Source organism: Pseudomonas sp. XS1P51, assembly GCF_054897845.1.
The window spans coordinates 337,926-393,603 of the sequence record NZ_CM142707.1; the positions used below are offsets into that span (position 1 = coordinate 337,926).

Below are 55,678 nucleotides of genomic sequence, written 5' to 3' on the forward strand. Positions count from 1 at the left end.
TCATCCAGCAGGCGTGCTTCGCGATAGAGAAACTGCTCGATCTCACGCAAGGTTTCGCTGGATACCTGGGCCGGAATCAGGGCGTGAGTCGAGACGTCAAAGGTGCGATCAAGCAGCATGGGTGCTCTCCTTGGCGATCAGGGTGGCGGTCATGTAGTGCTTCCAGGCGGCGAACTGGTTGCGCATCGGCAGCTCGCTGGTGCCATTGGTCGAGACCGCGCCATCGGGCAGCAGCCGGTCGGTGCCGACATAACGATGCATGCTGATCCATTCACCACCGCGGGTCATGTTGCCCTCCTGGCAGCGGGCATAGACTTCGACGTCGTCGGGCATGACGTTGGAGGAGGGCGAGTTGATGACGTTGGCGTACGTCAGCGCCCGATCAAATACGGCATCCGGAGCGCCTTTGCAGCGGAACGTCTGGATTTCCACCAGGGTGCGGTCGACGGCCATCGGCCGGATCACCCGGAACTGCATGAACACGGTGTGGGGCGAGCCGCTGCCGTAGATCACGGTGTTGTGGCGATTCATCCCCATGATGTCTCGGGCGCGTTCTTCGCCATAGGCATCGCTCAGGCATTCGAAGTGGGCCTTGGACACATCGTCGCGCTCGGCGGCTGCCGGGTCGAAGATCGCTTCCATGTAGCCATGTCCATTGTTGTAGGCACGCAGTTCGAGCTTCTCCCAGAAATCATAGGGTTCGCCGTTGCCGTCCATGATCAGCAGTTCGAAAGGCATTTCTCCCAAGGATTCGGCTTCGCTGCGGGCCGCGTCCACCGAGGATTCATGCGTGACGCGAGCGTGCATGGTGTCGTGGAGATTTTCGTAGAAGACTTTCCAGTTGGAGCGCTGCATGACTCGAAAAATACCGCCGGCCACTTCGACTTCACCCACCGGCGAGCGATCGCAGAGATTGTCGATGGAGGTGATCACGCCGCCGAGAAAGCTTTTCAGGTCTGGACCATGATCGATCTGGCTGGCGAACACGAAGCCTCGATAGCTGTCGACTCGCGCCAGGCTCACCATTGAAAAGTCCGGGTGCCGGGGGTTGAAACAGGTGCCTTCGAAGCCGTTCTTCAACGGTGCCGAAAGGTGCTGGCCGTCAAGTTTGAAGGTCCAGGCGTGGTAAGGGCAGCGGAAAAACTTGCCGACATTGCCGTCGCCTTCGGCCACCAGCTTGGCGCCTTTGTGCGGGCAACGGTTGTAGAGCACGTTGACGTTTTTGTCGGCACCGCGAACCAGAATCACGTCCTGATCGCCAATGCGCGTGGTGTGGTAGTCACCGACGTTTTTGACCTGGCTTTCATGGCCGACGTAAATCCATGCCTGACCATAGATTCGCTGCATTTCCAGATCAAACAGTTGAGGGTCGGTGTAGACGCTTTTGTGCACGCTGTCGTCGCGGATCAGTGCCGCGATCTGTTCGTTCGAGGGAATCATGATGTCTCCTTTTAACCAGCCATAAAGAGGTGCGTGGTACAACAACGCACTTACAAATCGAGCACCAGGCGAGCGCTGGAGGCGCGGGATACACAGGTGCAGAAGCTGCCGTCAGCCCGTTCGCGCTCCGACAGACAAATATCGCGGTGGTCAGCGGCGCCTTCGAGCACTTGGGCCACGCACACCCCACAGTCACCCCGACGGCAATCGAACATCGGGTCCAGATCGGCTTCTATCATTGCGTCCAGCACGCTTTTGCCCGCGGCCACCTGAAGCGTTATTCCACTGCTGCGTAGCTCCACTTCAAAACCGGCTTCGGTCTCGGTGCCGAGGCTGCCGATGAACAATTCGCTGTGCAGTTGGCTGTCGTCCCAGCCCAGTGCGCGAGCCGTTTGCAGCACGTTGCTGATCAATGACTTGGGGCCGCACACATAAAGCTGACGTCCGCTGATGGGCGAGTCCAGCAGGCTGTTCAGGGGCAGGCGCCGCGCCGGGTCGCCGCCGCTGATCCAGCATCGGGCGGTGCCGAGCGCCTGGACCTCTTCCAGATACGCCATGCGGTCTGCGTCGCGACCGGCATAGTGCAAAGTGAACGGCTGCTGACTGGCCGCGAGCGAGCGGGCCATGCCAAGCATTGGGGTGATGCCTATTCCTCCCGCGATCAGCAGGTAGTCACAGGCATTTGCCACCAATGGAAAATGGTTGTTGGGCGCGCGTACCATCAGTTGCTGACCGACTTGCACCTCGTGCATCCAACGCGAACCACCGCTGCTCTGGTCTTCCAGCTGCACCGCGATCTCGTAGTGAGGGTGTTCAGGCAGGCTGACCAGCGAGTAAGCACGCCACATGGGTTTGCTGCCTGGTATCTGCACTTCGATATGAGCACCCGGGATGAAACCGGGCAGGGTGTGGCCGGCGTCAGCGACCAGGATCAGGCGACGAATGTGAGGCGTGAGCAGGTCGATCCTTTCGATACGCAAAGACAGGCTGGGCATGCACGGTTCCTGAACGGGGCGAGCGCTGCTCGCCGTTGAAGTCGTACATACTGTAGGGAGGGGGGCTGGGGTGAAAAAGCCGATATCGGCAAGTCGATAGCCGCATTTTGCGTAAATACGCGGGACTGGGCGTCAGGCAGTGAGCCAATCGTACGTGGGTGTCATTGGCGGTGATGGGGCAATTCATGAGTGCAGCGGCGTTCACCGGGAGTGGATACTGCACGGAGCAATCCGCGGCACTGTGCAAGGCAGTGCGGGACGGGGTTTTATTACATGTCGAACGCCATGGGGCGGTTGATTGGCACGGTGCTTTCCGGCTGGATTTATCAGGTGTATGGGCTGGGGGCGTGCTTGCGGATATCGAGCGCGTTCGTACTGCTCGCAGCCTTAATCTCCATAGGCCTGCCCAGGCATTTTGCGTCGCTACTTAACGACGTCGGGAAGAATGACCCGTACGCATGAGCAATGACCGCCGATGACCATCGCCGTTTCCGTGACAGAAGATCGGCTGACAGGGCTGACGGCTGGAGACCGAGTGTCGTTTTCATTTCGGGTAGAGGGTGGCAGAGGGACGATTGTTTCCATTAAAAAAATTAAAATAGCGATGGTGAAATTAGCCGGCACGCAATGCAGCGCCGGCTACCCCCCGCTTTTTACGAAAACCATAATTCAGTTACGCAGCGTGAATGGCCGCTATTGGCTGTGGATTCGACCGATCAATGCTATGACTGAAGCTGCGATAGTGTTTAGTAGAAAGACAGAGCATGGAGAAGGCATATGCAAGACAGCGGATGGAAGGCGCGCTTAGATATTCTGCGGGGCGCAGTGAAAAGAAATATGCTTGATAAGCTAGTCGGACATGGCTGGGACGCGTCCATAGTCCGTGAGGTTGCCGCAGGAGAGTATGTGGTCGTAATGGCGTCTAGAGGTGGGGCGGAGCGTTCGGCCGCAGTGCTTTACTCGTCAGCGACGAGCAACAATGTATACAAACAGCTGGCTGGAGAGGTGTCCGTAATCTTTTTTAACGGACAGCCGTACATGGTTGAGTCATTCGCTATGGGGGTATCTATTCCCGTGAAGCCGATTGACGATTTTCAATCCCTTCTCATCGAATGGAACCGTGAAAGCAGCACGGGAAAGTTCGCTCCTACGACAACGCAAGCCGAAGAGGCGACCTTTGAAGAGTTGCAAGCACCGCGGCGAGTGTTGCTTTCAGAAACTCCGATAGAAGCCGTCTGGGCGCGCCTTGCTCAGTTGAAAAGTGCGACTCTTGCTCGAAAGATGGTCGACCGTCGCGCTCAACTTGAAAGCCTAAGTCTTGATATCTCGACCATCGTGTCAAAGAGAGAGGGCGTCGCCTTCGCGCTCCGCAATGCCACCGATTATTTCAGTGCCATTGATCGAAGAAATGTCAGTCAACGTGTACTCAATCTGTATTACGGCACAATGTCGTTCGCATTTGCCGAGATGCTCGCTTCGCCAGGTGGTCCTCAGACCCTTGCAGAGTTGGAGGCAACAACCAAAAAAGGACATGGCCTTTATACCCATGATGGTTTAGATGACCGATTTGAGAGTTTGGCCATTGGTGCGCTCGTTTCGGGTTTTTTCCCAAGTTGGGTTAAATCGATGTCTGCAAACTCACTTGTCGCTGCCAAGCGGAAACCAGACGGTCTGGATGCGCTGAAAGCACTGCCCGTTGAAAGCTGGGTTACGATGGAGCAGCTGTTTTCTCGGATACCTGAGGTTGCGGATCTTTTTGAAGACATATTTGAGGGCAAACCGTCTTGGGTTATTCCTGCTTACGATCAAAAAAGTAACGGTCTGCACCACCGTGCAACGACGACCTACGCCCTTTTGATAGATGAGTCTGGGCGAATGACTGCGGATGATATCGCCGCTTTTCCTGGGCCAATACGCGAAATTGTCCAGGTATCGTCTAGGTCATCAGCGAACCATTTCCGTGTGGCAATTGATCATCCGGAATCGAGTATTTGGTGGGATGCACTTCAGTTGCATCACAGTCCATTTAAAAGACATGCGCTCATGTTGCCGCTGTTTGGAGCGATAAATGAGTATCGAGCGACATCTTTGGTGTTGCTCTATGCGTTATCCATTCTGGTTCGGTATCGTCCAAGCCTATGGCGGCAGATACAGGAAGGGGAACTTGATCATTTCAGGTCACTGATCGAGACGTTCCTTTCAGCAGTTGAACGCATTCTTCCAGAGCAGTTTCTGGAGAAAATTACGGGTCAGTCAATCTCTGTACATCAACCTGGCTCATTTTTTTCCTAGGGGTGTCTGACGGTCTTGAGCATTCCTCTATCCGCTTTCAGTTGGGAGCTTCGGGAAACTTACCTATTCGATTGAAGGCAGCAGGGATCCAGTGGTGGCGTACGCTGGAAAAGACATCATCGACTCGGCCGGTGTGTGCTCATAGGTTGAGGACAGCACGGCACTGAGCCGATCGCCCAGCAGATTCCAGGCGCGCTTCTTCTCTTCGGCATAATCGTGATGCAGGTAGTGGCGTCTCACCCGCGAGCCGGCCAGCACATGGTTTTGACAGCGATCGATGACGTCCAGGCTGACCCCCAAGGCCTGCATCATGGTCGCGCCGGTGCGGCGTAGGTCATGCGGTGTCCAGTCACCGTTCTGGCCGTCGGCAAGGACCAGCGTGTCGTCGTGACACCGTCGTGAGAGGGCCTTACGGTTTTTGAACCGGGCCTGGCGATCGCCCACCTGCTTGCTCACCACTTTCACGTCCATATGCCCATCATCCTGCTTGTTCGGAAAGCACCACTGGGAATCTCCCGTCAGGGTCTTGAGTTCCTGAAAGAAATGCAGGGAAAAGGGGGAGAGGAAGATATGGTGGTCCTGTTTCTTGCCCCGGGTGCCTTTGACGTTTTCACTGGGGAGGAACCACGTTTGCTTGTCCAGATCGACATTTTTCCATTCAGCCTGCAGCAACTCGCCTATCCGGCATAGCGTGCAAAGGCTGCATCGTTGGTGGTCAGCGACTCGAGTTCTTTGATGGTGATTTTGGTCATAAAATGGACTACCCCTACTTTTCCCCCCCCACAAAAACTTCGGCTCTTGATGGACGTTCCTGGACTCTCGTAGAGCAGAACACCGCTGGAGCTCAAGTAAATACTAGCTTGGAAAAATCCAGAGTAAAATTTTGGGATCTTTCAAGAACTATGAAAAAGAAGTTGAGGTGCTAGGGGGCGAGTGTTCGAATCACTCCGCCCCGACGATATAATTCAAGGGGTTGCGAGATTTTATTTCGCGACCCCTTTTTATTTTCTGGCGTTTTTATCCCCACAAAACGACTGGCTCTGGGTGGAATTCTCAGTTGATACCAAGGTCAGTGTTTTTCCTCAGCAGGGCTTTGGCCCTAGCTTGATAGTCGAGTTGAGCCGATAACATCGACCACGCTGACACGGCACGATCCATCGGTAACAGCGCCCTCAGAAGCGTTGTATCAATCTTTTCTCGGTCATCTACAACGGTGTGACCTGTATCACCAGAGCTCACTGGGTGACGATGCGCATCACCCAGTGTCGCGACTTTTACAGAATGTTCATCGGATAGCTGATGATCACCCGATGCTCGTCGCTGTCTCGCTGTGTGGACACTTCAGTGCGCAGCGAGGCGTGGCGCAGGGCAATACTCAAATCCTTGAGCGGACCTTGCTGAATGACATAGCTGACCGTCAGGTTGCGTTCCCACTCGCTTTTATCGCCTGTGGGGGTTCGGATGTTCGAGCCGCTTTCGTACATGCCCAGGAAGCTCAGACCCGGAATCCCGACCCGCGCAAAGTCATAGCCGTAGCGAACCTGCCAGGTGGTTTCCCCGGCGCGCTGGAACTTGCCAATCATCGACTCTGTCATGAAGTAGGCGGTGGAGCCGTCGCCCTGGTTCAACCAGACTGCATCGCTGTCACCACTGACTTGTTGCAGGCCGGCGGCGAACGTGTGACCGTTGACCAAGTACGTGAATTGCGCGCTGTCCAGGCGACTGTCGACCTTGCCTTTGGTGACGCCGTTGCCGTAGTAACCGAAGGTATAGAACGCCGGGTCATGGCTGTTGGCGCCATCGGAGCGGTTGTCGAAGTGACGCAAATCAGTACGCAGGGTGCCAGGGCCGACTTGCATATCGTATTTGAGCCCGAGGAAGTTCTGTTTGTAAAAGTCCTGCAGGTTGCCATAGTAGTACTGCAACGTCAGGTCTTTGGTCGCTTTGTAATCCACACCACCGTAGTAGAACTTGTTGACGAACTCGCCAGTCTGCGCGTTGTTTGCGCCGGGGATAGACATGCCCATCTGGTTGCTCGAACCGCGACCTTTGACATGCTCCAGCTGACCCAGGGTGAAGGTGAAATTCTCCAGGTCCCTGGACTGGATCTGCCCGCCATTGAAGGTTTGTTGCAGCATGCGGTCGGTGGACATCACCACCGGCAACATCGGGACCAAGGTGCCGTATTTCAGTTCGGTGTTGGCGAACTTCGCCTTGGCGGTCAGGCCCAGGCTGCCGAACTCATCGACCGCGCGGCCGTCGCTGTCAGTTGGGAAGACATTGCCGTTGAAAGCCGTGCTTTGCGGGTTGTAGTGCCGGCCTTTGCCGGAGTCCAGGCGGACGCCGAACATGCCGATGGCGTCCACGCCGAACCCGACCGCTCCTTGGGTGTAGCCGGACTGAAAATTGGCGATAAAGCCCTGGCCCCATTCCTGAGTGTAATTGGGGTCGGCGGCGCCGCTGCGGTTGTCGGCATTGCTGAAAAAGTTACGGGCCAGCACGCTCAGCTTGCTGTCTTCCACCAGGCCGGCGGCGTAACCCTGTTGAGCGATGATCAGGCCGCAAATGCCGGCCACTACTTTAGGTGCGCGATTGAAAAGCTCCATCGGAGTCATCCCCATGAGTTGTCGAATGTTGTGAGAGGCAGTCAAAAGCGGCAGTCAAGTTTTTATTGTTTTTCAGGAGCAACGGTGGCCGGCAAGGCGTTCAGCCTCACGGGCGGCAGGCGGTACAGGATGAACAGTGCGAGCACGCCAAGGCCGGCGCACAGCAGCAGGCCGACGCCCACTGACTGGGCCAGTGCATCGCGGGCCAGGTTCAGCCATTGCGGGTGTTCGAGCAGGGCCGCATCGGGGCGCAACAGGACCTGCGGATCGGCGTACAAGCCCAGTCCATCAGCATGCCCGTGGGCGATAAAAAGACGTTGCAGGTTGGCGCTGTAAAGCAGGTTGACCAGCACGCCCATCGACGCAGTTCCGAGCAATCCGCCGACCAGGCGCAACGACTGGGTCAGCGCGGTGGCGATGCCCAAGAACTGGCGCTCGGCAAGGGTCTGGGTGAAGACTGTCAGGTTCAGCAGGATGAAGCCCAGGCCAAGGCCTGCCAGCAGGATTAAGCCGAGTAACCCATTGAACGAAGCACTGCGCCCGGCAATCGCCAAGCCGAGGCACGCCAGCAGCAGCGCCACAAAACCACACAGCGGCAACAGGTTTGGATTACGCAAACGGGTGACGATGCGACTGTTGACGATAGCGCCCAGGGTGATGCTCAGCGCCAGCGGCGTGATCAACAGGCCGGCATCCTGCGGCGAGTAGCCATAGCTGCCTTGCAGCAATAACGGTAGATAGAACAACAACGAGAACATGATTGCCCCGGCTGCCATCGACAGCAGAAACAGCAGGCGCATGCTGGGTAATCCGAGCAATGCTGCGGGCAGCAGCGCGTGCTGGCAACGCCGCTCCCAAAACCACAGTGCAATGGACGCCGCCACGCAGCTCAGACCCAGCGTCGCACTCAACATCAAGCTGGAATGCCCTAGCCATTCGACAAACAATTGCAGGCTGCCCAACGCGAGGGCGATCAGCAGCGCACCCGGCCAATCCAGGCTTATTTTTGTCAGTTGTTGTGGGCGGTAGTAAGGCAGGTAGCGCCAGGCAAAAAACAGCGCCAGGCAACCCAATGGGAGATTGATGTAGAACACCGAGCGCCAGCCGTAGGCCCCGGTCAGATAACCGCCCAACCCGGGTCCGATGGCATTGACCACGCTAAACAGGGCACTGAGCAGCATCTGCCAGCGCAGGCGTTGGCGGGTGTCGGGAAACAGTTCCGGGATGCAGGCGAATGCCGTGCCGATCAACATGCCGCCGCCGACACCTTGCAAGGCGCGGCCGATCACCAGCCACAGCATGTCACTGGCCATGGCGCAGACCAGCGATGCCAAGGTGAAGATCACGGTGGCGGCGATGACGAAGGGTTTGCGCCCGTAGTAATCACCCAGTCGGCCGAGGATCGGGATGGTGACAATCGACGCCAGCATGTACCCCGTGGCAACCCAGGCGTAAAGCTCAAACCCCTTGAGTTCGGCGACGATGCTCGGCAAGGCGTTGCCGATTACCGTCTGATCGAGCGCCGAAAGCATCAGCACCAACGAGATGCCTAGCATCGCCAGCAACGCTTGCTTAAAGCTCAGGGGAGGGTGAGTCGCCACGGTCATGGTCGGTCCTCAGCTCAGCGCCACAACGGCAGCGGCGATCCGCGAGCAACCTTCGTAGAGGGTCTTGATGTCAGTGGCAATCGACATCCGGAAGAACGGCGCCAGCCCGTATGCAGTACCGGCCACCACCGCCACACCCTGGCTTTCCAACAGGTACATGACCACGTCGTAATCGGTGTCCAGGCGCTTGCCTTGAGTCGTTGATTTACCCAGCAAACCCGAGCAATTCACATAGAGATAGAACGCCCCATCGGGTTTTCGGCAACTGAGGCCGTCGATGGCGTTGAGCAGGTCAAGGCAACGATCACGGCGTTGTTGATAGACCGTCACGCTTTCCTTGACGAAGGTCTGGTCGCCGTTGAGCGCTTCTACCGCTGCGGCCTGGCTGACCGAGCAAGCATTGCTGGTGGATTGCGATTGCAGGGTCGCCATCGCGCCAATCAAATCAGCCGGGCCGGCGGCATAACCGATTCGCCAACCGGTCATGGCATAGGTCTTGGACACGCCATTGACCACCACCGTGCGTTCGGTCAACGCCGGTTCGATGGCGAGGATGTGCGGGTTGTCCAGGCCTTCGTAGCGGATGTGTTCGTAGATGTCGTCGGTCATCAGCAATACGTGCGGATGATCGAGCAGCACGTCGGCCAGGGCCCGCAGTTCGGCAGCACTGTAGCTGGCGCCGGTTGGGTTGCTGGGCGAGTTGAGCAACAACCAGCGAGTGCGTTCGGTGATCGCGCCGCGCAGTTGTTCCGGGGTCAGCTTGAAGGCGTGTTCTTCCGGGCAGGCGAGGGTGACCGGTTCGCCTTCGCAGGCCAGCACCATGTCAGGGTACGACACCCAGTACGGCGCTGGAATCAGCACCTCATCGCCCGCGCCGAGGGTGGCTGCGAAGGCATTGAAAATCGCACTCTTCGCGCCGCTGGTGACCAGGATCTGATTCGCCGCGTAAGTCAGACCGTTTTCCCGGGCAAGTTTGTCGACGATTGCCTGACGCAGTTCGGGAGTGCCGGCATTTTGCGTGTAACGGGTTTCGCCACGTTCGATGGCGGCGCTGGCCGATTGCCGAATGTGCACCGGGGTATCGAAGTCCGGTTCGCCGACCACCAGATTGATGATGGATTTACCCTGCCGGCGAAGTTCGTTCGCACGGTCGGAAGCGGCGCTGCTGGGGGACGGCTTTATGCGTTGCACACGGGCGGCGATGCGGGAGGCGGTCACGTGTCGTTCCTCGTTGATGGCGTTGACGAGGTCCTACAGTACGAGCCGCTCGCCGGGCAGCCATAAGATGAGATCGTTCTGGTCGGATAGGAATCGCTTATGGCTGGAACTGAACAGTGCTTGCACCAGGTTGGTGCGATCAAGCCAGTATGACCGTGACGGGGGTTGATCGAGGTCGCCACGATCCAGCCATAGCAAAGGCTTATGGTTGAGACGCAAAACCTGTGAGAGCGAGGCTCTGGGACTTACCCGCATCAGGGCTGGCCTGGCTCTTGCTAAAGCCTGTGGGTTGTCTCCCTTTTTCGAGCAAGAGCACCACCACCGTGAACCTGCGCCGTTTGAAGTATTTCGTGAAACTCGTCGATATCGGCAGCATGACCCAGGCCGCCGATGTACTGCATGTCGCGCAACCGGCACTCAGTCAGCAACTGGCCACCCTGGAGGCGGAGTTGCAGCAGCAGTTGCTGATTCGGACCAAGCGCGGCGTCACCCCGACTGAAGCCGGGAAGGTGCTCTACGGCCATGCGCAAATCATTTTGCGTCAGTGTGAGCAGGCCCAGAGTGACATCAATGCCACGGGGCATGCCTTGTCCGGGCAGGTGTCGGTCGGCCTGGCGCCGGGCACCGCCGCATCGACACTTTCCTTGCCGCTGTTGCGCCGGGTGCGTGAGCGTCATCCGGGCATTTTGCTGTACCTCAATGAAAACTTCGGCACCACTTTGAGCGAATTGATCATGAACGGCCGGATGGACATGGCCGTGCTCTATGGCGGGCGCGAAGTGCATGGCTTGAGCTTCGTGTCGCTGCTGCGCGAGCACCTTTACCTGGTGAGCGCCGATCCGGCGGTCAGCGCGCTCGATGAGATTCCCCTGGCCGAACTCGCCGACATGGACATGCTGCTGCCGCGTCCCTACAACGTCATGCGGCGACTGGCGGATGAAGCCTTCCAGCGCATTGGCATGAGTGCGCGGGTGGTGGCGGAAATTGAATCATCGATCACGTTGACCGCCGCCGTCGCCGAGCACTTTGGCTCGACGATCCTGCCCGAATCCTCGGCGCGGGTGATGGTTGCCGCCACGTCCGTACACATGTGCCGAATTGTCGAACCTGAAATCGAGGCGCCCCTGGCCCTGTGCCTGTCCGGTCACTTGCCGTTGTCGGTACCCGCCCAAGCAGTCAAGGCGATCCTGCTGGAACTGGTCGCGGAGATGCGCGGCAGCTTGATCTGAACGGTCATAAGGACGGCTTATCACCCCAAAGCCAAAGCGTCTTGGTCGCCGTTGGACGGGCTCGCTACATTGACCTCATCCACTTAAGACAGCTCGACAGGCAGGGGCCCACGCATGGATTCAGAACGCATCAAGGGGTTGATCGATTTGCTCGCCGAATCCGATCTGCTCGAACTGAGTCTGACCGAAGGCGACAGTACGATTCGTCTTTTCAAGCAGGCAGGAAAGGTCGTGACAACCGAGTCGATGGCTGAGCCTTCGCCGACACCGACCGCGGATTTGCCCACGTCAGACACCCCGGCGATGGCCGCTACCGAGATCAAGGCCAGCCTGTATGGCGTCCTGCATCTGACGCCCGCCGCAGGGGAAGCCCCTTTTGTCTCGGTCGGTGATCAGGTCGAAGCCGGGCAAACCCTGGCGGTTCTCGAAGCGATGAAAATGTTCCACCCGGTCAAGGCCAAAGTCGCCGGTCAGGTCACAGCGATCCTTGCCCAAAGTGGCGCCGAAGTCGAAGCCGGACAGTCGCTGTTCCGCCTCGGCTGATCCAAAGCCCATCCTCTTTCAGGTGAATTCAATGTTCGACAAAGTGCTGATCGCCAACCGTGGCGAAATCGCCCTGCGCATTCAGCGTGCCTGCCGCGGCCTGGGGATACAAACAGTGGTCGTGCACTCCGAGGCCGATCGCCACGCACAGTATGTGCAAAACGCCGATCAGGCCTTGTGCATCGGGCCGGCGTCACCCAGCCAGAGTTACTTGAACCAGGCGGCGCTGCTGTTCGCGGCCAAGGTCAGCGGCGCGCAGGCGATCCATCCGGGTTATGGTTTTCTATCGGAGAACGCCGGGTTCGCCGAGCGCATCGAAGCCGCCGGCCTGACCTTTATCGGGCCGAGCGCCGCGTGCATTCGTACCATGGGCGACAAGGTCGCGGCCAAACGAGCGATGCGTGAAGCCGGCGTGCCCTGCGTGCCGGGGCCGGATTCGGTGATGCCCACCGACAATGCGAGCATCCAGGCGATTGCCCGTGAAATCGGTTACCCGGTGATCGTCAAAGCCGCCGGCGGCGGTGGTGGTCGTGGCATGCGCGTGGTGAAAGAAGAGGGCGAATTGCTCGACGCCATTGCGCTAACCCGTGAAGAAGCGCGGCTGGCCTTCGGCAATCCAGAACTCTACATCGAGAAGTTTCTCGGCCATCCACGGCATGTCGAAATTCAGGTGTTGTGCGATGCCCATGGCCACGCGATCTGGCTCGGCTGCCGCGATTGCTCGTTGCAGCGTCGGCACCAGAAAGTCCTGGAGGAAGCGCCGGCGCCGGGCATTGATCCGGAACTGATCGCCAAGGTCGGTGAACGCTGTGCCGCCGCTTGCCGGCAGATCGGCTATCGCGGCGTCGGCACCTTCGAATTTCTGTACGAGGACGGAGAGTTCTTCTTCATCGAGATGAACACCCGGCTACAAGTCGAACACCCGGTGACGGAGATGACCACCGGCATCGATATCGTCCAGCAGCAATTGCGCATGGCCCGTGGCGAAGTGCTGGAGTTGCGCCAGCAAGACGTGCAGCTCAATGGCCACTCGCTGGAATGCCGGATCAACGCCGAAGACCCGATCACTTTTATGCCGACGCCGGGGTTGATCCAGCGCTGGGAAGCCCCCGGCGGCTTTGGTGTGCGGGTCGATTCCCACGTCACCACCGGGTATCGGGTGCCGCCGTATTACGACTCGATGGTGGCCAAGGTCATCACCCACGGCGCCACGCGCGATGAGGCGATGGCACGGATGCGCCTGGCCCTGAGTGAGCTGGTCGTGGAAGGCATCTCGACCAATATTCCCTTGCACTGCGACATTCTCGAAGACCCGGCGTTCTGTGCTGGCGGCGTAGACATTCATCACCTGGAGCGCTGGTTGCAACAACGGAGTCCGACATGAACACAGCATCTGTTTCGCCGCGTCCACACATAAGCCTGCTGGGGTCCACGGCGTTGTTATTCGAAGCACCGGGCGAGCTCGATCTGGCGCCGCAACAACGTATTTGGAGCCTGGCGTTACAGGCCGGGGAATGGGCCGAGATTCACGAAGCGGTCCCGGGCATGAACAACCTGATGCTGACGTTCGTCAAGCCGCCACGTAACCTCAATGGGCTGTGCGAGCGCTTGCTTGAGGCGTGGGAAGCCAGTCAGCCATTGCCACTTAAAGGTCGGATTGTTGAATTGCCGGTGGTCTACGGCGGTGAGTTCGGTCCGCATATGAACGACGTGGTCGCGCATACCGGGCTCGACATCGAAACCATCGCCAATCTGCATTGCGAGCCGTTGTACCCGGTGTATGCCTTGGGCAGCCATCCCGGTTATTGCTACCTCGGCGGCATGGATTCGCGCCTGGCCACGCCACGGCGCCAAGTGCCGGTGATCAGCATTGCCGCCGGCTCTGTGTCGATTGGCGGGGTGCAGACCGGTGTCTCCGCCTCTGCCGGCCCCAGCGGCTGGAACACTATTGGCCGCACTGAAATGTCGTTTTTTGACCCGACCCAGAACCCTCCGGCCATGCTGCGGCCGGGCGACATGTTGCGTTTGCGCATCGAGAGGATCATTCGATGATCGAGATTTTATCGGCTACCGCTTTGGCCACGGTGCAGGACTTCGGCCGCTTCGGCAGCCTCGGTTACGGCGTCGGGACTTCCGGCGCGATGGACCATTTGGCGCTGGCGTTGGGTAATCTGTTGCTGGGTAATCCCGAAGACGCGGCGGCCATCGAAATCCCGCTGTTCCCGTTCGACGTACGGTTTACGCAGGACTGCGCCTTCGCGTTCACCGGTGCGGCTTGCGAAGCGACCCTGGACGGGCAGCCCTTGTTGCCGTTCTGGGTGGCGCAGGCTCGGGAAGGCCAGGTACTGAGCCTCGGCTATCCAGCCTCCGGCAGTCGCGCTTATCTGTGTCTGGCCGGCGGTGTCGACGTTCCGTCTGTGCTCGGCTCGCGCAGCACGCAATTACGCGGTGAGTTCGGTGGTTTGCAGGGGCGGGCATTGCAGCAAGGCGACCGCATCTGCGTGTTGCGTCCAGGCATGAATGCGCTACCAACGGATTTTGGCGTCGTGTCACCGAGTCAGGCCTTGCCATTGCAACGCGATGGACTGCCGGCGATGCGCGTACTGCCTGCGGCCGAATACGAGTGTTTTCTGGACGAGTCCCGTGCGGCGTTCTGGGCTGGCGAGTGGAAGGTCACGACCCAGAGCAATCGCTACGGCTACCGGCTCGAAGGCACGCCGATCTTGCCCAAGGCGCCGATGGAAGTCCGTTCCCACGGCATCGTCCCCGGCGTGATTCAGGTGCCCCACGGTGGCCAGCCGATTATCCAGATGCGCGATGCGCAACCGAGTGGCGGTTATCCGAAATTCGGCACGGTGATCGAGGCCGACCTCTGGCGTCTGGGCCAGGCTCCGATTGGCAGCAAAGTGCGCTTTATCGAGTGCAGTTACGCCGAAGCTGTCGCAGCCCTGGAAGACAATTCGCGCTATCTCGCGGAGGTCAGCCGCTTGGTTGATCTTCACGGGCTGGCCTCGCGCTAAGGACATTCAAACATGACAAATCAGGAAATCCGCCAGTTGGCGGTGTGGCTCAAGGAGACTCACCTGGCTGGCGCGGAAATCCGCCGTCCGGGGCTGCATCTGGTGCTCAAGCGCTGTGTCGACGAGGTCGCGGCACCGGTTCAGATCACGGCGCCAGTAGCGTTGAAGGCGCCCGATGAACAGCTGTTGAAGACACCAGGCCTGGGCCGATTGCTGATGACGCACCCGCAACAGAGTGAGGTGCTGGTATCGGTCGGCAGTCGAGTGGCGCAAGGGCAACTGGTCGCGTTGTTACAGGTCGGCGATTTGCTGTTGCCGGTCCGCAGCCAAAAGGCCGGACGGCTGGCGGCGGTGTTGACGGCGTGTGGCTCGACGGTGGGTTTTGGCGAGGCGTTCATGCGCCTGGATGCGGCATGACGAGTGAGGGCAAGTGATGAAGATTGATTTGAACGCTGATCTGGGCGAGGGCTTCGGGCCCTGGCGCATGGGGGAAGATGAAGCGTTGATGAGCCTGATCTCATCGGCCAATGTGGCGTGCGGTTTCCATGCCGGTGACCCGCTGATCATGGACAACACCGTGCGTCTGGCGAAGGCCGGGGGCATTGATCTGGGAGGCCATGTCGGCTTCCCCGATTTGATGGGTTTTGGCCGGCGGCAGATGAACATCGACATCAAGGAGCTGGCGACCTACGTGATTTATCAGCTCGGCGCGCTGGCCGGGATGGCGGCGGTCAATGGCCATCGCATGACCCACATGAGCTTTCACGGCGCGTTGGGCAACATGGTCGCAGCCGACGCGGCGCTGGCCGAACCGCTGGTGTGCGCGGTGGCGGCGTTCGATCCGACACTGATTATCAGTTCATCGAGCAGTCGGGCCATCGAAAACGCCGCTGACAAATGCGGGTTGCGGGTTGCCACCACGTTTCTGGCCGACCGCGCCTACGACGATGACTGCCTGCTGGTGCCACGCAAGGTGCCGGGCTCGGTGATCAAGGAACCGGCGGCCGTATTGCAACGGGTTCGGCAGTTGCTGGAGGAGGGCTCCGTGACCACGCTCAACGGCAAGCACATCGCGGTGCCGGCGCATTCGATCCTGTTGCACGGCGACACCCCTGGCGCGGTTGAATTGGCCCGCACCATCCGTCGAGAAATCGAGTTGGCGGGCGGTTCTATCACACCGATTTCGCAGCTCTTGGCGTAACGGTTGCACGGTCATAAGCAGGGCTTATTGCCACACAGTCATTCCGTCTTGGTCCACGGCTTCAGGGCTGGATAGAGTCGAAGTCATCGCGATCACCGAGTGATCCGAACACGTAATACGAGGACAATTTCATGCCATTTTCAGATTACAAAACCGCGTTGGTGACCGGCGCTTCTTCCGGGATTGGCGCCGCTGTCGTCGAACGCCTGTGTCAGGAAGGCGTGCAGGTGCATGCCTTGGCTCGCAGCGCTGACAAGCTCGAAGAACTGGCGGCGAAAACCGGTTGCATCGCACACGCCATCGACGTCACCGATCTGGCCGGGTTGACCCGCCTGTTTGCAGCCCAGCAGTTCGACATTCTGGTAAACAACGCCGGGGTCGATAAACCCGGTTCGATTCTCAAAGCGGACGCCGAAGGCATCGACTTGCTGATCGACGTCAACCTGCGGGCGGTCCTGCACCTGGCGCGCCTGGCGCTGCCGGGGATGGTCGAGCGGGATTGCGGCCATATCATCAACATCAGTTCGATTGCTGCGGCCTACAACTTCGGCGGCAACTCCACGTACCACGCGACGAAAGCCGCTGTGAGCATGTTGTCGCGGCAGTTGCGCATCGATGCTTTCGGCAAACGTGTGCGGGTTACCGAGATCTGTCCGGGCCGGGTGGCCACCGACATATTTGCCCACGTTCACGGCGACTCCGAAGAGACCTACAAGCGCTTCGTCGAAGGTTTTGAGTTGCCCCAGGCCAAGGACATCGCCGACGCCATCGCGTTTGCCATCGCCGCGCCGATTGCAGTCAACGTCGGGCACATGGAAATCACCCCGACCCTGCAAGTGCCCGGCGGTCTGTCCACGGCTCGCCCGCAGGACTACCAAGGCTGAGATTTTCCAAGCAACGGACGCACCCCAGAAGAACGGATCAATCCGTCATGCGCTACCCACGTCATGGCTCGCCAGACGCTTTTTATTTCTGCCCTAGCCCAATGCCCGTAGGGATTGACCATGAAGCATGACTTCGATTTGGCCGCGGTTCTGCAAGGCGAATATGCCGAGCTGATCGTCAAGGGCATCGAAACGACTCTACAGCTGGCGCTGTTCGCCTGGCTGCTGGCAATGGCCCTGGCGCTGTTGTTGGTGACCGTGCGCCTGACCGGCAACAAGCTCGCGGATCGTCTGGTGGCCGGTTACGTGTCTTACCACCGCAACGTGCCGACGCTGGTGCAGCTGATGCTCTGGTACTTCGGCGTGCCGACCTTGTTGAGCGAATCCACACAGCTGTGGCTGGCCAACTACAGCACCGAATACCTGTTCTCGGTAATTGCCTTGGGCTTGTGTCAGGCGGCGTATTTCTGTGAAGACATCCGAAGCGGCTTGCGCGCCATTCCGGCCGGGCAGACCGAAGCGTCCCGGGCGCTCGGCCTCGGGTATGTGCGCTCGATGCGCTACGTGATCCTGCCCCAAGGCGTGCGCAACTGCCTGCCCTCGCTGATCAACCACACCGTGCTTTTGTTCAAGAACACCAGCCTGGCCATGGCCATCGGCGTGGTCGAACTGACCTACGCCACTCGCGAAGTCGAGAACTACACCTTCCGCACGTTCGAGTCGTACCTGGTCGCCACGGTGTTCTACCTGGTCTTTTCACTGCTGTTGATGGGGCTCGGCGCATTGTTGGCGCGGCGCTTCAACAAAGCGCTGGCGAGGTAGACGAGCATGTTCGATCTCTTCTCGATTGTGCAAACCAACTGGACCCTGTTTCTGATCGGCCAGTATCCCCACGGTCCCTTGGGCGGTTTGGCCAGCACTTTGATTCTGGCGGCGCTGGCGTTGTTGCTGGCATTCCCTTTCGGCTTGCTGCTGGCGCTGGCACGGGTTTCGCCGTGGAAAGGCCTACGTTGGGCGGCGACGGTCTGGGTCTATGTGCTGCGCGGTATTCCGTTGCTGATGGTGATTTTCTGGACCTACTTCCTGGTGCCCTTGCTGATCGGCCACAACATCACCGGGTTTGTCACGATGCTCTGCACCCTGGTGATCTACCAGAGCGCCTACCTGTGCGAAATCATTCGCGGCGGTATCCAGGCGTTACCGCCGGGCCAGTACGAAGCGTCCCGGGCACTGGGCCTCGGTTACCTGCGCACGACGATCTGGGTGATCCTGCCGCAAGCGCTCTACAACGCGCTGCCGAGCCTGATCAGCCAGTTCATCTCGATCATCAAGGAAACCTCGCTGGGCTATGTGATCAACGTCCAGGAAGTGACCTTCGCTGCCAACCAGGTCAATAACCAGTTACTGACCAAGCCGTTCCAGGTGTTTTTTATCCTGGCGATCATCTACTACCTGCTCTGTTTTGGCCTGACCCACCTGGCCGGCTGGGTGGAGCGCCGTATCGCTCGCAAGCGTCTGGGCAACGGCGGTCCGGCCGCGGCTGCCGACCCGTTGCTGGCCATCAATAATTGAAGAGGGTTGCGCCCATGCATCCAATGATCATGTTCTCGAACATCAACAAATGGTACGGCGAGTACCACGCACTGACCGACATCACCGCCGAGGTGAAGCCCGGTGAAGTGGTGGTGTTGTGCGGCCCGTCCGGCTCCGGCAAATCGACCTTGATCCGCACGGTCAATCGCCTGGAAGACATCCAGAAAGGTCAGATCCTGTTCGACGGCCAGGACGTGCACGGCACCGATGCGCACATCAATCGGCTGCGCAGCCGCGTCGGTTTTGTGTTCCAGAGCTTCAACCTGTTTCCTCACCTCTCGGTACTGGAAAACATCACCCTGGCGCCCAGCAAAATCCGCAACCTGAAAGGCTCCGCCGCCAAGCAGCAAGCCATGCAATTGCTTGATCGGGTTGGCCTGGCGCACAAGGCCGGCGCTTACCCGGCGCAGTTGTCCGGCGGCCAGCAGCAGCGCGTGGCGATTGCCCGGGCGCTGGCGATGGAACCGCCAGTGATGCTGTTCGATGAACCCACCAGTGCCCTCGATCCGGAAATGGTCGGTGAGGTGCTGAGTGTGATGAAAGGCTTGGCCAAGGAGGGGATGACCATGATGTGCGTGACCCACGAGATGAACTTTGCTCGTGAAGTCGCCGACACCATCTGGTTTATGGACGCGGGTCAGATTCTGGAAAAGAGCACGCCCGAAAGCTTTTTCAATCAGCCCGCGCACCCGCGAGCGCAACGTTTTATTGCCGATCTGCGGGCTCATTGAGTCGCAACGGTTTTGCTTGCTCTGCCATTCGACTTTCTCATCCCCGGAGTTTTTCCATGCGTATGAAGCATCTGTTAGTCACGCTGGCGTTAGGTCCTTTGGCTGTTGCGGTCGTCCAGGCCGATCAATTGAGCGACATCATGGCCAAGAGATCATTGAGCTGCGGTGTGTACGCCGACGTGCCGCCGTTCTCGGCACCGGATCCGAAAACCCGCGAACTGGTGGGCATGGACGTCGATTTGTGCAAGGCCCTGGCCAAGACCATGGGCGTTGAACTGGAGCTCAAGCCGCTGTCGGTGGAGGCTCGGATTCCTGAGGTGAAAATGGGTCGCGTCGATGTGATCTTCGCCAACCTGGCCTACACCAAAACCCGTGCCGAACAGATCCAGTTCAGCGATCCGTATTACATCGCCAAGGAAACCCTGGTGGTGCGCGCAGCCAACGCAGATCAGCCGAAAAGCTTCTTTAAGGACAAGCGCATCAGCTCCACCAAAGGCTCGACCTCCGAGCAGTCGATCCGAATTGCCGGGGCAACTCCGGTGACGTTCCAGGACACCGGTTCGGCCTATATGGCCTTGCAACAAAACAAGGTCGTGGGCCTGGTAACCAACACCATGACTGCTTTGAAGCTGGTCAATCAAGCCAAGGCCAGTGGTATCGAATTGGCGCTTGCAAAGGAGCCGATGGCGCTCGAGCCGATTGGCGCGGGCATGCGCAGGGATGAGCCGGCGTTCCTCGCCAAGGTCAACGAGTCATTGGCGACCATGGAAAAAGCTGGGGAGATCGATGCAATATGGGATCGCTGGATCGGCCCAAACACCGAGTACAAAATGGTTCGCGAGGATAAAGTGCAGAGCCTCAGTAGCTTGAAGTTCGATCCTTTGCCTTAAAACCGATACACCGTCATTGCCGAGCAATGATGGAAAAAGCCCGGCGAGAGTTCCAGCGTCGGGCTTTTTCACGTGTGTCGGTTGTTGGCTTGCTATAAGGCGGCGTCTGTATTTCAGCTCAAGCGTTGATAGGCCAGCAAGCGGTGCTCAGTCAGTCTGAATGTCCGAAGGAGTACTCCTTATTTTGGTCGCCCTCCCGATAACGATAGAAAAAGCAATGGAGCCCAGCCCGAAATACACCATGTAAATCTGATCGGAAGAATTCGACCTGCCGCCCTCCCACGAATGCGCAGGGTCGTCCGACTCAGCGGTTCTTCAGCATCCTGCTAGGCCAAAGCGTCGCGCTTGGCGAAGATGCTTGCCATTTGCGCCGCGTTCTCGGTTCCCCAGGTGCACAGCGGGACGATCGCGTCAGCCAGGCTGCGACCGAGCGGGGTCAGTGTGTAGTCCACGCGCGGGGGCACTTCCTTGTAGTCGGTCCGCGCCAGCACGTGATCGGCCTCCAGATCCTTCAATTGCTGGATCAGCACCTTGTCACTGACACCCGGGATCAAACGCTTGAGCTCGCCGTAACGCTTCGGGCCGTCGCGCAGGAAAAACAAGACCAGCGGTTTCCACTTGCCCGAGATGATGCGCAGCGTGGCGTTGAGCCCGCAGCCGGTGTCGCAGATTTCAGATGTTGTCGTCATTTTTTGATACTTACCAAAAGGTGCATACTTGTCCTTAGGTTATCAGCGCTGCATCCTCGTCTCAAGCAAGCAATTTCCTGCTTGGGTACAACTCCAACGAAGGATGCACGTCATGACCAGACTGAATGGAAAGACCGCCGTGATCACCGGCGGCGCTACCGGCATCGGCCTCGCCGCAGCAAAGCGCTTCATCGAGGAGGGTGCCTTTGTCTTCATCTTCGGCCGTCGCCAGGAAGCGCTCGACGCCGCGATGGCCGACCTCGGGCCCAATGCCCGCGCGGTGAAGGGCTCGGTCTCCGATCTGGCTGACCTCGACCGACTCTACGCGGCGGTGAAGGCCGAGCGCGGAACCCTCGACATCGTCTTCGCCAATGCCGGGGCAGGAAGCCAGCTCGCGCTCGGCAAGATCACCGCCGAGCACATTGACGAAACCTTCGACACCAACGTGAAAGGTACGATCTTCACAGTCCAGAAGGCGCTGCCGCTGATGGGCGAGGGCGGTTCGATCATCCTGACCGGGTCGAGCGCCGGCACCACCGGCGCCCCGGGAATGAGCGCCTACAGCGCGAGCAAGGCGGCAGTGCGCAACCTCGCACGGACCTGGGCCGAAGACCTGAAGGGCACCGGTATTCGGGTAAACGTGCTGTCGCCCGGGGCGACGGCGACCGAACTCGCGAAGGAAGCGCTGGGCGAGGAGGGCCAGAAAGCCTACGCCGCGATGACTCCGCTTCAGCGCATGGCCGATCCGGCGGAAATCGGGGCCGTGGCCGCCTTTCTCGCGTCGCCGGACAGCAGCTTCATGACCGCCAGCGAAGTCGCCGTTGACGGCGGTCTTGCGCAACTCTGACGCCCTACGCTCAGGCGCTCCATTCGATTATTCGGAGCGTCGTAGAACTCGGTAAACCTCAGGAGAATATATGAGCTACGCAATTATCGGCTTCGGCAATATCGGCCAGGCCCTGGCCAAGGCGTTTGCCCGCAATGGCATCGAAGTATCCGTTGCAACCACGCGTGAACCGGAAAGCTTTGCAGCTGCCGTGGCCGCGATCGGACCCCAAATCATTCCCAAAACACTGGCGGACGCGGTCAAGGCGGACATCGTTTTTCTGGCTGTTCGTTTCGAGTCGCACCCGGACGTCGCGAAGGCGTTGCCGACCTGGAAGGGGAAGACCATCATCGATGTGACCAATGCCTACGGCGTGTCCCCTGAGGAACTGGGAGGAAAGCCTTCTTCCAGGGTCGTCGCGCAGGCCTTCACGGGAGGACGACTGGTCAAGGGCTTCAACCATTTGGGCGCCGCCGTCCTTGGCCAGGATCCGGCCGTACAGGGTGGCAAGAGAGTCGTGTTCCTGGCGAGCGACGATGACGGCGCCGCAGCGCAAGTGGGTGCGCTTGCAGAAAGTCTCGGTTTCTCGCCGATCAAGCTGGGCGGGCTTTCAGAAGGTGGACTGATGGTGCAGGCGCGCGGAAATACCTGGGGCCAACTGATCTTCAAGGACTTGATCAAGTTCGACTGATAAATCTCGATCGCAAACTTTGAGGGCGGTCCTGGCTACAACGTATGTGACCAGGTCAGTGCTCAATAATGAAGGAGAGGAATGATGATGCTTGATAATGAAAAAATAGTCAGAGAGCTCTGTGCCGCCGCGGAGGGGCAAGGAACGGATGTCGAGAAGTTTGTCTCCATGTTCTCTGAGGAAGGGTACATGTGGGATATGGCATCCGGCATGAAGTTTCGCGGGAATGCCATTGGTGAGTCTATCGCGGGTATGGTCACTGCGTTCCCCGATGTCCACCGAGAGATTTTTAACATCCATGTCGCGGGAGACGTCGTCGTTGTCGAGCTCGCGATTCGCGGCACGCACAAAGGTGATCTGCCTCTTCCTTCAGGGACGCTGGCTCCCACGGGCAAGAAGATAGACGTTCCGTCATGCGATGTTTTCCACCTCGAAGGCGGGAAGGTCATCTCTTTCCATTGCTACAACGAGGCTTCCGCGATGCAGCAACAACTTGGCCTCGTCCCCGGCTGAATGGCCGACACCACGCGATCCGATGCAGGCGCAATGGAGACGTCTTTATGAGCATTCAAGAGAATATCCAGGTTGTGAAGGACTTTTTTGCAGCAATGGGCGGCGGCGATAGGCAAGGTCTGCTGGCGTTGTGTGCCGAAGATTTCGAGTGGATCATTCCGGGGGAGGATTGGCCGCTGGCTGGCACGCACCGCGGGCACGCGGGATTGGCGGACGTGCTTCAGAAGGCTTCCGCAGAACTGGAAACATCCATGGAGCCCCCCGAGTTCGTAGCGCAGGGCGACCGGGTTATGGTCGTTGGCTTTGCGACGGGGAAAGTAAAAGCCACGAACCGGACGTTCGAGGACTATTTTGTCTTCGCCATCACTGTTCGCAATGGCAAGCTGACGAACATCCGCGAGTATGTCGACACCCAAGCATTGGCGCGGGCCTCAGAAAGGGGCGCGAGCCCAAGGCCCTGAGTCATCAGGACCGATATCCCCTCATTTGCGCGCCGTGAAAAGGCGCGTTCGCCGCCTTGTTCATCTCCCACTCTCAGGAAAGAGGCACCCGCCATTGCGGACCAGCGCCTTCACTTCCTCGCTCGCCTGCAGGGGGTTTTGACTGAGTCGAGCAACCAAATCCTCGTGGCGCCGCACGTACGACTCCGAATCATGCTTCGCGCTCCAGAGCACAATGTTGATCACAATAGGAATGAGGTCCAGACCCTTCTCGGTCAATGTGTAGAAGTCCTTGCGCCTGTCGTCGGGGCTGGGCGCCTTCGAGAGAACGCCTTGCTTCTCAAGAAAGGTCAGTCGGGAAGCAAGGACATTGGTCGCGATTCCCTCTTCCGATTTCAGGAAATCGCCGTACGTCTTCTTTCCAACAAAAACGATGTCGCGAATGATCAAGAGCGACCACCGGTCGCCGAAAATCTCCACGCCGTAGTTCACCGCGCAATGGGATCGAAAGTCTTCTTTAAGAGTTGTCTTCATGGCTGGATCTTAGCATCGCTTGCATGTCGCAAGTAAAACCCTGTAGATCACTTGCATTTTGCAAGTAAAATGACCAGCATGGATCGTACGTTGAAGGAGTTCACCGGATCGCACCAGCAGCCTTGGAATGATCAACCCCATACCTGCGAGGACATTGCGCATGAGCACTATCAGCATTATCGGCTCAGGTGACATGGCCGCCGCGATCGGCGGCCTTGCCGCCAAAGCCGGATACACCGTCGAGGTGATGAGTCGCAACGCCGCCAAGGCGCGGGTGCTGGCCGAGCAGCTTGGAGCCGGCGCCACGACAGGAACGTTCGGCACCGCCCCGGCTGGGGATATTGTCATCCTGGCGGTTCCCTATTCCGCCGTTCTCGACGTGATGAAGCAATACGGCGAAGCACTGGCCGGCAAGCTTCTTGTCGACATCACCAACCCTGTCGCCCCCGACTTCACAAGCTTTGTGACCCCTGAGGACAGTTTCGGCGCACAGGAGATCGCCAAAGCAGCCCCTGCCGACGCCGAAGTCGTCAAGGCGTTCAACACCCACTTCTCCCACGTCCTGGCTGCCGGTTCTGTCGAGGGTCACCCGCTGGACGTGTTCATCGCCGGGGACGGCGCGCAGGCGAAGGTACGCGTCTCGGCGTTCATCAAAAGCCTCGGACTGCGCCCGATGGACACCGGGCCGTTGCTCATGGCGCGAACGCTGGAGCATGCCTGCCTGCTTTCGCTGGGCCTCAACGCCCACTCCGTCAAGCACACCAACTTCTCAATCGGCGTCAGCCTTCTCGGCTGAGTGCACCCCGTAGCACCACTTCTCGCATCACATCACTCCCAAGGAGCATTAACATGCACGTTTTCGTCACTGGAGGGACCGGCCATTCCGGTCCGTATATCATTTCCGACCTCATTGCAGCCGGTCACGAGGTCACTGCGCTTGCCCGGTCGGACAAGTCCGCAGAGGCGGTGTCTGCGCTTGGCGCCAAGGTGCGTCGCGGCGACCTCGATGATCTCGACGGGCTAAAAGCGGCGGCAGCGGATTCCGACGGTGTCATTCACGTCGCGCACAGGCAAGACCTGCTTCCCACCGGAGGCCTCGACGCGGTGGCTGCCGCGGAGCAGGCGATCATGCTCGCATACGGCGAGGCACTGAAGGGGACCGGAAAGCCGCTGGTCACGTCTGGGAGCATCGGCTCGCCGGGTTGGGAACATCTCGGCCGTCCAGCAACCGAGGAGGATCCCACCCTCTCTGGCGGCGAGAAGTTCAAGGGCACCTTACGGGTTCGTAACATCGTGGAAACGACCGTACTCGGTCTCGCCAAGCAAGGCGTGCGGTCCTCGGTCGTGCGGATTCCTACCATCATGCACAGCACGACCGACAACGCCGGCTTCCTCCCGATACTGATCGGACTTGCGAAGGAGAAGGGCGTCATCGGCTATCCCGGTGACGGCAAGAACAACTGGTCGGCCGTGCACGCCCGCGACCTCGCCGTCGTGTTCCGTCTGGCACTGGAGAAGGGCCCTGCCGGCAAAAATTGGCACGCGGTTGCCGACGAGGCTATTTCGTTCCGCGAGATCGCCGAGGCCATTGGCCGCCGTCTGGGCGTGCCGGCCGTGAGCATTCCCGCGGACGTACTAATGCTGCCGGGATACTTTGGGTTCCTCGCGAATCTGGTCACGCTGGACCTCCCGGCATCCAACCTAATCACCCGCCAGACCCTCGGCTGGGAGCCTGCTCAGCCCGGCCTGCTCGACGACCTGGACAACGGCCATTACTTCCCTGCCGGCTGAGTTGAGTTGAGGAGGGCGCCGTGGCGCAACGGGCTCGGCGGACAGCCATGTCGCGATGCGTGATCCGTCCGGGTAACGATTCTGTCGACCCGGGGATGGCATGAGGAATGACGCACGCAGCTCGGCACACCCGGGATATCAATCGTGGGATGCCCTTGAGACAACGAGCAATACTCTAATTCACGAGGAGACTGCACATGAGCACTATCAGCATCATCGGTTCAGGAGGCATGGCCGCGGCGATCGCCGGTCGTACCGCCAAAGCTGGATACACCGTTGAGGTGGTCAGCCGCGATCCCGCCAAGGCGCAGGCGCTGGCCGACAAGCTCGCAGCCGGAGCGACCACAGGGGCGTACGGGGCCACTCCGGCCGGCGACATCGTCATCCTCGCCGTGCCGTACACCGGTGCGGCGTCGGTGGTGGCCGATTACGGGGACGCGCTCGACGGCAAGGTGATCATCGACATCACCAACACGGCCTCTCCGGACCTCACGGGCCTCGTCTCTCCCGCCGGAAGTTCTGGTGCGCAGGAGATCGCCAAGATCGCCCCCGCCAGCGCGCATGTCGTGAAGGCATTCAACACCCTTTTCGGCCACGTCCTTGCTAAGGGTGGACGCCTCGACGCGTTCATCGCCGCCGACGATCCTGAGGCCAAGGCGCGCGTCTCGACGTTCATCGAGAGTCTCGGGCTGCGCCCGTTGGATGTCGGCGGCCTGCACATGGCCCAGACGCTCGAGGCCCTCGGCCTGATGATGATCGGCCTGGCGAAAAACGGCGCCGGCACTTGGGACATCGCCTTGAACGTCGATATCGGCTGAATCGCCGACACCCGTCAGGTCCATTGCGTTGCGATCTGAAGTGAGAGGAACGGTGAGATTTCTATGAACGTGCAAGAGAATGTCCAGATTGTGAAGGATGCGTTTGCGGCAGTCGGCCGCGGCGATATGCAGGGTTTGCTGGCGTTGTCTGCCGCAGATATCGAGTGGATCATTCCGGGATACGCAAGCACTGGCACGGGCCTCCGAGATGGACGCGGGCTCCAGGCGCTGACCCATCGAGCCCACCCGAAACAATTCTCAAAGTCAGCGAATACGTTTGAACAGCGACAAAGCCTTGCCGATGCGCCAAATAGTCGGTAACCAACTACGCGGAGGTTGATGATGCTTAACAATAAAGAAATCGTCAGAGAGCTGTACGCCGCCGGGGAGGGAAGCGGGAAAGACATCGCGAAGTTTGTCTCCTTCTTCTCGGAAGAAGGATATATGTGTGACATTCCTACCGGATTGAAATTGCATGGACAGGCTATTAGCGACGCTATCGACGCATTCGCAAATGCATTTCCTGATGTTCACCGCGAGCTATTGAACATTGATGTCGCGGAGAATGTCGTAGTCGTCGAGCTCGCCATTCGGGGGACGCATAAAGGTGAGCTGACACTTGCCTCAGAAGCTGTCGCTCCAACGGGCAAGGCAATGGTGGGGGATGGCAATCGGCGGCTTCATATATCGGCGGCACGTTCGTCGGAACCATCATGACGCTGGTATTCCTGCCAGCGATGTATTCCATCTGGTTCAAGATCCGTCCTGACAATAAGGGTCAGACTGAAACAGTAAAACTGGCGTAGGTACGAAAGCTTGAAAGAGAGGCCCGCCCTTGGCTGGTCTCTTTTCCTTCCACGCGAACAGCCCACCCCCGTTGCCTTGGCATCACCAGGTAAATCACATCCTGAAAGCCTGGCGATGGTTTGGACTGGCATTCTTGTCGTCGTTTCGCCAAGTGCGAATCCTTTCTCTCTTGAAGTCTCTGACTCGTCTAGACGAGGCGCTGCAAAGCAGAGATGTACTTTTTTGCGCCACATAATCTGTTGCTGCAGCGATCCAACGCTGCTTGTATTCTTGTCCAGGACAAGGACAAACGGCTGCAGCTATTGAGTCGGTCCATTAGTCGCTGGAGCGGAAAACCGGACTTTCCATAAAGTAGTAAAGTGAAGCGTGATACCCACTTGGTTGTGCTTTTGTTGTTGGTTATCGGTTGTTCCCTGGCGTCACTGACGGCCTGGAAAGTGTTGGCTTCTCGAGAGCGAGCACTGGAGGACGTGGATGTCCATGGCTTGAACCTTACCCAGGCACTTGCGACTTACTCCGAAGGCATTGTCCGCCAAAGCTCGCTGCTGTTGCTCGGACTCGTCGAACGCCTGGAAACCGAAGGTAGCGGCCCTGCGCAGATTGAGCGGCTGAGTGCATTGGTCAACCGCCAGGAACCGTTGATGCCACAGCTCAGTGGCATCACGATCTACGATAATCAGGGACGCTGGTTGATGTCCTCCAATCGGCCGATTCCTGCCGGGGCGAACAGCAGTGATCGTGTCTACTTCATTCATCATCGCGACGATCCATCCCGTGAGACCTTTATCGGTCCGCCCATTCAGAGCCGCTCCAATCAGGAATGGGTGATTACCGTCAGCCGCCGCTTCAACGATGCTCGCGGCGAGTTTGCCGGCGTGGTGGCGGTTACCTTGGGGATCGAAAACTTCCTGCGCCTGTTTGGCAAGATCGACGTAGGGCAGGAGGGCGCCATCGGGTTGTCCTATACCGACGGTACGTTGCTGGTTCGCTATCCCTTTCGCGAGCAGGACATGGGGCGCAATTTTTCCAAGTCGCCCATCTATGCAAAGTATCTCGTCGATCGTTCAGTCGGTACCGCGTCGTTTACTTCCAGCCTGGACGGCGTGGAGCGGCTCTACGCCTTCCGCAAGAGTGACCGGGTGCCACTGATAACCACCGTCGCACTCGGCAAGCGTGAAGCCCTCGCTGCGTGGCGAATGGAGGCATTGCTGTCGGCAGTGGTGGTGATGGGGTTGCTGGGGCTCACCGGGCTCATCGGTTGGTTCCTGATTCTGGATATCCGTCGGCGCACCAAGGCCGAAGATCAGTTGCGGGGGACTCAGCAGCAGTTGCTCTCATCCAATCGACAGCTTGAGTTGCTGGCGATGAAGGACGCCCTGACCGGTCTGGCTAATCGACGCTGCTTTGATGAGAGCCTCACGATGGAAGCACGGCGCGCACAACGTGACGGCACGACGTTGGCATTGCTGATGATTGATATCGACTACTTCAAACTGTTCAACGACTCATTCGGGCATGTAGCCGGAGATGCATGCCTGCAGACCGTTGGCAGAATTTTCGAGGAGTGTGTAAGGCGACCGTCAGATCTGGTGGCACGTTATGGTGGAGAAGAGATGGGTGTAATCATGCCTGACACCGACAGTGAGGGTGCAACGGTAGTGGCGCAACTTATCCTTGATCGCCTGGCGCAAGAGAACATTGCACACAAATCCAGCCCGTTCGGCCGGGTCAGTGTAAGCATCGGGATTGCTGCCGCCACGGGGTCGGAACTGGATCATTTGCAAGGATTGATCGAGGTAGCAGATCAGGCGCTGTATAACGCCAAGGCGTTGGGACGTAATCAGTTTGTGAGTGGCGGACCGTGATAGGCGTTCATAACTGGCGTCCTGTCAAATTGGAACTGCACCAATGTTCCTCCATATCTTAATGATTCTGCTATCTGCGATGTTCATCGTTTGTTTGGCCACATCTGCAAGAATCAATGGTGGTTTAGTGGGGGCCTTGAATGCCAGCTTCTGGCCGATTCTGTTGAAAAAGTAGCTCCTCTGGCTGACCTCCGGCAAAATCTCTGCATTGGTCGGAGGGGGATCACGCAGCATGATGGGACAGTTATCGAGTGGGCAGGAGCGACTGTTTTACTCGTTCAACCTTGAAGATCACATCCCTGCCAATCACCTTCTGCGCAGCATTGATCGGTGTCTCGATCTGAGCGACCTGCGCCATTACCTCGCCGATTTCTATAGCCCGATTGGGCGTCCGTCGATTGATCCCGAACTAATGATTCGCATGCTGATCGTGGGCTATTGCTACGGCATTCGCTCAGAGCGGCGGTTGTGCGAAGAGGCCCATCTGAACCTAGCGTATCGCTGGTTCTGCCGGTTGAGCCTTGAAGATGAAGTCCCCAACCACTCGACCTTTTCCAAGAATCGACACGGCCGTTTTCGGGACAGCGATTTGTTTCGCTGGTTGTTCAATGAGGTGCTGCGTCGCTGCATGGACGCAGGTTTGGTCAAGGGCGAAGGGTTTGCCGTGGACGCTAGCATCATCAAGGCGGATGCGAGTCGGCAGCGCGGCGTACCGGGTGACGAACCGGTTAACTGGAGCGATCCGGTCCTGAGCACTCGCGCCGTGCGTGAGTACCTTGAAGCCCTCGATGAAGAGGCTTTGGCCGAAACGCTACCGAAGCGCCTGTCGCTGACGGATCCTCAGGCTCGCTGGACCGCTGCTCCAGGCGGCCCGGCGTTCTACGCTTATTCCACGAATTATCTGATCGATACCGAGCACGGCGTCATTGTGGATGTGGAACCCACACCAGCTCATCGCACAGCGGAGGTCGAGAGCACCAAGACCATGATCGATCGCGTTGAAGCGCAATTCGACATCAAGCCGGAACGCCTCATCGGTGATACCGCTTACGGGACCGCGCCGATGTTGGCCTGGATGGTGGAGGAAAAAGACATCGAACCGCACGTGCCGGTGTGGGACAAAACGGAGCGCAAGAACGACAGTTTTTCGAGCACCGATGTCCACTGGAATGAAGAGACTGAGGAATACCGCTGCCCGGCCGGCAACGCATTGCGCAGCGAATGGCGAGCCTTCAAGAACGAGCGTTCGCACGTCACAAAAGCCAACACCATCATCTTCCGATCCAGGCAGAGCGAATGCGTAGCGTGTCCGATGAAAGCCAAGTGCTGCCCGAACACTGCGTTCCGCAAAATCGCTCGCAGCGTCCATGAAGCCGCTCGTGATGTGGCTCGGCGCATTGCAGCAACGCCGGCGTATCAGCGCTCTCGCCACGAACGTAAAAAGGTCGAAATGTTGTTCGCCCACCTCAAGCGCATCCTGAAACTGGATCGCTTGCGACTACGTGGCATGAGTGGCGCGACCGATGAGTTCACGCTGGCGGCTGCGGTACAGAACCTGCGTCGACTGGCCAAACTTACATCTCAAGGGCCACCTGCCACGGGATAGGTGCGTCTGCACGAAGCAAAAAACCTCAAAATAACCCAATAACCGAGCAGCAAAGGTCAACGAAGGGCCGAAAAACCACTCAACGTGGTGAGTAGGTTCTCCAGTGGTTGGCGTGCCTGAGTTCAAGCGAGCTGAAAATCTGACTTTTTCAACAGAATCGGCCGTTCTCTGCCAGTCGCGAGAGGCAGAAAGCGACCGATTCTGTTGAAAAAGTCGGTCTGCCAAAACTGCCTGTTCATTGACTAGTGAAAACGCCTTTTTTGCACGCTGCTATGTGAAATCCGAGTCCGGAAGCCTCTGCCAAAAGTAAAGATTTCAATCTCAGACGCGTACTTTTCTGCTGAGGAAACCATGACCGACTTTTTCAACACAATCGGCCGATAGCAGTCTGTCGACAACGGCAGCTATTGTAGTGGTCTAATGAAACCGGACACCCATTTAGGCGAGAATGCTCGCCAGATCGAGGTGTCAGATGACCAAACAACGCCGTTCCTTTTCTGCTGAATTCAAACGCGAGGCTGCCGACCTCGTGCTCAAGCAAAACTACAGTTTCATCGAAGCCAGTCGTTCACTCTGCGTCGGCGAATCGGCCTTGCGACGTTGGGTCGATCAAGTCCAGAAGGAACGCCAAGGTGTTACCCCGCAGAGCAAAGCGCTGACCCCAGAACAACAGAAAATCCAGGAACTGGAAGCTCGTATCGCTCGACTTGAGCGAGAGAAATCCATCCTAAAAAAGGCTACCGCGCTCTTGATGTCGGAAGATCACGAGCGTACGCGCTGATCAATCAGCTGAGCGTCCATGAGCCGGTTGATTGGCTATGCAACGTATTTGAAATCAACCGCTCAAGTTACTACGCCCACCGCCTAAAGCGCCGAACGCCGGATGTCGAACGACTTCGGTTGCGCAGCCGGGTGAGCGAGTTGTTTTCACAAAGTCGCAGTGCTGCCGGCAGCCGTAGCATCCTCTCGTTGATGCGTGACGATGGTGAGCAACTCGGTCGGTTCAAAGTGCGCAGCTTGATGCGTGAGCTTGACCTCGTCAGCAAACAGCCTGGTTCTCACGCCTATAAACGAGCGACGGTTGAACGTCTGGATATCCCGAATACGTTGAATCGGGAGTTCGATGTCCCAGCGCCCAATCAGGTCTGGTGCGGCGACATTACTTACATCTGGGCCCAGGGCAAATGGCACTACCTGGCTGTTGTGCTGGATCTTTGTGCGCGTCGGATAGTGGGCTGGGCATTGTCGGAAAAGCCGGACGCCGAGCTGGTTATCAAGGCTCTGGACATGGCCTACGAGCTACGTGGAAGACCTCAGGGTCTGCTGTTTCACTCGGATCAAGGGTCGCAGTATGCGAGTCGTTTATTTCGTCAGCGGCTGTGGCGTTACCGTATGCGCCAGAGCATGAGTCGCCGGGGAAATTGCTGGGACAATGCGCCGATGGAGCGTGTGTTCCGGAGTTTGAAAATCGAATGGATACCAACCACGGGCTACCGAACGGCCCAAGAGGCCCAGCGCGACATCAGTCATTTTTTGATGCATCGGTACAACTGGATTCGGCCCCATCAATTCAACGCTGGGCTCGCGCCAGCTCAGGCTGAGAAAAAACTTAACGTCGTGTCCGGGATTAGTTGACCACTACATATTGACCCTTCCTTGAGTAGTGTCCAGTTCTTGTCAGCCTTAGTAATGTGGTAGTTTTCCATTCGTTCCTCCTAACGCCATTGAACGCATCTTCGATATGTGATCGGTTGAGCACCGTCCTCCTAATGAGTTTAAAAAGGATGAGGTACGCCGGCGTCATCGCTTGCTCATATCATCCGTCACTACTGAGCACCGTCGGCTCCGGAATTGGCTCGAGCACTCAGGTATGATTTTGAGGGGGAGTGCTCATTTCCTCGCTGCGCCCATCCTCACGTTCTCTCAATAGCCAGCAGACGACTCCGAGCACCAACGTAGCGAAGCCTAACGCGGCAATAGTAAGCGCAGGTGTGGTTGCTGAATCCAAAATGACGAACTTCCTACTGAGCGCTAGCAACGCTATCAACAGTACCGTCCGAACTTGAACGATGCTGTCGCGCCTTAGAGCCGGACGAACAATTGAATGCTTGAACTCAAGAGCAATGAGCACGGTGAACATTGAGCCGAAAAGGGCCTGAAAAACATTGTGGTCTAAAGGATCCAGCGCACCATCAATTAGGAGCGGCAACACCCTTCGGCAGAGCTGTAGCAACGCCATTATGATTACAGACGCAATGATGAGACTTAGCGCAAGAACGACCACTTGTTCGAAACGCTCGTATGCACTCATCAGTGCCCACTGAAGCCTGAAATTTTTAAGCGTCGAGTTGCTCTCACGCTTTTCAGAATGAAGCTTTGACACGACTCGTCTCCACATCCGATACGATTTTGGGTACCACTCTGAGCAGTGCAAAAAAGCAGTCTGGTGTCGAATCGCGAACGATACAATCTCGATCCTTGCAGGGGAATCCTCGAGTGCTCATGCAAATGCTCATGGACAGTGTATATCGGCAGGTCACCCCTCCTCTCAGACCGATCTCGAATATGGGTTGCACCACATCAATTTCAAGGGCCTTTTTTTGGCGGTTGAATTAGTCTCAGAGGCTTTTCATAATCGTGGTGTTGGCTTTTGTGACGTGCGAACGCTCGTTCTTAAAGGCTCGCCATTCGCTACGCAATGCGTTGCCGGCCGGGCAGCGGTATTCCTCAGCCTCTTCATTCCAGTAGAAATTGTTACTCGAGAAGATGTCGTTCTTGCGCTCGGTTTTGTCCCACACTGGCACATGCGGCTCGATGTTTTTTTCTTTCACCATCCAGGCCAGCATCGGCGCGGTACCGTACGGTCAGACCCCATGGCGCGATAGAGCTGGCCCATCCTGAGCAAGGCTTGTTCATTGTGGGAATGAAGAGCTATGGCCGAGCGCCAACGTTCTTGTTGATGACGGGGTATGAGCAGGTACGGTCTGTTGTCGCGGCATTGGCGGGCGATTGGGATGCGGCCAAAAGGGTTGAGCTGGTCCTCCCGGAAACTGGCATTTGCAACTCGGATTTCGATGAAGTCGATAATCGCTTGAAGGCTTCGGCAAGTCAGACGTCTTGTTGTGGCACCGAAGAGAAAATCCTTGAGGCTGCACCTCGTACCTCGCCGGGTTGTTGCAAAACCTAGTGAACAGCCACCGACCCCGCCCTCGATGACCACGGCGGGTTAGGGGCGATCTTCTTATGTCTTCTGCATGCTTAGGTAGTCCTTGAACCAAGGAGCGACCTATTTCTGCGTGAGTGACAGATCATTACATAAAACATATATACACCACCGCAGATATTTGAAGAGGCACGGAAGGCGATTTACCTGATTAACGCCGTAATACAGAGCTTTCATTTAAGGTGGTCGGCGGCGTCCAATCGTTTTGATGGATCAATGTGTGGTTGGCTCTTTACCTTGCATACGGAAAAACATATATTCGTTAAGCCGTATATGAGCTGAGGCTTCACTATGACCAGCAAAGCCCGTGTCCTGTTCGTCTGTACCGCCAACTCCGCACGCTCCCAGTTGGCCCAAGCGTTGCTGAGGCATACCGACTCAGAGCATTTCGAGGCGTTCAGCGCCGGCACAACTCCGACTCAGGTAGATCCGCGCACCTTGAGGCGCTTTCACACATCGGTGTGAGCACTGAAGGATTACGTAGCAAGTCGATAGACGAGTTCCGTGGTGAGCGTTTCGATTACGTCATCACCTTGTGTGATAAAGCCGCAGCGGAATGCCTGTCTTTACTTGGAGCCGGTGAGGCATTGGCCTGGAGTTTTGAGGACCCGGTCACCAGCATCAAACCCGATGCCTTCCGTCACACACTTCACGAAATTCATGAGCGCATCAAGATGTTCGTCTTGGTCAAAAACAAACACTGAGAAAACGATATGGCTGACCATCTGACACCGACCACTGTTTTCAAATGCCTGGCTGACGACACTCGGGTCCGCACGATGATGCTCATCACCCGTGAAGGAGAGCTTTGCGTTTGCGAACTGACCTGCGCGTTGAATGAGAGTCAGCCAAAAGTCTCCAGACACCTCGCGCAGCTGCGCAGTTGCGGTCTGTTGTCGGACCGTCGGCAAGGTCAATGGGTGTATTACCGACTGCACCCGAATCTCCCAGATTGGGTCCATCAAGTACTGACCACTGTGCTCGAAAGCAACAAGCATTGGTTGAGCCCTGACGCCAAACGCCTTGATGAAATGGGCGACCGTCCTGAACGGGCACTGGCCTGCTGTGAAAGCTAAAGCGCCTGATTCCGCCTTCGACTACGAGATCGCTCGATGAAAATCCTGTTCCTCTGCACTGCCAATAGCTGTCGCAGCATCCTCTGTGAAGCGGTCTTCAATCACTTGGCACCGGAAGGCATGAAAGCCTACAGCGCGGGCAGTCAGCCCAAAGGTGAAGTGCATCCGCTGAGTCTCAAGACTTTGGAAAACGCTGGTATGTCGACGCTCGGGCTGTTCAGTAAGTCCAGCGATGTCCACGTGAACTTGGCACCTGATTTCGTCATCACGGTGTGCGACAAGGCTGCGGGTGAGGCCTGCCCGGTATTTTTCGGGCCGGCCACCAAGGCCCACTGGGGGCTGGCTGACCCTTCGGAATACCTCGGGACTCAAGAAGAGATCGAGGCGGCTTTTGAAGCCACGTTGGAGCAGATCAGAACCCGTATTGAAGCCTTCCTGGCATTACCGCTTTCGCAACTGAGTGCCGAACAGCTCAAGGCAGAGCTGGCCCTGATAGGCACGCTGTAACCACAGGAGCAATGACCATGAGTAAAAGCCGCCTTTCCTTCCTGGACCGATACCTGACCCTGTGGATTTTTCTCGCCATGGCCTTGGGCATCGGTTTGGGGAGCCTGTTCGAAGGCTGGCCGCAGTGGCTCAACAGTCTTTCTGTGGGCACAACCAACGTCCCCATCGCTATCGGCTTGATCGTGATGATGTATCCGCCTCTGGCCAAGGTTCGTTATGAGGAACTGCCGGAAGTCTTCAAGGACAAGCGCATCCTCGTTTTGTCCTTGGTCCAGAACTGGGTCATCGGCCCGGTGTTGATGTTCGCACTGGCGATCATCTTCCTTCGGGACCAACCGGAATACATGACTGGCCTGATCCTGATCGGCTTGGCGCGTTGCATCGCGATGGTGCTGGTTTGGAGTCAGATCGCGGGTGGCAACAATCAGTACGTCGCCGGATTGGTGGCGTTCAACAGCATCTTCCAGATCCTGTTTTTCAGTGTGTATGCCTGGGTCTTCCTTGGTCTGCTGCCGCCGCTGTTTGGGTTGGAAGGCAGTGTGATTGAGACCAGCTTTGTCAGCATTGCCGAGTCCGTCCTGATCTACCTGGGGGTGCCGTTCCTGGCAGGCTTCCTGACCCGCAGGATCCTCATTGCCCGTAAAGGTGAAGCTTGGTTTCAGGAGCGCTTCATTCCAAAGATCAGCCCGCTGACACTCGTGGCACTGTTGTTGACCATCGTGGCCATGTTCAGCCTCAAGGGTGATGTGGTGCTGCAATTGCCGCTGGATGTATTGCGTATCGCGATCCCTCTGACGATCTACTTCGTGGTGATGTTTTTCATCAGTTTCTGGATGGGCAAGCTGCTCAAGGCTGACTACCCGCGCACCACCGCATTGGCTTTCACAGCCGCAAGCAACAACTTCGAACTGGCGATTGCCGTGGCCATTGCCACCTTTGGCCTGGCTTCCCCGGTCGCCTTTGCCACGGTGATTGGTCCGCTGGTGGAAGTACCGGTACTGATTTCCCTGGTCGGTGTGGCCCTTTGGCTGAAACGCCGCTGGTTCGATGAATCCAAGAGCGCCATTGCGCAGGACAAAGACTATGTTTGATGACCACATCCCCCAACTCGATACCGAACTGGTCGATCTCCCATCGACTGACAAGCTGGGCATCGAGAAGACCTCTATCCATAAGCCACGCATTTTGCTGCTGTACGGATCGACCCGTGAGAGGTCCTTCAGTCGCCTGCTGGTCGAGGAGGCCGCTCGATTGCTGGAGCACTTCGGCGCCGAGGCGCGGATTTTCAATCCGTCGGGCTTGCCGCTGCCAGATGACGCCCCCGACGATCATCCACGTGTGAAGGAGCTGCGCGATCTGATGCTGTGGTCCGAGGGGCAGGTCTGGTGCTCTCCAGAACGTCACGGTTCCATGAGCGCGGTGTTCAAAGCTCAGATCGACTGGGTGCCACTCGCGATGGGCGCGGTACGCCCGACCCAGGGCAAAACCCTCGCCGTCATGCAGGTGTGCGGTGGCTCGCAGTCGTTCAACGTGGTTAATCAGCTGCGAGTGCTGGGACGTTGGATGCGCATGTTCACCATCCCCAACCAATCCTCGGTGCCGAAGGCCTATATGGAATTCGACGACAACGGTCGGATGAAGCCTTCTCCGTTCTACGACCGTGTCGTTGATGTGATGGAAGAGTTGGTGAAATTCACGCTGCTGCTTCGCGACCGTCAGGACTATCTGGTCGACCGTTATTCCGAGCGCAAGGAGTCGGCGGAAGAACTTATGAAACGTGTCAATCAGCGTTCCATCTGAGGGTTTTTCACTGTGCAACAACACCCATATTCCGTACTGCCCCTGGCACAGTTCAGTGGCCAAATGATCTTCACCCCGTGCCCAGGCACGAAGGGCACCAAGCCTTTCGAGGCGTTGCAAACCCTTAAGGACGCAGGGGCATCGGCGTTGCTGACGCTGATGCCGACCGAGGAGTTGCTTCAGAACGAGATCGACCTGTTGCCCGAAGAGTGCCAAATGCTCGGCATCGAGTGGTTTCACCTGCCCGTCGAAGATGATCAAGCGCCTGGCGAAGCATTCAAAGCCGCCTGGGAGCATCACCATCCGCGTCTCAAGCAATTGCTGACCGAAGGGAAAACCATCGCCATCCATTGCAAGGGCGGCTCAGGTCGTACGGGTTTGGTCGCCGCTCAGCTATTGATTGAGAGCGGTGTGCCATTCAGCGATGCCATCCGCGATGTTCAGTCGCTGCGGCCGCGCGCCATTCAGCATCCTGCCCACATTGAATACATCGGCCAGTTCGACACCCAGTCCAACTCCCACTGACAACAGATACAGAGCACAACAACATGACTATCAAAGTTGGCATCAATGGTTTTGGTCGGATCGGTCGCCTCGCGCTGCGAGCCGCCTGGAGCTGGCCGGAGTTTGAATTCGTCCAGATCAACGATCCGGCAGGCGATGCAGTAACCCATGCACACCTGATCAACTTCGACTCTGTGCATGGTCGTTGGCACAACGAAGCCAGTGCAGAAGGCGATCAGGTGGTGATTGGCGGCAAGCGCATCAAAGTGACCGCGAACAAAGCGATTGCCGACACCGACTGGTCGGGTTGCGATCTGGTGATTGAGGCCAGCGGCAAGATGAAAACCGTCGCTGTGCTTCAGGCTTACCTCGACCAGGGCGTGAAGCGTGTGGTGGTCTGCGCTCCGGTGAAGGAAAAAGGCGCGCTGAACGTCGTCATGGGCGTCAACCATCAGCTGTTCAAACCGGCTGAGCATCGCATCGTCACGGCGGCGTCATGCACCACCAATTGCCTCGCTCCAGTAGTCAAAGTGATCCACGAAAAGCTGGGTATTCGTCACGGCTCGATCACTACTATTCACGACCTGACCAACACACAGAGCATTCTCGATCAGCCGCACAAGGATCTGCGGCGTGCGCGTGCTTCAGGCATGAGCCTGATTCCAACCAGTACCGGATCGGCCACCGCCATTGCCGAAATCTTCCCGGAGCTGCGTGGGCGCCTGAATGGGCACGCCGTACGCGTACCGCTGGCCAACGCTTCGCTGACCGACTGTGTCTTCGAGGTCGAGCGAGCCACCACTGTCGAAGAGGTAAATCAGTTCCTCAAGGACGCTTCCGAGAATGAGCTGAAAGACATACTCGGTTTCGAGGAGCGTCCACTGGTGTCCATCGACTACCGCACCGATCCGCGCTCATCGATCATCGATGCGCAGTCGACCATGGTCATCAACGGCACCCAGGTCAAACTCTATGCCTGGTACGACAACGAATGGGGCTATGCCAACCGCACCGTCGAGCTGGCCAAAATGGTCGGTCTAGCGGTCTAAGGAGCGGTCATGAAAACGTTGTCAGCCCTCGCGCCGGAAGTGCGGCAGTATCTGCTCGTGACGGGCAACTACTGGGCCTTCACCCTCACTGACGGTGCTTTGCGCATGTTGGTGGTGCTGCACTTTCACGCATTGGGCTACAGCCCACTTCAAATCGCGGCATTGTTTCTGTTCTACGAACTCTTTGGCGTTATCACCAATCTGGTGGGTGGCTACCTCGGTGCTCGGCTGGGTCTGAACCGAACCATGAACATCGGGTTGGGCCTCCAGGTTGCGGCGCTGCTGATGCTGACGGTGCCTGCGGCCTGGTTATCCATCCCCTGGGTGATGGGCGCTCAGGCTCTATCAGGAATTGCCAAAGACCTGAACAAGATGAGTGCCAAAAGCTCCATCAAACTTCTGGTTCCTGATGGGCAGCAGGGCAAACTTTACCAATGGATAGCCATCCTCACTGGCTCGAAGAACGCACTCAAGGGTGTCGGCTTCTTTCTGGGTGGAGCCTTGTTGGCACTCATCGGCTTCAAAGGCGCGTTGCTGGCCATGGCGGGTGTCCTGGCGCTGATCTGGATCAGCAGCTTGATCCTGTTGAAGAAGGACCTCGGCAAGGCCAAAGCCAAGCCAAAATTTCGCGACATCCTGTCCAAGAGCCGGGCGATCAATATCCTCTCAGCGGCCCGAATGTTCCTGTTCGGCGCCCGCGATGTCTGGTTTGTGGTGGCCTTGCCGGTGTACCTGAGCAGCGTGTTCGGCTGGGACTTCTGGGAGGTTGGCGGCTTCCTTGCTGCCTGGGTGATCGGCTACGGCATCGTGCAATCGTTTGCTCCGCGCATCACTGGCAAGAAACGTGGACATGTCCCTGATGGCCGCGCTGCATTTCTGTGGGCACTTGCACTGGCAGGCTTGCCTGCGGCGATCGCTCTCGGGCTGAACACTGGTTTGTCGCAGCAGACGGTGCTGCTCGGCGGTTTAATGGTCTTTGGCGCGCTGTTCGCGGTGAATTCGTCGCTGCACAGCTACTTGATCGTGTCCTACGCCAAGGAAGATGGCGTGTCGCTGGATGTGGGTTTTTATTACATGTCGAACGCTATGGGACGGTTGATCGGCACAGTGCTTTCCGGCTGGATTTATCAGGTGTATGGGCTGGGGGCGTGCTTGTGGATTTCGAGCGCGTTCGTACTGCTCGCAGCCTTAATCTCCATAGGCCTGCCCAGGCATTCTGCGTCGCTACTTAACAACGTCGGGAAGAATGACCCATACGCATGATGGCCGCCGATGGCCATGGCCCTTTCCGTGAGAGAAGATCAACTGACAGGGCTGACGGCTAGAGACCGAGTGTCGTTTTCATTTCGGGTAGAGGAGGGCAGAGGGACGATTGTTTCCATTAAAAAAATAAAAATAGCGATGGTGAAATTAGCCTGCTGACCAAGTCCAGCCCCTCAAGGCGTGTCTGTCACATAAGCTGTGCAGCTCAGATCTGAATAGCCACTGCCTCTACCCAACTAATCTTCTGGCTGAACGTGGCCATCCAAGCGCTCAGAGCCAAGGAGGTCGGAAGGTGTGCCGCGGTGGTTGCCGACGAGGCTCTCAGGCTGCCCTCCTGACCTGGCAGTCCGCGCAGCAGGCGTGGTCGATATAATAAGTCAGGGTTGATTGGTGGTTGTTTCTACCCAAAGCACATCCAAGGGCTAAAAGCGCCCCATTGAATATTTGCACGAAGAGCGCATTCCTCCATCCCTCGGTGTTGATCCTATGGCTTCAAGGATTGGCTTCAGGCTTGGTGAATGCTGTCTGTTTCAATCTCGGCGCAAAAGCGTATGGGGAGCACAACCGAATGCCTTGCGAAACGCATGGCTGAAATGGGAAAAATCAGAGAAACCGAAATCTAGTGCCGCTTGGGAAATACTACGCACCTGACCTCGTTCAAGGGCATCCCGACTGGCAAGCAGCCTTTCCTTCCATATCTCCGCGACCGGAGATTTCTGATACCTGGCGAAAGCGCGCGTGACGGTCCGAGTAGAGACATGATGGGCTTGAGCAATGCGCTCAAGCGATAGGTCCGGCTCGGTCAGATACTGATGGATATAATTCATGATCCGCCCATACAGATCCAGCTCGTCGTGCGTGTTCTTCAAGTCCTGGAGTTCCAGGCTAATCACTAGCAGCTCAAGCAGCATGTTGGAGTAACGGCTGGATATTCCCGTATCTTGGAGGCTAGAAGTGGGGCTCGCTGCTTGACGTAACATCTCCCGTAACGGGGTCACCCCTGGGCGACGATCATCGAGGACCACCGCGGTGCACTCCGCTATATTTGGCAATCGCTGGCTAAGCAACTGCCGTGGAATGCGCACCAGATGGTTTTCGCCCCCCCCCAGACTGAAACGGAATGCCTGAGATGCGTCATAAAGAAACAAACTGTCCCCCACCAGCTTTGCCTTACGCTCTCCCTGTTCCAGTTCACCATAACCACGCCGAGTGAAACCCAGCCACAGATCATCGTTGGGATCATTGCGCAGGTGCTGGGCGGACCTCTCCCAATAGTGCAGAGGGGCGGACAACGTGCAGATGTCCAACGCCCCCATGCTGTGAACCTCCAGTGCACCATCAAAATCACTCTGCGCCAACGGTTTGCTGTCTGCCTCCAGACAGTGATGACAGACCACTTCTTTCCAGTACTCAAAACGACGTGGCGCGGTGACCGCTAGGGTCGAGTACTGACTGGTCTGGCTCATCACTTTCACCTCGCTGCGGTTAAACAAAACGGCGGTAGTACCGGTTGCCTGCGAGCTCAGCAATAAGCAGGCCATCCTTCTCCTTACTTGCGACTGTGGGTGTACAGACCACTGGCCAATACCTTACACGCCCGAGCTAGAGAGCTGCTTAGGCAGATCCTCCTAATACGCCAAAGCGATCCCGGTGCCATATCTTGAGACAAACATGCTCCTCGTCGCAGCACCCCGCACCATAACTGCACATCAGAGTTCCCAGTCCTTTTTGTGGCTGTCCTTCCTAACCAAACGGTTGTCCATTCGAGCCAAGCGCATCTCATCGCCCCTAGATAACTTTTACTCCACACCGTGTTCCTCCAAACGCAAATGATGAGGTGGCCCATGCATCCACAAGAACAGCAACGACTGTCCGACTCATTCTGGTATTTGCAGCGGTGGGACATAGCACCTGAAGAGTTTGCCACTTACCTACTGGAGCTAGGGGCGCTGGTGCTGCAACGCCAAAAGATTTGTTCCAGCAAAAAAATGACAACACCCACTGGGATGTTGAACCACTAACCGTCCGCCTGAGACGGCAATAACGGAGCCCCCATGGAATCTGCAATCGATAAACACCTCAAATGTCCCCGGACACTGTCCCGCCGGGTTCACGACGACTACCAGCCCCCCTTCCCGATGTTTGTCGGCCGCGCTGACGAAAGCGTTCAGCAAGTTGTGATGGCCTACCTCGGCGTGCAATTTCGCGAAGAACAGCGCACCGCCGCTCTAGAGACCATGCGCCACATTGTGTCCAGCTTCGCCCTCGCCAATGGCCCGGGGAACCACGACATGACCTACCACCTCGACAATCAGGGTTACGGAAATTTCATCGTCGTTGGCTACTGGCGTGATCCAGTTGCCTATTGCCAGTGGCTACGCTCGCCGCCGGTGGCCGACTGGTGGAGTGATGACGCGCGCCTGAACGAGGGACTGGGGTATTTCCGAGAGGTCATCGCGCCGCGCGCCGAGCAGTTCGAGACGCTGTATGCCTTCAAGGAAGATTTGCCTGGCATCGGTGCCGTCATGGACGGCATCAGCGGCGAAGTCGAGGAGCACGGCTACTGGGGCTCGGCACGCGACCGCTTTGCGGTCTCACAGACCGACTGGATGCAGCCGACCAGCGAATTACAAGTGCTTTCTGGCGACCCCGCCAAGGGCGGCAGGGTCGTGGTGCGTGGTCACGACAATCTGACGCTGATCCGCTCCGGACAAGACTGGGTCGAAGCTGGCGAGGAAGAACGCGCGCTGTATTTCAACGAGATGCTGCCGCCACTGCAGGACGGCATGGACTTCCTGCGCGACGAGGGGCAAGCACTGGGTTGCTACAGCAACCGCTTCGTCCGCAACATCGACCTAGACGGCAATTTGCTCGACATCGCCTATGACATCGGTCACTGGCGTTCACTCGATAAACTGGAGCGCTGGGCCGAATCCCACCCCACTCACCTACGTATTTTCACCACGTTCTTCCGCGTGATCGGAGGCCTTTCGAAGCTGCGACTGTACCACGAGGTATCGGTATCGGATGGCAGCCAGCAGTTGTTCGAGTACCTCAACTGCCACCCGCAGACCGGAATGATGCGCGACGCGCAAGTCTCGCCTACCTAACACCCATCGCTGGCTCCACTTTTAGCCCTGCGCGTCGCCTAACGGCGCCAGCGGGGCTCTTTTTGCCAAAAAAAGGATCTTCGATCATGAAACAGTTCCGCTACCTGTTGCTTGCAGCACTCCTCCCCAGCCTTTCCTCCCACGCTGTCGAGGTGTCACCTGGCGACTACGAGCAACTCCCCGTTGGCGCGACCCTTGGCGTGCTCTACTACCAGCACTCCACCACGGACAATGCCTACTCCCAGGGCCGCAAAACCAGTTCAGATTTCAACCTGACTTCCGACGTCGGCATTCTGCGTCTGCTGCACATTTACCAGTTGAGCGAACGACTCACCATCGAGCCACAATTCCTGTTGCCCTTCGGACATGTCTCAGGCGGTGGTGACGCTTCCGCCTTAGGTGACACCAACGGCATCGGCGACCTCATTCTCACAGCGCCGCTCAAGTACCGTCTCAACGATGCAAAGGACACCCTCGGTGCCACCGCTTACCTCTACGTGCCTACTGGCAACTATGACAAGGACGACGCGCTCAACCTTGGCGAGAACCGTTGGAAGGTTGATCTCCAGGCCGCTTACATCAAGCACTTCTCGGACAAGTGGGCCATCGACCTCGTAGGTGACGCCATCTGGTACGGAGACAACGATGACTTCGGCGCCAGCTCCGCCCGCAAGGAACAGGACGTTTCCTATGGCGCCCAATTAATGGGCCGCTACATGCCCGACCAGACCACTGCGCTAGCCATCGGCTTCGGCCACAACTGGAGCGGCGAAACCCAGGTCGCCGGTGTCAACCAAAACGACAAGATGGAAACCACCAACTTCCGCGTCACCGCCACCAAGTTCTTCACCGCCAAGGACCAAATCCAGTTGCAACTTGGTCGTGACCTTTCGGTGGAGAACGGCGCCAAGGAGGACTTTCGCATGAACCTGCGGTACGCACGGGTTTTCTAACCCCCTGTCCGTCTAGACCAAACGGTTGTCCTTACCAGCCAAGCGTGCGCTCGACGGCGGATCTAACTTGGATCCGTTGTAAGCCTTCGCAACCCGTATCAACCGTGCCGAACACGACATTGAGCTAATGAGATTGCCCCCACCCGAAACGGAGAAACCGCACCATGACCGACCAGCAACCATCCATAGAACAACAGCCCTCCCTCTACACGCGTTTGGGGGGCTATGACGTTATTTATCAGTTCGCAGGCGCAGTTTTGAGAAAAACAATGGGACATCCTGCCATCGGCCACATCTGGGCCCATATGTCCGAATCAACGTTCCAGAAGGAACACATCAATTTTGTCGATTTCCTTTCTGAACACTGGGGTGGCAGCGCCAAATACAGGGGTAGAGACATGGTCACCGCGCATCGCGGAATGGGTCTTACCGAGGTGCACTGGCAAGCCGTGCTCGATTGTCTCGAGGAATGCTACAACGACTACGAGCTGGCACCGGATCTGCGCAAAGAGGTCAATGACTTTCTCATCAAGTTCAAACCGGCCGTGATTGGTAGCCCCTCCTATCGAGACGTCGTACTCGCACACCCTGAAATGGACCCAGCCAAAGGAATGAAAAGCGTTGGAGTTATCTGGCCGAAACGCGGGAAGTCATCTCAGGAAGAAACAACGCCTAAGTCCGAAAACTGAGAGTCTGCGGTCTTGAGTCCTCCCCTTACAATGGGGCGCATCACTTTATATACCGCGCTGCCAGGGCTCGCTCTGGCAGTTTAAGACTATCTTGGTGTAACTACGCCTCAATCCGCCAGACATACTCCCAAGACGGTGCCTCGTGTTTGCTGCCGCTGGCCTAAGTGTGACGCGCTCAATCCCCCAACCTCGAACATCGTCATTCCCCGCGCCATCCTTAAGTACAGCAGTTGATCGTCTCCCGATCTCGCTCAGAAAGCACCGCCGAGCCAGGCCCAACGTAATGCCGCGCCAGTTCGCTCAGCTCATTTTGTATGCAACGCCTGAGAGGTAGCCTCAACCCCGGATCGGCTAATAAGCAGCGATACAAACTGGGGCAACCCAGTCCCTCTCAACCAAGTGACTGTCCTCCTCAACCAAGCACCGCTCAGTCACTGGAGATAGCTTAGGAACAGGCCCCGGTCACGGCCCGCCGACAGCAGACGCCACGCCAGGATTTCCCGGCGAGACTTTTAAACAGACATTTGCCAGCCCCTACGGGCCGGAACAGGAAACAGGACACACCATGGCCATCACCCGCCCGACTCTCGAACAACTGCTGGATCTCGCCAGTCGCCTGCACATTCAGCTGACACCCGAACAGGCCAGCGAATATCTGGCACTCATGCAGTCAAGTTTTGAGGCGTACGACCTGGTCGACGAGTTACCCGATTTTACCCCTCCAGTGCGCTACGAGCGCGGTCCTGTTCATCGCCCTTCAGGCACGGAAAACCCGCTAAACGCCTGGTACTACAAGACCGAGGTGATGGGTGCCAGTTCAGGCAAGTTGGTCGGCAAGACCGTCGCGCTCAAAGACAATATCTCTCTAGCCGGTGTCCCAATGATGAACGGCGCCGCGCCACTGGAGGGTTTCGTACCCTCGTTTGACGCCACCGTGGTGACGCGCTTGCTGGACGCCGGAGCAACTATCCTTGGTAAAGCCACCTGTGAACACTACTGCCTCTCCGGTGGTAGCCATACCTCAGACCCAGCTCCCGTGCACCACCCTTTGCGCCATGGTTTCGCAACGGGCGGTTCATCCTCCGGCAGCGCGGCGCTGGTGGCCACAGGCGAGGTTGATTTGGCCATTGGCGGCGACCAGGGTGGCTCTGCCCGTATTCCTGCAGCGTGGTGCGGCATTTATGGCATGAAGCCCACCTGGGGTTTAGTGCCTTACACCGGTGTCATGGCGATTGAAGCCACTTTCGATCACGTCGGCCCCATGACAAGCAACGTACGTGATAACGCACTCATGCTCGAAGTCATGGCCGGAGCGGATGGACTCGATCCACGCCAGGCTGCGCCTAAAGTCGACAGCTATAGTGACTATCTGGAGCGAGGCGTAAGCGGACTCAAGATCGGGATCCTGCTGGAAGGCTTTCAACTCGCCAACCAGGACCCACGCGTCGCAGAGAAAGTACGCGGCGCCATCGCAAAATTCGAGGCATTGGGTGCCGTCGTCGAGGAAGTATCCGTTCCCGAACACAACTTGGCGGGATCGCTGTGGAGCCCTATCGGTTGCGAAGGCCTGACCATGCAGATGATGCACGGCAATGGCGCAGGCTTTAACTGGAAGGGGCTGTACGACGTTAGGCTACTGGACAAACAGGCCGGCTGGCGCAATCAGGCGGATGCATTGTCCCCGTCGCTCAAGCTCTGCATGTTCGTCGGCCAGTTTGGTCTGGAGCGTTACAACGGCCGTTACTACGCCAAGGCGCAGAACATCGCACGCGTTGCCCGAGCCGGTTATGACAAGGCGCTGGACACCTACGACCTGCTGGTCATGCCGACGGTACCGATCATCGCCCAGCCGCTGCCTGAACCGGGTTGCTCGATCACCGAGAACGTCTCCCGGGCGCTGGAGATGCTCGGCAACACTGCCGCTCAAGACATTACGGGTCACCCGGCCATGTCGATCCCTTGTGGCCTGGTGGACGGGCTGCCAGTGGGTCTGATGTTGGTCGGCAAGCATTATGCCGAAGGCACCCTCTATCAAGCGGCAGCCGCATTCGAGGCTTCTGTCGATTGGCAGACGCTGTAAGCCTGCTCCACCGCAGACTCACAAAACGTCGCGCGTCGAACGTTTGCTGTTCATCCGTATAGGCAGATGAGGAAACAACCGATGAGTACACCTTTATCCCAAGTATCCATTTCGACGCGTGGCGAACGGATCTTCACCGGTGAGTAATGCTGGTGGCGATTTCATCAACTTCTATAGGGGGCAAAGACATGAGCCACACACACGAACATCATCACGATCACACTGAGCCTCCGGAGGCCATCGAGCTGCGCGTCAAGGCGCTCGAATCCCTGCTGACGGAAAAGGGGTTGGTCGACTCCATGGCCATGGACGCGCTGGTGGACACCTACCAACACAAGGTCGGCCCGCGCAACGGCGCCCAAGTGATAGCGAAGGCCTGGTTCGATCCCGTGTACAAACATCGGCTGCTGGAAGATGGCACCGCAGCCATCGCCGAGTTGGGCTTTTCCGGTGTTCAGGGCGAAGACATGGTGGTAGTGGAGAACAGCCAGGCCGTGCACAACGTGACGGTGTGCACACTGTGCTCCTGCTACCCCTGGCCGACCCTGGGTCTGCCACCAGTCTGGTACAAGTCTGCGCCTTATCGCTCACGAATAGTCATCGACCCGCGCAGCGTGCTGGCCGAGTTCGGTCTGACGATTCCCGATGACAAGGAAGTTCGCGTCTGGGACAGCAGCGCTGAGCTGCGCTATCTGGTACTACCGGAACGTCCGGCGGGTACTGACGGCTGGAGCGAGGAACAACTGATCGAACTCGTGACTCGCGACTCCATGATCGGCACCGGCCTGCCTAAGAAGCCGGATGACGTGGTCTGAATCTGAGAAGGAGAAAACCTATGAACGGTATACACGACCTGGGCGGTATGCATGGCTTCGGCCCAGTGCTCACGGAAGAGCACGAACCTATCTTCCATCATGACTGGGAGCGCAGAGTTTTTCCGCTCTTCGCCTCACTTTTCGTCGGCGGGTACTTCAACGTCGACGAATTCCGCCACGCCATTGAACGCATGGAACCGGCCGAATACCTGCAGGCGAGCTACTACGAGCACTGGCTGCACGCCTTCGAAACCCTGCTGACGGAAAAGGGCGTCATCAGCGCCGCCGAACTGCAGGGCACGGCCAAACCGAGCCCACCGACACAGCCTGTCACGGTGTTAACACCGGACATCGTCGAGGCCGTAGTGCTCGGCGGCGCCTCCTCGCGGGCAAAAGAAGATATCCCCGGTCAGTTCCGAGTCGGTGACCGGGTGCGGACGAAGAACCTAAATCCTACCAACCACACCCGACTGCCACGCTACGCGCGCGGTAAGGTTGGCACAATCGTGATTGCACATGGAGCGTTCGCCACCCCGGACACGATGGCCCACGGGTTGGGCGAACAGCCGCAGCAGGTCTATGCCGTGCGCTTCAGCGCTGAAGAACTGTGGGGAGTCGCGCGGCCGGACAGTGTGTGCATTGACCTGTGGGACAACTACCTGGAGGCCGTATGAACACGAGCATGCACCACGACTACAAAACCGTCGGTCTCCCTCTCGACGATGAAGGCCCGGTATTCGACAAGCCTTGGCAGGCCCAGGCTTTTTCCCTGCTGGTGCACTTGCACCAAGCCGGCCTGTTCCCCTGGAAGGACTGGGTGCAGGTGTTCAGCGAAGAGATCAAGGCTGCACCGGCGCAACCCGGAGAAAGCGTCAATGACGCCTACTACCGGCAATGGATCACGGCGATGGAAAGAATGGTCACCACACTCGGCCTGGCCGGTATGGAAGACATCGCACAGCGGGTCGAGGAATGGCGGCAGGCTTACCTGAATACCCCCCATGGACAACCGGTGGCACTGGTCAATGCAAGCTGCCCGCCGGCCCACGGGCACACCCATGAGCATCTGCCGCATCGCGAGCCCGTAGCGATCAGTCGAGCCGCCTGCTGAGGTCGGAGCAATTTCTTTGTTGTCTCTATTTTTCCCCTAACAAGCCGCCGAGGCGGCCAAGGAGTCATCGTCATGCATATCGAACCTGGCCTGGTGGAAGCCGGAAAACTCTGGCTGAGCTATGTTACCGCCGCAAGCGTCGGCACCTACACCGTCAAACTCGCCGCGGACGCCATTGGCGAACGAGGTGCCGTCTCGCTGGTAGCTCGCACCGCCGCCGCCACATCGCTGGTGTTTGGCTTCTTTCAGCTACTACCGCACCAACTGGTCGGCGTTTCCGAGGTGCATCTCATACTCGGCTCGACGTTGTTCCTGTTGTTCGGCGCCGCGCCCGCGGCGGCAGGTCTCGCTCTGGGGCTGCTGATCCAGGGTTTGTTCTTCGCTCAATTCGACCTTCCGCAGTACGGCATGAACGTCACCACCCTTTTGGTACCGCTGTTGGCAGTTGCTGCCCTGGCGCGGCGTATCATCGCGCCAGACACGCCCTATGTGGATCTGAGCTATCGCCAGGCACTAGGCCTGTCCACTGTTTTCCAGTCTGGCATCGTCGCTTGGGTTGCCTTCTGGGCCTTCTACGGGAAGGGCTTCACGGCAGAGAACGCACTGTCAGTCCTTACCTTCGGCAGCGCCTACATGACCGTTGTCATCCTCGAACCGCTGCTGGATCTGGCCGTGCTCGCGGGCGCGAAGGCAGCACGCGGCCTGCGTGGCAGCACGCTGGTCGAACGCCGTCTGTACCAGGTCGCCTGAGACGGCACGAGTCGGTCTAGGTTCAGGTGTCCCCGGGGCAAGCGAAGGTCGTAATGCCTCGGGCGACACACCGCAAGAATCGACCGAAACCTTGCAAACAGAACTGGGGGTAGTTGATGTTCTTCAGAAATGGCACCCGCAAGGCCCTGAGCCTACTCGCCAATAGGCTGGACCAGCCCCACGGTGAAGACGTATCGATTATGACGAAGGACTCGTTGCTGTTACGGGTACTGACAGGCATCAATCGCCTGCTCGCCGAGCGTGCGGCGCTCCAGGCTAAAGAGACCGATCTGAATGCCGAGCTGCAACGGCTCGACACTCAGATTAATGAATACAGAACGCAGCTGCGCGATCGGGAACAACTTTGGCAACTGGCGGCCCATGGGGTCGATGGTATCCTCTGGCAACTGCAGCTCAATGGTAGCCTACAGCCCGCCGATCACGTGTCGCTACAATGGTCCGGCAACCTGCCGGCGCACGCGGAGTTACCTGTCCAGCTGGGCCTCTGGAACGAACGCCTTCACCCGGACGACCGCCAGATTAACTTGGACACCCTGGCTCGCCACCTTGCCAACCGCGGCGGCCATAGCCCTTACCAAGTAGAGGTCCGACTCGCAAGTCAGTCGGGAGAATACCGCTGGTTTCAACTCCGTGGCGAAACTCACCGTGACGAACGGGGTATGCCGCAGATCACCGTTGGCGTCCTGCGCGACATTCACGAGCAGCACCTGCGGGATGAAGAATTCGCACTACTTTCAACTCGCTTCGACATCTCCCGCGAGTGTATCCAAGACGCACTCTGGGACATCAATATCCTTGCAGGCGACCCGGCCAACCCGAACAACGTCATCTGGTTTTCATCCCAGATGCGCCGATTGCTTGGCTACGAAACCATCGAGGAGTTCCCCAACGTGTTCGAAAGCTGGCTGTCCCGTCTGCACCCCGAGGACAGCCAGCGCGCCGTACAAGCCTTCATCGATCATGTCGGCGACCACTCCGGTCAGACACCATTCGATGTCACCTACCGGCTCAGACATAGCAATGGCGAATACCGTTGGTTCCTTGGTAGGGGGCAAACCCAGCGCAGTACTGACGGCACGCCGCTACGCACCGTGGGGGCTATCACCGATGTGCACTCCATTCGCGAAGAAAGCCATCTTCGCCAGGTTCAGGAACGCCAGCACCAGACAATGCAGGAAAACCTCGCCAAGCTCACACAGATCGTTGCCACCATTCAGGGTATCGCCAACCAGACTAATCTCTTGGCGCTGAACGCAGCCATCGAAGCAGCCAGAGCCGGTGAGGCCGGGAAGGGCTTCGCCGTGGTTGCCGACGAGGTCCGAAAACTGGCCACCCGGACCAGCCAGGCCACCCAGCAAGCGGCCGACATGATAGAGAGGTACTGAATCGACGCAGCCCCTAATCTGTTGACCGCAATGCCTGCTGTCCCCTGCGCATAACTCAGTTATCACCGCTCACGAACTTGAGGACATGCCCAACATTACACTCAATAGTCCTCCCGACTCGGCCAGCTACATCGTGCACCGCAGTCTCTAACTGACGACCATTCAGCGCACGTAGCAATGAGGGCCGGTTCAACAACAACGCGGTAAGCCCAATGCCGATTTGATTGCCTCACAAGGCTCTCCCCTATGTTCGACTGACGCAATGCGTCTTTATGAAGACGCCAGCCCCCTCAGGCGGGCATGCGGAGATCTGCCATGACAATTTTTACTCGCCAGCATCGCAATTTTATTGCCTTGCTAATTGGCGCACTGCTCGCCATCCTGGTTACTACGGTTGCATATAGGCTTCACCGTACTGATGTCTCATCAATACCGGCTGCGGCAACCAGGAAGGCGGATTCCAATCTACCCGAAGTCATGCCTTGGCGTTACGGTCACGAAGAGGCCAAGTTTACCCTGGTACTGTATGCGGACCTTGAATGCCCATACTGCAAATCCTACTACCCGGTTCTGAAAGACTGGGTCGATAGACATCCCGAGACAAATCTGCAATGGCACCACTTACCACTTACCACTTACCACTTACCACTTACCACTTACCACTTACCACTTGCCACTTGCCACTTCCGATGCATGAACCTATCGCCATACGTGAGGCTCAATTCGCCGAATGCATGGGCCAGGTCAACGGCCGCTCGGCATTCTGGGAGGCGATCGACTGGATCTACCAGCACACGCGCGGTGATGGACTCGGCATCCCTGATAGCACTCCGTACCCCGATCTCTCCCCTTCCATTCAGACCTGTTTGGACAACGGCCGCACAAATGCCGTAATTCAAACCCGAGCTAGGGAGGGTTCGCAAGCTGGTATCTCGGCCACGCCAACACTGATGATTCGGGAAAACCAAAATGGTCAAGAACTCATTCTGCCTGGCCCCGTCGAGGGAGACGCATTACTCTCTGCGCTGGATTTGCTCACGGCTCAAAACGCAAACGAATCGGATGCGGAAACAGAAATACCTAACGAACTTGTCGGCGAAATTCCAAGGTAGATTTCGATCTCAAAGCTACGATGCGATGCTCTCGTGCTAGTCGAATCCTGCCCCCATCACATCTGTTCGGCGAACAGCCATTGCCTATGCGCTGGCGGACCTCGCATTTGAACTTACTGATCGCCCTAGTCCCTCTCTACTCCTAGAGCCCCCAACGATGTACAGGCACCATTTGTCGCCACTTACAAAGGCTGCAGCACGTTATTGCTCGCTGTCTCATCCCCCTACCGCCGAGAGGCAATCGGCAGCCTCTTGGATAAGCCAATTCTGGAAACGAGCGCACTTTTCATCCTGCTCGAGCGGCCCAGGGGATACCCGCAACAGCTATGCCTTCGGTTCGCGAACAGGACTACTCTCTGCCCTGGGCATCGCCTGCGGCGTCCAGGTTCACGTCATATACACGGTGTTTGGCATAGCTGTGCTGATCGTCGGCTTTTCCACGCTCTTCATGATCATGAAAATCCTCGGAGCGTCCTATCTCATCTATCTGGGATACAAGTCACTGACTGACAAGGTTTCAAATACCAAGATCATGTCGCCGTAACCTTCATTCTGAAGATGCTACGAGACAGTTCTATATCCAAATCGAGTGTGAGACCGCCGATGGCATCGTCGCAGTTTTCCAGGCCTACGGAGTCGAGGCCAACGAATATATCCAGGTCGCTTTTCCAGAAGTCGCTCAAATGCGACGAACGTCCGGGTGTCGCTCGCTTCAGAATCGTATCGCAGCGAGACATTGCCAAGTTGCTGCACTGCTTCTTGCCAGACCTCGAGAAGCAAGTGTTGTCAGATGCCTCCACAGCTCGAGGCATCAAGCTGCGCAAGCAGTTTCCGAGCGGTGCAGGGCTGGCTGGAATGTGGTCACCATCGGGTTCGAAGGTGCCGCCGGCAATTTTGGGCGCGAACAGCCAGCACATCGACCACTCCGAACGCTATCGCCGGGCCGCTGAACATCTGCGGGTGGTGCAGGGGTTGTGGGATTCCTTCGAAGACGATGCATTCCCGCGCGACAAGCAGAGCGGGGTATTTTTTGATCCGCAACGTCAGCTCCGCCTTGATCATCAGGGCGAGTTCTTATCGGTCGCCTTACCAAAGCTTGACCGAGCAGGGCGGGCTACGGCAACACCGAGGTGCAAACCGTGTCGGCGTTCAACACGTTGCGTACCGTCTTGCGGCAACAAGACCTGGATCTGAGAGATATCGTGCAACTGCGGGTGTACCTGGTAGGCGCTGAAGAAACCGGCGGCAGGCTCGACTTCGCGGGTCTGCAAGCCGGTTATACGCAGTTCTTTGGCACCGCCGAACACCCCAACAAACCTGCGCGCACCGCCTTGCAAGTGGTAGCCCTTCCGTTGCCCGGTGCTCTGGTGGAAGTCGAAGCGATCGTGGCCAGGACTGCGTGATCGGTCGCCATCGGTAACACCCAAAAAATCATTAAATCAAAACGGGCTTCGGCGTTACGGCGCCGAAATCCCTGGTGTTCGTTTGCCTGGAAAAAGCAGGCAATGACGAGCAATCAGCGAATACGTTGCCTGGTGCGGCTTATCCGGCGTTAAAAATCGTTTTAGCACGGATGCCGGTCCTGAACGTCCATGGGATACGGCGTCTTTCCGCTTTGCACATTGGCATGTCAAGCCGACTTCCTGGCACAAAATGTCGAGTAAAGCGGTGGGTATCTTCTGATACTCGATGTGCCCGGAGTCATCGCAGTCAGGCCCTCAATAGAAAGAAAAGGCAGCTGCGAAATGGCTCCCAGCCAACAAGGCAAAAAAGGCAGCCCGTGCGCGTTTGGTACTTCGGCATTGTGCTGGTCTGGCCGCGAGGTCTCTTTAAAAGTTGTCGAGTACGGAAGGGTTCACCTTTCGCGCTCATTCCTTTGATTCGGCAGCGATCCGGCGCCTTGGTGCGTGTGAGGTTGGCGAATTCGGCAAGATCAGGCGAGAGAAAATCCATGAGTAAGGTTGTATTGGTAACTGGCGCATCATCCGGTTTTGGGCATGCGATTGCCCAGCGACTGGCTGCGCAGGGACATACCGTATTCGGTACCGCACGCAAGCCCAACGGCAACCTTGGGAAGGTTCGAATGATTGCGCTTGATGTCACCGACGATCTTTCGGTGAGAAGGGCGATCGACGAAGTGATCGCCTCAGCAGGTCGCATCGATGTGCTGGTTAATAACGCCGGTGTGGGCATCTGTGGCGCAATCGAAGACACCAGTCTGGATGAAGCCCGTTGGCAGATGGAAACCAACTTCTTCGGAACGGTTCGGACCATCCATACCGTCATTCCTCATATGCGCGCGCGTGGCGCGGGTCGCATCATAAATGTCAGTTCGCTGGCGGGTCTGATCGGCTTGCCTTTTCAGGCTTACTACAGCGCCAGTAAGTTTGCAGTCGAGGCGTTGAATGAAGCGCTGCGGATGGAGCTCTCGGGAACCGGCATAGATTCTACCAACATCAATCCCGGAGACTTCAAGACGGGCTTCACGGCTGCACGAGTGTTCACGCGTCATGCGTTGATCGGACATCATGCCAAGCAACTGGCGACCACCGTTGGCATGTACGAGCGTGACGAGAACAATGGTGCTGATCCGGCCTTGGTCGCGGATCTTGTCGCACGTCTTGTGGTGCAGCGACGGGTGAGTGTCCGCTACACGGTAGGTCGTTTCGACCAGCGGATGAGCACGGTGCTGAAACGCATCATACCCGCCTGGATATTCGAGCGAATCATGAAGGGCACTTACGCAATCAAGTAGCAGCGTGCTCTTGGATGAAAACAACATTGAGTGTTCCACGGCGGTGGCTCGCGGTCGGTGCTCAAGTGCGTGATCAGCAGGCCCGACCTTGTCCTGAAGTGTTCATAGGCAACGGGCTTGGTGACGCCGGCACGCTCTGCCAGCGTGGCAAGCGTCAGTGCATCTGTTCCTGTTCGTAAAGTTTGTGTTGCACCCTTCATAAAAAGGAAACCTATATGTCAGTAATTGCGCGAGAAATCCACCTCAACAGCCGGCCGACCGGCAAGATAGAACCGCAGAATTTCGTTCTGGTCGAACGGCCATTGCCTGCCATCGCTCCTGGCCAGGTGTTGGTACGGAACCTGTTCATGTCGGTCGACCCGTACATGCGCGGGCGCATGAACGAAGCTGAAAGCTACATTGAGCCCTTTCAGATTGGCGCAGTGCTTGAAGGCACGGCAGTGGGTGAAGTGATCGAGTCGACCGATAGCCGATTCTCCGTCGGGGATGCGGTCGCTCACTTTGCTGGCTGGCGCGATCATGCTCTTTTGGATGGCGATGACCACGTCACGCCGCTCGATACGACACACGTACCTATTCAGGCTTTTTTGGGCGCCTTGGGTCTTCCCGGTCATGCCGCGTACTACGGCTTGGTGCACATCGCTAA

General features: G+C 57.8%; 56 protein-coding genes and 8 pseudogenes (2 of these 64 only partly in view). 51 read left to right on the plus strand and 13 right to left on the minus strand.

Annotation, left to right across the window (positions count from 1 at the left end; translation table 11 throughout):
• The 3 genes in view from ACYZUD_RS01635 to ACYZUD_RS01645 are tightly spaced (at most 50 nt apart) and all read right to left on the minus strand, a layout consistent with a single transcriptional unit that may run on beyond the window.
• Positions 1-119, minus strand: partial view of an aromatic-ring-hydroxylating dioxygenase subunit beta gene (locus ACYZUD_RS01635; RefSeq protein ID WP_462022299.1) — the start only. The gene continues 415 nt to the left of window position 1, outside the view; the window shows 119 of its 534 coding nt (coding positions 1-119); the start codon lies at positions 117-119; its stop codon lies beyond the left edge, outside the window.
• Positions 109-1,440, minus strand: a complete 1,332-nt coding sequence (locus ACYZUD_RS01640) for an aromatic ring-hydroxylating dioxygenase subunit alpha (RefSeq protein WP_145318300.1) — start codon at positions 1,438-1,440, stop codon at positions 109-111. Before ACYZUD_RS01640 ends, ACYZUD_RS01635 begins: the two co-directional genes overlap by 11 nt.
• 50 nt (positions 1,441-1,490) lie before the next feature.
• Entirely contained in the window at positions 1,491-2,435 is a 945-nt protein-coding gene (locus ACYZUD_RS01645) for a PDR/VanB family oxidoreductase (RefSeq protein ID WP_462022300.1), read from the minus strand.
• Positions 2,436-2,696: 261 nt separating this feature from the next.
• On the opposite strand from ACYZUD_RS01645, the pseudogene ACYZUD_RS01650 reads away from it, so the two are divergent.
• From ACYZUD_RS01650 to ACYZUD_RS01660, 3 genes and pseudogenes are all read left to right on the plus strand, one after another.
• Positions 2,697-2,897: pseudogene (locus tag ACYZUD_RS01650) on the plus strand (hypothetical protein); the annotation flags it as partial.
• Between the two features lie 7 nt (positions 2,898-2,904).
• Positions 2,905-3,027 (plus strand): annotated as a pseudogene (locus tag ACYZUD_RS01655) (copper-binding protein); the annotation flags it as partial.
• A gap of 185 nt (positions 3,028-3,212) precedes the next feature.
• Entirely contained in the window at positions 3,213-4,727 is a 1,515-nt protein-coding gene (locus ACYZUD_RS01660) for a YaaC family protein (RefSeq protein WP_462022301.1), read from the plus strand.
• A 63-nt stretch (positions 4,728-4,790) separates the two neighbouring features.
• On the opposite strand, the pseudogene ACYZUD_RS01665 reads toward ACYZUD_RS01660, so the two are convergent.
• From ACYZUD_RS01665 to ACYZUD_RS01680, 4 genes and pseudogenes are all read right to left on the minus strand, one after another.
• A pseudogene (locus tag ACYZUD_RS01665) lies at positions 4,791-5,429 on the minus strand (site-specific integrase); the annotation flags it as partial.
• Positions 5,430-6,001: 572 nt separating this feature from the next.
• The gene (locus tag ACYZUD_RS01670; protein WP_462022302.1) at positions 6,002-7,333 is read right to left on the minus strand and encodes an OprD family porin; all 1,332 of its coding nucleotides are present in this window, start codon (positions 7,331-7,333) and stop codon (positions 6,002-6,004) included.
• A gap of 62 nt (positions 7,334-7,395) precedes the next feature.
• A complete protein-coding gene (locus ACYZUD_RS01675) occupies positions 7,396-8,940 on the minus strand; it encodes an MFS transporter (protein ID WP_462022303.1) in 1,545 nt (514 codons plus the stop codon).
• Positions 8,941-8,949: 9 nt separating this feature from the next.
• Complete coding sequence (locus ACYZUD_RS01680) at positions 8,950-10,158, minus strand: aspartate transaminase (protein WP_462022304.1); 1,209 nt, start codon at positions 10,156-10,158, stop codon at positions 8,950-8,952.
• Positions 10,159-10,481: 323 nt separating this feature from the next.
• Between ACYZUD_RS01680 and nac the strand changes: the two genes are divergently transcribed.
• The 12 genes from nac (at position 10,482) to ACYZUD_RS01740 (ending at position 20,249) form a co-directional block, all read left to right on the plus strand.
• Positions 10,482-11,387 carry a nitrogen assimilation transcriptional regulator NAC gene (gene nac, locus ACYZUD_RS01685; RefSeq protein WP_059404292.1) on the plus strand — a complete coding sequence of 302 codons (906 nt, stop codon included), beginning with the start codon at positions 10,482-10,484 and terminating at the stop codon, positions 11,385-11,387.
• 114 nt (positions 11,388-11,501) lie between these two features.
• Complete coding sequence (locus ACYZUD_RS01690) at positions 11,502-11,930, plus strand: acetyl-CoA carboxylase biotin carboxyl carrier protein (protein ID WP_462022305.1); 429 nt, start codon at positions 11,502-11,504, stop codon at positions 11,928-11,930.
• Positions 11,931-11,961: 31 nt separating this feature from the next.
• Positions 11,962-13,314, plus strand: coding sequence for an acetyl-CoA carboxylase biotin carboxylase subunit (gene accC, locus ACYZUD_RS01695; protein WP_462022306.1), 1,353 nt, complete (start codon positions 11,962-11,964; stop codon positions 13,312-13,314).
• A complete protein-coding gene (gene pxpB, locus ACYZUD_RS01700) occupies positions 13,311-13,982 on the plus strand; it encodes a 5-oxoprolinase subunit PxpB (RefSeq protein WP_462022308.1) in 672 nt (223 codons plus the stop codon). Before accC ends, pxpB begins: the two co-directional genes overlap by 4 nt.
• Positions 13,979-14,950 carry a 5-oxoprolinase subunit C family protein gene (locus ACYZUD_RS01705; RefSeq protein WP_462022309.1) on the plus strand — a complete coding sequence of 324 codons (972 nt, stop codon included), beginning with the start codon at positions 13,979-13,981 and terminating at the stop codon, positions 14,948-14,950. The genes pxpB and ACYZUD_RS01705 overlap by 4 nt, the downstream gene beginning before the upstream one ends.
• A gap of 12 nt (positions 14,951-14,962) precedes the next feature.
• Positions 14,963-15,367 carry an acetyl-CoA carboxylase biotin carboxyl carrier protein gene (locus tag ACYZUD_RS01710; RefSeq protein ID WP_462022310.1) on the plus strand — a complete coding sequence of 135 codons (405 nt, stop codon included), beginning with the start codon at positions 14,963-14,965 and terminating at the stop codon, positions 15,365-15,367.
• Positions 15,368-15,383: 16 nt separating this feature from the next.
• Positions 15,384-16,151 (plus strand): LamB/YcsF family protein, encoded by a 768-nt coding sequence (locus ACYZUD_RS01715; RefSeq protein ID WP_462022311.1) that lies wholly within the window; start codon positions 15,384-15,386, stop codon positions 16,149-16,151.
• Positions 16,152-16,282: 131 nt separating this feature from the next.
• Complete coding sequence (locus tag ACYZUD_RS01720; protein WP_462022312.1) at positions 16,283-17,035, plus strand: SDR family oxidoreductase; 753 nt, start codon at positions 16,283-16,285, stop codon at positions 17,033-17,035.
• Positions 17,036-17,155: 120 nt separating this feature from the next.
• Entirely contained in the window at positions 17,156-17,857 is a 702-nt protein-coding gene (locus tag ACYZUD_RS01725) for an amino acid ABC transporter permease (protein ID WP_018609115.1), read from the plus strand.
• Positions 17,858-17,863: 6 nt separating this feature from the next.
• Positions 17,864-18,607 (plus strand): amino acid ABC transporter permease, encoded by a 744-nt coding sequence (locus ACYZUD_RS01730; RefSeq protein WP_462022313.1) that lies wholly within the window; start codon positions 17,864-17,866, stop codon positions 18,605-18,607.
• A 23-nt stretch (positions 18,608-18,630) separates the two neighbouring features.
• A complete protein-coding gene (locus ACYZUD_RS01735) occupies positions 18,631-19,359 on the plus strand; it encodes an amino acid ABC transporter ATP-binding protein (protein ID WP_193901681.1) in 729 nt (242 codons plus the stop codon).
• 56 nt (positions 19,360-19,415) lie between these two features.
• Positions 19,416-20,249 carry an ABC transporter substrate-binding protein gene (locus ACYZUD_RS01740; protein WP_462022314.1) on the plus strand — a complete coding sequence of 278 codons (834 nt, stop codon included), beginning with the start codon at positions 19,416-19,418 and terminating at the stop codon, positions 20,247-20,249.
• A gap of 326 nt (positions 20,250-20,575) precedes the next feature.
• Here ACYZUD_RS01740 and ACYZUD_RS01745 read toward each other — a convergent pair whose 3' ends face one another.
• Positions 20,576-20,938, minus strand: a complete 363-nt coding sequence (locus ACYZUD_RS01745) for a winged helix-turn-helix transcriptional regulator (RefSeq protein WP_462022315.1) — start codon at positions 20,936-20,938, stop codon at positions 20,576-20,578.
• Positions 20,939-21,050: 112 nt separating this feature from the next.
• On the opposite strand from ACYZUD_RS01745, the gene ACYZUD_RS01750 reads away from it, so the two are divergent.
• From ACYZUD_RS01750 to ACYZUD_RS01765, 4 genes are all read left to right on the plus strand, one after another.
• Positions 21,051-21,785, plus strand: a complete 735-nt coding sequence (locus ACYZUD_RS01750) for an SDR family NAD(P)-dependent oxidoreductase (protein ID WP_462022316.1) — start codon at positions 21,051-21,053, stop codon at positions 21,783-21,785.
• Positions 21,786-21,855: 70 nt separating this feature from the next.
• On the plus strand, positions 21,856-22,455 hold the full coding sequence (locus ACYZUD_RS01755) for an NADPH-dependent F420 reductase (RefSeq protein WP_462022317.1): 600 nt from the start codon (positions 21,856-21,858) through the stop codon (positions 22,453-22,455).
• Positions 22,456-22,536: 81 nt separating this feature from the next.
• On the plus strand, positions 22,537-22,968 hold the full coding sequence (locus ACYZUD_RS01760; RefSeq protein ID WP_462022318.1) for a nuclear transport factor 2 family protein: 432 nt from the start codon (positions 22,537-22,539) through the stop codon (positions 22,966-22,968).
• Between the two features lie 47 nt (positions 22,969-23,015).
• Positions 23,016-23,429, plus strand: a complete 414-nt coding sequence (locus ACYZUD_RS01765; protein ID WP_462022319.1) for a nuclear transport factor 2 family protein — start codon at positions 23,016-23,018, stop codon at positions 23,427-23,429.
• Positions 23,430-23,489: 60 nt separating this feature from the next.
• Here ACYZUD_RS01765 and ACYZUD_RS01770 read toward each other — a convergent pair whose 3' ends face one another.
• The gene (locus ACYZUD_RS01770) at positions 23,490-23,942 is read right to left on the minus strand and encodes a winged helix-turn-helix transcriptional regulator (RefSeq protein ID WP_462022320.1); all 453 of its coding nucleotides are present in this window, start codon (positions 23,940-23,942) and stop codon (positions 23,490-23,492) included.
• A 160-nt stretch (positions 23,943-24,102) separates the two neighbouring features.
• Here ACYZUD_RS01770 and ACYZUD_RS01775 point away from each other — a divergent pair, with 160 nt between their 5' ends.
• From ACYZUD_RS01775 to ACYZUD_RS01810, 8 genes are all read left to right on the plus strand, one after another.
• Entirely contained in the window at positions 24,103-24,738 is a 636-nt protein-coding gene (locus ACYZUD_RS01775) for an NADPH-dependent F420 reductase (RefSeq protein WP_462022321.1), read from the plus strand.
• Between the two features lie 53 nt (positions 24,739-24,791).
• Positions 24,792-25,733 carry an SDR family oxidoreductase gene (locus ACYZUD_RS01780; protein WP_462022322.1) on the plus strand — a complete coding sequence of 314 codons (942 nt, stop codon included), beginning with the start codon at positions 24,792-24,794 and terminating at the stop codon, positions 25,731-25,733.
• Positions 25,734-25,930: 197 nt separating this feature from the next.
• Complete coding sequence (locus ACYZUD_RS01785) at positions 25,931-26,551, plus strand: NADPH-dependent F420 reductase (protein WP_462022323.1); 621 nt, start codon at positions 25,931-25,933, stop codon at positions 26,549-26,551.
• Between the two features lie 63 nt (positions 26,552-26,614).
• Positions 26,615-26,872, plus strand: coding sequence for a nuclear transport factor 2 family protein (locus ACYZUD_RS01790; protein WP_462022324.1), 258 nt, complete (start codon positions 26,615-26,617; stop codon positions 26,870-26,872).
• 123 nt (positions 26,873-26,995) lie between these two features.
• Positions 26,996-27,268, plus strand: coding sequence for a hypothetical protein (locus ACYZUD_RS01795; protein ID WP_462025164.1), 273 nt, complete (start codon positions 26,996-26,998; stop codon positions 27,266-27,268).
• 449 nt (positions 27,269-27,717) lie between these two features.
• On the plus strand, positions 27,718-29,223 hold the full coding sequence (locus tag ACYZUD_RS01800) for a sensor domain-containing diguanylate cyclase (protein ID WP_462022325.1): 1,506 nt from the start codon (positions 27,718-27,720) through the stop codon (positions 29,221-29,223).
• 232 nt (positions 29,224-29,455) lie between these two features.
• Complete coding sequence (locus tag ACYZUD_RS01805; protein WP_462022326.1) at positions 29,456-30,829, plus strand: IS1182 family transposase; 1,374 nt, start codon at positions 29,456-29,458, stop codon at positions 30,827-30,829.
• Positions 30,830-31,301: 472 nt separating this feature from the next.
• A protein-coding gene (locus ACYZUD_RS01810; protein WP_462022327.1) for an IS3 family transposase occupies positions 31,302-32,464 on the plus strand; the annotation gives its coding sequence in 2 pieces (ribosomal slippage) (positions 31,302-31,557 and positions 31,557-32,464; 1,164 coding nt in all).
• 229 nt (positions 32,465-32,693) lie between these two features.
• Here the strand turns inward: ACYZUD_RS01810 and ACYZUD_RS01815 are convergent.
• Together ACYZUD_RS01815 and ACYZUD_RS01820 are read right to left on the minus strand one after the other, a co-directional pair.
• The gene (locus ACYZUD_RS01815) at positions 32,694-33,227 is read right to left on the minus strand and encodes a phosphate-starvation-inducible PsiE family protein (protein ID WP_274610189.1); all 534 of its coding nucleotides are present in this window, start codon (positions 33,225-33,227) and stop codon (positions 32,694-32,696) included.
• Between the two features lie 226 nt (positions 33,228-33,453).
• Positions 33,454-33,690, minus strand: a pseudogene (locus ACYZUD_RS01820) (IS5/IS1182 family transposase); the annotation flags it as partial.
• Positions 33,691-34,343: 653 nt separating this feature from the next.
• Here ACYZUD_RS01820 and ACYZUD_RS01825 point away from each other — a divergent pair.
• The 9 genes and pseudogenes from ACYZUD_RS01825 to ACYZUD_RS01865 all read left to right on the plus strand — a co-directional run bounded on the left by ACYZUD_RS01825 (position 34,344) and on the right by ACYZUD_RS01865 (position 40,410).
• Positions 34,344-34,756: pseudogene (locus ACYZUD_RS01825) on the plus strand (arsenate reductase ArsC).
• A 9-nt stretch (positions 34,757-34,765) separates the two neighbouring features.
• Complete coding sequence (locus ACYZUD_RS01830) at positions 34,766-35,128, plus strand: metalloregulator ArsR/SmtB family transcription factor (RefSeq protein WP_030131004.1); 363 nt, start codon at positions 34,766-34,768, stop codon at positions 35,126-35,128.
• A 36-nt stretch (positions 35,129-35,164) separates the two neighbouring features.
• On the plus strand, positions 35,165-35,635 hold the full coding sequence (locus tag ACYZUD_RS01835) for an arsenate reductase ArsC (RefSeq protein WP_462022328.1): 471 nt from the start codon (positions 35,165-35,167) through the stop codon (positions 35,633-35,635).
• A gap of 17 nt (positions 35,636-35,652) precedes the next feature.
• Positions 35,653-36,726: an ACR3 family arsenite efflux transporter gene (arsB, locus tag ACYZUD_RS01840; protein ID WP_462022329.1), complete on the plus strand. Its 1,074-nt coding sequence runs from the start codon at positions 35,653-35,655 to the stop codon at positions 36,724-36,726.
• Positions 36,719-37,435: an arsenical resistance protein ArsH gene (gene arsH / locus ACYZUD_RS01845; protein ID WP_462022330.1), complete on the plus strand. Its 717-nt coding sequence runs from the start codon at positions 36,719-36,721 to the stop codon at positions 37,433-37,435. Before arsB ends, arsH begins: the two co-directional genes overlap by 8 nt.
• A gap of 12 nt (positions 37,436-37,447) precedes the next feature.
• A complete protein-coding gene (locus tag ACYZUD_RS01850) occupies positions 37,448-37,960 on the plus strand; it encodes a cyclin-dependent kinase inhibitor 3 family protein (protein WP_462022331.1) in 513 nt (170 codons plus the stop codon).
• 23 nt (positions 37,961-37,983) lie between these two features.
• On the plus strand, positions 37,984-38,988 hold the full coding sequence (locus ACYZUD_RS01855) for an ArsJ-associated glyceraldehyde-3-phosphate dehydrogenase (RefSeq protein WP_462022332.1): 1,005 nt from the start codon (positions 37,984-37,986) through the stop codon (positions 38,986-38,988).
• 9 nt (positions 38,989-38,997) lie between these two features.
• On the plus strand, positions 38,998-40,251 hold the full coding sequence (gene arsJ, locus ACYZUD_RS01860; protein ID WP_462022333.1) for an organoarsenical effux MFS transporter ArsJ: 1,254 nt from the start codon (positions 38,998-39,000) through the stop codon (positions 40,249-40,251).
• Positions 40,252-40,266: 15 nt separating this feature from the next.
• Positions 40,267-40,410 (plus strand): hypothetical protein, encoded by a 144-nt coding sequence (locus ACYZUD_RS01865; RefSeq protein WP_462025165.1) that lies wholly within the window; start codon positions 40,267-40,269, stop codon positions 40,408-40,410.
• Between the two features lie 371 nt (positions 40,411-40,781).
• Here the strand turns inward: ACYZUD_RS01865 and ACYZUD_RS01870 are convergent, their stop codons facing one another.
• Positions 40,782-41,717, minus strand: coding sequence for a helix-turn-helix domain-containing protein (locus ACYZUD_RS01870; RefSeq protein ID WP_462025166.1), 936 nt, complete (start codon positions 41,715-41,717; stop codon positions 40,782-40,784).
• Between the two features lie 588 nt (positions 41,718-42,305).
• On the opposite strand from ACYZUD_RS01870, the gene oxdA reads away from it, so the two are divergent.
• From oxdA to ACYZUD_RS01940, 14 genes and pseudogenes are all read left to right on the plus strand, one after another.
• Positions 42,306-43,361 carry an aliphatic aldoxime dehydratase gene (gene oxdA / locus ACYZUD_RS01875; RefSeq protein WP_462022334.1) on the plus strand — a complete coding sequence of 352 codons (1,056 nt, stop codon included), beginning with the start codon at positions 42,306-42,308 and terminating at the stop codon, positions 43,359-43,361.
• A gap of 86 nt (positions 43,362-43,447) precedes the next feature.
• Positions 43,448-44,314 carry a transporter gene (locus ACYZUD_RS01880; RefSeq protein ID WP_462022335.1) on the plus strand — a complete coding sequence of 289 codons (867 nt, stop codon included), beginning with the start codon at positions 43,448-43,450 and terminating at the stop codon, positions 44,312-44,314.
• Positions 44,315-44,478: 164 nt separating this feature from the next.
• Entirely contained in the window at positions 44,479-45,003 is a 525-nt protein-coding gene (locus ACYZUD_RS01885) for a group I truncated hemoglobin (protein WP_462022336.1), read from the plus strand.
• Between the two features lie 565 nt (positions 45,004-45,568).
• Positions 45,569-47,083: an amidase gene (locus tag ACYZUD_RS01890; protein WP_462022337.1), complete on the plus strand. Its 1,515-nt coding sequence runs from the start codon at positions 45,569-45,571 to the stop codon at positions 47,081-47,083.
• Positions 47,084-47,271: 188 nt separating this feature from the next.
• Positions 47,272-47,898 carry a nitrile hydratase subunit alpha gene (gene nthA, locus ACYZUD_RS01895; RefSeq protein ID WP_065950764.1) on the plus strand — a complete coding sequence of 209 codons (627 nt, stop codon included), beginning with the start codon at positions 47,272-47,274 and terminating at the stop codon, positions 47,896-47,898.
• Between the two features lie 20 nt (positions 47,899-47,918).
• Entirely contained in the window at positions 47,919-48,572 is a 654-nt protein-coding gene (gene nthB / locus ACYZUD_RS01900; protein ID WP_462022338.1) for a nitrile hydratase subunit beta, read from the plus strand.
• Positions 48,569-49,009, plus strand: coding sequence for a nitrile hydratase accessory protein (locus tag ACYZUD_RS01905; RefSeq protein ID WP_462022339.1), 441 nt, complete (start codon positions 48,569-48,571; stop codon positions 49,007-49,009). The genes nthB and ACYZUD_RS01905 overlap by 4 nt, the downstream gene beginning before the upstream one ends.
• A 72-nt stretch (positions 49,010-49,081) precedes the next feature.
• Complete coding sequence (locus ACYZUD_RS01910; protein WP_462022340.1) at positions 49,082-49,759, plus strand: energy-coupling factor ABC transporter permease; 678 nt, start codon at positions 49,082-49,084, stop codon at positions 49,757-49,759.
• Positions 49,760-49,872: 113 nt separating this feature from the next.
• A complete protein-coding gene (locus tag ACYZUD_RS01915) occupies positions 49,873-51,165 on the plus strand; it encodes a methyl-accepting chemotaxis protein (protein ID WP_462022341.1) in 1,293 nt (430 codons plus the stop codon).
• A 689-nt stretch (positions 51,166-51,854) separates the two neighbouring features.
• On the plus strand, positions 51,855-52,277 hold the full coding sequence (locus ACYZUD_RS01920) for a DsbA family protein (RefSeq protein WP_462022342.1): 423 nt from the start codon (positions 51,855-51,857) through the stop codon (positions 52,275-52,277).
• Positions 52,278-52,590: 313 nt separating this feature from the next.
• Positions 52,591-52,788 (plus strand): annotated as a pseudogene (locus ACYZUD_RS01925) (LysE family translocator); the annotation flags it as partial.
• Positions 52,789-53,119: 331 nt separating this feature from the next.
• Positions 53,120-53,369 (plus strand): annotated as a pseudogene (locus tag ACYZUD_RS01930) (LLM class flavin-dependent oxidoreductase); the annotation flags it as partial.
• A gap of 17 nt (positions 53,370-53,386) precedes the next feature.
• Positions 53,387-53,680, plus strand: a pseudogene (locus tag ACYZUD_RS01935) (Rid family hydrolase); the annotation flags it as partial.
• Positions 53,681-54,228: 548 nt separating this feature from the next.
• Complete coding sequence (locus ACYZUD_RS01940; RefSeq protein WP_462022344.1) at positions 54,229-55,032, plus strand: SDR family oxidoreductase; 804 nt, start codon at positions 54,229-54,231, stop codon at positions 55,030-55,032.
• Here ACYZUD_RS01940 and ACYZUD_RS01945 read toward each other — a convergent pair.
• Positions 55,017-55,232, minus strand: coding sequence for a helix-turn-helix domain-containing protein (locus tag ACYZUD_RS01945; RefSeq protein ID WP_462022345.1), 216 nt, complete (start codon positions 55,230-55,232; stop codon positions 55,017-55,019). The two genes, ACYZUD_RS01940 and ACYZUD_RS01945, sit on opposite strands and share 16 nt — an antisense overlap.
• Before the next feature lie 15 nt (positions 55,233-55,247).
• On the opposite strand from ACYZUD_RS01945, the gene ACYZUD_RS01950 reads away from it, so the two are divergent.
• Positions 55,248-55,678, plus strand: partial view of an NADP-dependent oxidoreductase gene (locus ACYZUD_RS01950; protein WP_462022346.1) — the start only. 574 nt of this gene lie beyond the right edge of the window; 431 of the gene's 1,005 nt are visible here — the first part of the coding sequence; the start codon lies at positions 55,248-55,250; its stop codon lies off the right edge, out of view.

Coding starts and splice junctions, on each gene's coding strand:
- arsJ (WP_462022333.1), top strand. CDS start 38,998: ATGAAAACGTTGTCAGCCCTCGCGCCGGAAGTGCGGCAGTATCTGCTC.
- accC (WP_462022306.1), top strand. CDS start 11,962: ATGTTCGACAAAGTGCTGATCGCCAACCGTGGCGAAATCGCCCTGCGC.
- ACYZUD_RS01750 (WP_462022316.1), top strand. CDS start 21,051: ATGACCAGACTGAATGGAAAGACCGCCGTGATCACCGGCGGCGCTACC.
- ACYZUD_RS01885 (WP_462022336.1), top strand. CDS start 44,479: ATGACCGACCAGCAACCATCCATAGAACAACAGCCCTCCCTCTACACG.
- ACYZUD_RS01740 (WP_462022314.1), top strand. CDS start 19,416: ATGCGTATGAAGCATCTGTTAGTCACGCTGGCGTTAGGTCCTTTGGCT.
- ACYZUD_RS01710 (WP_462022310.1), top strand. CDS start 14,963: ATGACAAATCAGGAAATCCGCCAGTTGGCGGTGTGGCTCAAGGAGACT.
- ACYZUD_RS01730 (WP_462022313.1), top strand. CDS start 17,864: ATGTTCGATCTCTTCTCGATTGTGCAAACCAACTGGACCCTGTTTCTG.
- ACYZUD_RS01870 (WP_462025166.1), bottom strand. CDS start 41,717: ATGAGCCAGACCAGTCAGTACTCGACCCTAGCGGTCACCGCGCCACGT.
- ACYZUD_RS01790 (WP_462022324.1), top strand. CDS start 26,615: ATGAACGTGCAAGAGAATGTCCAGATTGTGAAGGATGCGTTTGCGGCA.
- ACYZUD_RS01865 (WP_462025165.1), top strand. CDS start 40,267: ATGGCCCTTTCCGTGAGAGAAGATCAACTGACAGGGCTGACGGCTAGA.
- ACYZUD_RS01770 (WP_462022320.1), bottom strand. CDS start 23,942: ATGAAGACAACTCTTAAAGAAGACTTTCGATCCCATTGCGCGGTGAAC.
- ACYZUD_RS01815 (WP_274610189.1), bottom strand. CDS start 33,227: ATGTGGAGACGAGTCGTGTCAAAGCTTCATTCTGAAAAGCGTGAGAGC.
- ACYZUD_RS01880 (WP_462022335.1), top strand. CDS start 43,448: ATGAAACAGTTCCGCTACCTGTTGCTTGCAGCACTCCTCCCCAGCCTT.
- ACYZUD_RS01775 (WP_462022321.1), top strand. CDS start 24,103: ATGAGCACTATCAGCATTATCGGCTCAGGTGACATGGCCGCCGCGATC.
- nthA (WP_065950764.1), top strand. CDS start 47,272: ATGAGCCACACACACGAACATCATCACGATCACACTGAGCCTCCGGAG.
- arsB (WP_462022329.1), top strand. CDS start 35,653: ATGAGTAAAAGCCGCCTTTCCTTCCTGGACCGATACCTGACCCTGTGG.
- ACYZUD_RS01735 (WP_193901681.1), top strand. CDS start 18,631: ATGATCATGTTCTCGAACATCAACAAATGGTACGGCGAGTACCACGCA.
- ACYZUD_RS01945 (WP_462022345.1), bottom strand. CDS start 55,232: ATGAAGGGTGCAACACAAACTTTACGAACAGGAACAGATGCACTGACG.
- ACYZUD_RS01890 (WP_462022337.1), top strand. CDS start 45,569: ATGGCCATCACCCGCCCGACTCTCGAACAACTGCTGGATCTCGCCAGT.
- ACYZUD_RS01660 (WP_462022301.1), top strand. CDS start 3,213: ATGCAAGACAGCGGATGGAAGGCGCGCTTAGATATTCTGCGGGGCGCA.
- ACYZUD_RS01670 (WP_462022302.1), bottom strand. CDS start 7,333: ATGGAGCTTTTCAATCGCGCACCTAAAGTAGTGGCCGGCATTTGCGGC.
- ACYZUD_RS01830 (WP_030131004.1), top strand. CDS start 34,766: ATGGCTGACCATCTGACACCGACCACTGTTTTCAAATGCCTGGCTGAC.
- pxpB (WP_462022308.1), top strand. CDS start 13,311: ATGAACACAGCATCTGTTTCGCCGCGTCCACACATAAGCCTGCTGGGG.
- ACYZUD_RS01745 (WP_462022315.1), bottom strand. CDS start 20,938: ATGACGACAACATCTGAAATCTGCGACACCGGCTGCGGGCTCAACGCC.
- ACYZUD_RS01905 (WP_462022339.1), top strand. CDS start 48,569: ATGAACACGAGCATGCACCACGACTACAAAACCGTCGGTCTCCCTCTC.
- ACYZUD_RS01690 (WP_462022305.1), top strand. CDS start 11,502: ATGGATTCAGAACGCATCAAGGGGTTGATCGATTTGCTCGCCGAATCC.
- ACYZUD_RS01785 (WP_462022323.1), top strand. CDS start 25,931: ATGAGCACTATCAGCATCATCGGTTCAGGAGGCATGGCCGCGGCGATC.
- ACYZUD_RS01920 (WP_462022342.1), top strand. CDS start 51,855: ATGCATGAACCTATCGCCATACGTGAGGCTCAATTCGCCGAATGCATG.
- ACYZUD_RS01645 (WP_462022300.1), bottom strand. CDS start 2,435: ATGCCCAGCCTGTCTTTGCGTATCGAAAGGATCGACCTGCTCACGCCT.
- ACYZUD_RS01805 (WP_462022326.1), top strand. CDS start 29,456: ATGATGGGACAGTTATCGAGTGGGCAGGAGCGACTGTTTTACTCGTTC.
- nthB (WP_462022338.1), top strand. CDS start 47,919: ATGAACGGTATACACGACCTGGGCGGTATGCATGGCTTCGGCCCAGTG.
- ACYZUD_RS01780 (WP_462022322.1), top strand. CDS start 24,792: ATGCACGTTTTCGTCACTGGAGGGACCGGCCATTCCGGTCCGTATATC.
- oxdA (WP_462022334.1), top strand. CDS start 42,306: ATGGAATCTGCAATCGATAAACACCTCAAATGTCCCCGGACACTGTCC.
- ACYZUD_RS01725 (WP_018609115.1), top strand. CDS start 17,156: ATGAAGCATGACTTCGATTTGGCCGCGGTTCTGCAAGGCGAATATGCC.
- ACYZUD_RS01760 (WP_462022318.1), top strand. CDS start 22,537: ATGATGATGCTTGATAATGAAAAAATAGTCAGAGAGCTCTGTGCCGCC.
- ACYZUD_RS01755 (WP_462022317.1), top strand. CDS start 21,856: ATGAGCTACGCAATTATCGGCTTCGGCAATATCGGCCAGGCCCTGGCC.
- ACYZUD_RS01855 (WP_462022332.1), top strand. CDS start 37,984: ATGACTATCAAAGTTGGCATCAATGGTTTTGGTCGGATCGGTCGCCTC.
- ACYZUD_RS01640 (WP_145318300.1), bottom strand. CDS start 1,440: ATGATTCCCTCGAACGAACAGATCGCGGCACTGATCCGCGACGACAGC.
- ACYZUD_RS01765 (WP_462022319.1), top strand. CDS start 23,016: ATGAGCATTCAAGAGAATATCCAGGTTGTGAAGGACTTTTTTGCAGCA.
- ACYZUD_RS01705 (WP_462022309.1), top strand. CDS start 13,979: ATGATCGAGATTTTATCGGCTACCGCTTTGGCCACGGTGCAGGACTTC.
- ACYZUD_RS01940 (WP_462022344.1), top strand. CDS start 54,229: ATGAGTAAGGTTGTATTGGTAACTGGCGCATCATCCGGTTTTGGGCAT.
- ACYZUD_RS01835 (WP_462022328.1), top strand. CDS start 35,165: ATGAAAATCCTGTTCCTCTGCACTGCCAATAGCTGTCGCAGCATCCTC.
- arsH (WP_462022330.1), top strand. CDS start 36,719: ATGTTTGATGACCACATCCCCCAACTCGATACCGAACTGGTCGATCTC.
- ACYZUD_RS01675 (WP_462022303.1), bottom strand. CDS start 8,940: ATGACCGTGGCGACTCACCCTCCCCTGAGCTTTAAGCAAGCGTTGCTG.
- ACYZUD_RS01910 (WP_462022340.1), top strand. CDS start 49,082: ATGCATATCGAACCTGGCCTGGTGGAAGCCGGAAAACTCTGGCTGAGC.
- ACYZUD_RS01715 (WP_462022311.1), top strand. CDS start 15,384: ATGAAGATTGATTTGAACGCTGATCTGGGCGAGGGCTTCGGGCCCTGG.
- ACYZUD_RS01795 (WP_462025164.1), top strand. CDS start 26,996: ATGTGTGACATTCCTACCGGATTGAAATTGCATGGACAGGCTATTAGC.
- ACYZUD_RS01720 (WP_462022312.1), top strand. CDS start 16,283: ATGCCATTTTCAGATTACAAAACCGCGTTGGTGACCGGCGCTTCTTCC.